The organism is Streptomyces atratus, assembly GCF_040655115.1.
In the GTDB taxonomy this organism is placed as follows: domain Bacteria; phylum Actinomycetota; class Actinomycetes; order Streptomycetales; family Streptomycetaceae; genus Streptomyces; species Streptomyces atratus_D.
Genome location: NZ_JBFAJH010000023.1, coordinates 57,672 through 98,644, shown reverse-complemented (window position 1 = coordinate 98,644; position 40,973 = coordinate 57,672). Strand labels below are relative to the sequence as shown.

The following is a 40,973-nucleotide window of genomic DNA, read 5'->3' as shown; positions in this document are numbered from 1 at the left end:
AGGGTGAGGGTCAGGCATGTGCGGTGCAGGGGTGCCTGGTTGTTGCCCGGTGTGGAGTGGAGGAGTTGCAGGGCGAGGATCGGCAGGAGGAGGAGGAGCAGGCTGGTTGCCTCGGCCGTCGGGGACATCCCGGCGCCCAGGATGCCGATGGTGGTGTGGAGCGCGTAGCCCAGCAGCGCGGTGACGAGGATGGTGCGTGCCGGCCGGGAAACGGGAAGGTCGTTGCTGGGGCCGGGCGGGGCTACCGCCTCGGGTCTGCCGCCCCTCGATTCGTCCGCACGGTCGGAACGGTCGTGACTGTCCATCATCTCCACATTCCACCTCACCATGTGCGCCATCCCGCCGGGCCGCCCGCGGCCCGGCGAGTCTGTGCGTGTGCACCGCCGGATGCTGCCCGCAGTGGCAGGAGTTGATGCCGTCGATTTCTCACCGGGCAACCCGCTCGTCCCGCCAGGTGACTTCGGGGGCCGCGCCACTGTCAGCCCGAGCCCTGCAGCGGCTCCGCGGCCGTCAGCGCCTCCAGCGCGCCGGCCTGGGTGCGCCAGTCCGCCGGGTCGGGAGTCGTTCCGCACCGGCGCCGGCCGAGACGGTTGAGGGAGTCACGGTCGGTGTCTCCGTCCATGCCGCCGCCTACGGCCCCTCGACCCGCACCCACGCGGGCGGCGCACCGGACGAGGAGGGCGAGGACATCGAGATCCTCGCACTGCCCTTCCACCGGGCCCTGGAGATGATCCGCACCGGCGAAGGACATGGAGGGCGAAGCTGTGCGCGATGATGTCCGCCATGACGTTAACAACAGCGTTCACCAAGTTGTTCGGGGTGCGGCATCCGATTGTGCTGGCGCCGATGGGCGGATCGGCCGGCGGTGCGCTGGCGGCGGCTGTTTCGCGTGGCGGCGGGCTCGGGATGCTGGGCGCAGGCGGCGGGGATCGAGAGTGGATGACCCGAGAGCTGCCCCTCCTTGCGGAAAGTGCCGGGAAGCCGTGGGGTGTCGGTTTTCAGACCTGGGCGATCGATGTCGACACGGTTGACCGTGTGCTGGAGCACCATCCGCGGGCGGTGATGCTGTCCTTCGGCGACCCGAGCCCGTTCGCCGAGCGCATCCGTGCGGCGGGCGCGGCGCTGATCGTTCAGGTCACCGATGTGGACGAGGCCCGGCAGGCGGTGGACCTGGGCGCCGATGTCATCGTGGCGCAGGGTACGGAGAGCGGGGGGCACGGCGCCCGGAACGGACGGTCCACGTTGCCGTTCGTGCCCGTCGTGGTGGACCTGGCCGCACCGGTGCCCGTGCTGGCGGCCGGCGGGATCGCCGACGGGCGCGGCGTGGCCGCCGCCCTGGCTCTGGGTGCCGCCGGCGCGCTCATCGGCACCCGCTTCCAGGCCACACACGAGGCCCTCGTCGATCCCTCGGCCGTCAAGGCGATCGTGGCGGGGCGCGGGCAGGACACAGAACGCAACCGTGTGCTGGACATCGCCCGAGGCTCCCGATGGCCATCGCGATACACGGCGCGCACCCTTGGCCACCCCTTCCTCGATCAATGGAGGGGCCGGGAGGCCGAACTCGCCGCCGACCCCAAGGCCCGGCAGGACTATCGCGATGCCGTGGCGCGCGGCGTTGTCCCTCCGCTTCCGGTGTGGGCCGGCGAAGCCGTCGACCTCATCAACGACCTGCCGTCCGCCGCCGATCTCGTCGTTACTCTCGCCGAGCAGGCGGAGAAAGCACTGACCCGAGCCGGCAGGCAATAACCGGAACTGCCGGGGAGCGGCCACGTGGGGCCGACACCGCCGTTCGCACGCCACCGACCTCAGCCCCCGCTGATGGCGCTCTTTGGTGGAAGTGGCCGGGCCTGCTCACCATGCGCCCCAGCCTGTCAGGCCTTCGACGCTCTGGCGGGGCGATGCTTCGGATCGACGAAGAGTCATGTGCCCTGGGGCCGCGGCCTGCCGTAGGGCACGGCAGATCTCAAGCCCCCTCGTGGCATGTCGGTCGCGTAGGGCGAACTGCTTGCAGTCAGCAATCCAGATAGAACTGAACGCGGGAGTCGAGCACGGAAGTCGCGGTTGTTCCCAAGGTCCGACGGAACGTGTCGCTCAGGTGTGACTGGGAGGCGAAGCCCGCATCGGCGGCACAACGGGTCAAGGTGTGTCCTGCCGCGATGCCTCGGGTCACCTGCAGAAGGCGGTTCCACTGCTGGTAGCGGCGGAAGGTGGTGCTGGTGTGCTGCGCGAACAGCCGCAGAAAGTGCGGGGTCGACAGCCCCAGCCGACACGCGGTTTCTTCGGCGCGAAACGCCCGGCCCGGGTCGTCCCGGATCTCGTCGACCACCCGGCGGATGCGCCTGTCAGTGGTGCCGGGGACACAGGGGCCGACCAGGAAGCGCAGGACGTCGGGGTCCGGGCTGTGGCTGCACGCGGCGATCAGTTCACGTTCCCGTCGGTGATCGAGGCCGTAGGGCCCGACAAGGCGCCGCATGGCCGCGGCTGCGCGCCCTGCGGGGGCGTCTGCGGAATCGGTGAACAGCAGCAGGATCCGGCCTTCGGGCGCGACCACGCGATGGGGCGTGCGGGCGGGCGCGTAAGCACTGCGTGTGGTGGTCGCACCGTGCTCGGCCGTCTCCAGGACCAAGGGTGCGTCGAGGCCGATCGTGAGCACGCCGACCGAGGTGGCGTGCATGTCGACTCCCAGGTCCGGTCCGATGTAGCCGACCAGTCCGGGCCGGATCCACGCCACCGGCGGTTCGCCGCCGCACGTTTGTGGAAGCACGCTGACCGTCATGGCCGCCATGCTAAGCGACCTGGAGGTTTCCAGGATGGCTGACGGATCGACAGGGGAGAGGCCAGATGGCGGAGCACAGGCCCGAGCGTTCGCCGAACACTGACGAGCAGGTCGTGGACCTCGGCGATGCAGCGATGTATGTCGTGCAGGACGGTGCGCCGGGCGCGCCGGTTCTGCTGCTGATCCACGGTCTTGGCGCCTCGACGGCCTGGTGGGACCCAGTGGTCCCGCGCCTGGCGGGTGCCTATCGTGTCATCTGCGTCGACCTGCTCGGCCACGGCAGGTCGACGAGCCCGGCCGGGGGATACGAGATTCCCGCGCAGGCCCGCCGGATCGGCGCCGCGCTCGACATGCTGGCCGTGCCCCGGGCGGCGGTGGTCGTCGGGCATTCCACAGGCGGCAGTGTGGCCACGGCCCTGGCCGAGCAGCGCCCCGAGGCGGTCTCGGCCCTCGCGCTGATCGGCACCGGCCCGAGCCCGGACGCCGATATCTCCAACAGCCTGCTCAGCCGGCTTCTGCTGGACCCAGTACACGGACGGCTACTGTGGCGCCTGTTCACCGAGACCATCATCCGCAAGAGTCTGAGCAGCGCGTTCACACGTCCAGTCGTGATTCCCGACGCCATCGTGGACGGCTCGCGCGGGATGCCCCACCGCGCCCTCGCCGCGACCGCGCGCGCCTCGCTGGACTACATCGAGCAGCGTGCCCTTCCGGAGAGGCTGATCGAGCTCCACATGCCGGTACTTGTGATCTTCGGCGCCGATGACCGCCGGTGGCGCTCCTCATCAGCCGACGCCTACCGCGTCGTGCCTGGCGTCCGCGTCGAGGTCCTGCCAGGAGTGGGACACACCCCGATGTACGAAGACCCGCAAACGACCTGCGCACTGCTGATGGACTTCGCCGCACCCATCACACGCGCCTACTGACACGGAGTGTCCCAACACGCCACGGCCGCTGCACAGGGGGGAAGGCGGTGCCGGCGTCGGTGGACCCGGCGACCACCGGAATGCCGAGCTGGTCATCAAGGTGACCGCCCCGGCCTGGAGGTAGTCCCGAACGCCGCCTTCGGGTCATGGACGAGCCCGGATCGACAGCTGCTGTTGCCAACTGTCCCGGCGGATCCGGTCGAACAGCTCCTGTTTGGACAAGGACATCCACAGCACGCACCTCGGTGGACCACATCCACCGTTCCACCGCAAGAGCCAGGGTGGGGCCACTTCACCTCGCCACTACGCCTCAGTGCCCCCGAACGCCCCTCCCACTGGGGCCAGTCGGAGGGGTCTTGGTGGGGCCGCTGAACGCCGCCCCAGCCAGACCGGCCGGTACCGCCGATGGCCGGTACCGCCGCGATCGGGGCGGTTGTGCATCTGCCGGCCGCCGCCATCGAGGAGGGCCGGGGCCTGTCCTCGATGAGCGGCATACCGGCCGGCATCAGCTACCGCCTGCTGCCGGTCTGACGGCCCGGCCTCACTTCAGATGTCGGGTGAAGAACTGGGCCGCGGCGTCCCCCGCGAACTGCGGGACGCCTGTGTGCCCGCCCATGTTGGCGTGCAGGGTCTTCTCCTTGGAGCCGAAGGCGTCGAACAGGTCCAGGGCCGACTGACGGTCGTTCCCTTCGTCGTCCCACTGCAGCAGGACGTGCAGCGGAATGGTGACCTGCCGGGCCTCCTCGAACATGGCGCGAGGCACGAAACTCCCGGCGAAGAAGCCGGCGGCCGAGATGCGCGGCTCGACCACCGCAAGCCGGATGCCGATGGAGATCACTCCCCCCGAGTACCCGACCGGGCCGCCGATCCCGGGCAGCGTAAGGAGGGCGTCCAGGGCGGCCTGCCATTCCGGGACCGCCTTGTCGACCAGCGGGAGGATGAGGGCGTCGACGATCTCGTCGCTGACCGGCTCGCCGGCCTCCATCGCCCGGCGCAGGTCGGCGCGGGCCTGCTCGGCGGCGGGCCAACGGGGCCGGTCGCCGCTTCCGGGGAGCTCGATGGTGGCCGTGGCGAAGCCCTCCGCCGCGGAGTGCCGGGCCCGGGCCACCAGTCGGGGATACATCTTGCGCAGCCCGAGGGGAGGGTGGCCGAGCAGGATCAGCGGCGCCGGTGCGGATGCGGATGCGGGCGTCCACAGGATGCCGGGGATCTCGCCGAGGGTGAATTCGCGCTCGAGGACGCCGTCGTCGAGGTGCTGTTCAGAAGTGAAATGCATGGTCGTGCCTTTCGGGAGTGCTCATGTACGGCGCTCCCGGACGACCTATCGCCCGACCGTGACCCCGGAGGAGAGCACCCATGTCGATACGTTCACGGGTACCACCTCCTGGTTCTCTCGCACGGCCTCCGGAAAAGTAGCAGTGGTCGCCGTGGTCCGCCAACAGGTTTTTGCGGAGGCTCCGTGGCCGAACGCCACGGAGCCACTCGCCTCATGCGGTGCTGACCGGCGACGACACCGGCTTCCTGAAGAAGGGCACCAAGTCCGCCGGCGTCCACCGTCGGTACACCGGCACAGCCGGCCGCACGGAGAACAGCCAGATCGGAACATTCCTGGCCTGCGCCTCCTCCAGGGGGCGGGCGTTGATCGATCGCGAGCTCTGCATCCCTGTCTCCTGGACGGATGACCGTGACCGCTGCCGCGCGGCCGGGATCGACGACGGAGTCCCCTTCGCGACCAAGAACGAGCACTTCAAGTGGATGCTGCGACGCGCCATCGACGCGGGTGTCCCGTTCGCGTGGGTCACCGCTGACGGGGAGAGTGCGGTCTGGACCTACCAGGTGCGGCTCTACCGGTCCTGGTACCGCCACATCACCCTGGCCATGGCCGCCCTCGCCTACCTGACCGCCATCCGCGCCGCGGAAGCCGCGAAAGGGGCACTCTCGGCGACGAGCAGGACTCCGCGATCCCGCCGGAGTCGGCGCGAACGGCCATCACCTGCCGGTGATCTCGGAGAGCCAGGCCGCGTCCTCCGCGCCCGGCGCGCCGGAGCCCGGCTCGGGCAGCCAACGCACCTCGCCCGTGCCCAGAGCGACCGTGGCCCGCGGCCGCATCGGCCCGTCACCCCTGCGCGAGAGCAGGACGAGCTCCCAGAGCGTCGCTGTCATGGCGTCGAGCCGGGCGGCGCAGTCGGCGGCGACCCGCCGCGGTTCCTGGGTCCGGCCCAGGGACAGGTGCGGGGTGAAGCTCTTCCCCCGCCCACGACAGTGCGGGAACCGCTGCTGCAGCGCGCGGTACAGGCACTCCCACGGTGCCGCGCCGGACGCCGCCGGGTCGAGCCACACGGTGGAGTACGCCCGGTGCCGGAAGGTGCGCACCCCGTCCAGCCGGGCTGTGAAGACCGGCGTCTCGGCCGCCGCCGCAGCGAGCAGCGGCGCCGCCCGCTCGAAGTGGGACTCAGGCACGAAGCCGAAGAGCAGATTGACGTGCGGCGGCCAGCGGTGGATCTGCGGATCGTACTCCCGGCGGATGTCCTGGATCGGCGGCCACAGTTCCGAAGGCGGGATCCAGGCCACTGCCGTGCGAGCCGTCGGGCACACGTCGAGGACGGCGGTGGGCTCGCTCCCGCCGGCGCTCGGGTCGCAGCTCAGGTCGGCTTCCGCGCCGTAATGGTCCGACGCGTACCAGCCCTCCGGGGTGGGCGCGTCGCCCCGGAGAACCGCCCTGGTCGCCCGCACCCTGCCCCCGCGCAGCAGAATCCGGTCCAGGGGCGAGACCCGGCCCGACAGCGAGGAGAGGGCGGTCGGCCGGTTGACGCGCGGATAGAACGTAGGGGTCCGGTCATCGGGCCCGTGTACCTCCGTCCAGGCGTCCCACAGGCCCAGTGCGAGAGCGGGCCCGTTCCCGTGGTCGTTGAAGTCGCCGAGCAGGATCAGGTCGTCGCCCACGGCAGCCAGGCCCTCGGCGAGCTGTGCCAGTTCGGCCTGCCGCCGGGCCGGGCCGTCCTTGGAGCGGTCGCCGGTCAGATGGGCGGAGGCCACCACGAGCGGGCCGGAAGCGGTCTCCACGGTGATGGCGGTGACGGCCTTGCGGGGGCCGAGGGCGTGCCACCCCGCCTCCCGTACGGGCAGTCGGCTGAGCAGCAGCGGCCCGCTGTCGTCGACGTCCGTCCTGGTCGGATCGGTGCCCAGCGTGTAGTCGGCACGTACCCAGGGGGCCTGCATCAGCATGGCGAGCAGCCCGGCCTCGACCTCCTGCAGCGCGATGACGTCCGCGTCGGCGTCCTCCAACGCCCTCAGCAGCAGGGGCGGGCGTCGGGCGGTGCCGATGAGCTCGCTGTCGTACCGGTCACACAGCGTGTTCCATGTCAGGACGCGCAGGCTCGGCGCGGTCGCTACAGCTGTCCGACCGGTCGCGGGGCACCACCCGGCAGTCGGATCCCACAGGTACGGTGTCCTCGCCGTGAAGAACGGCGCCCGCAGGCGACGCGGGTTCCGCACCCGGCCGGCGTCCGATGCGCCGATGCGGTCCACGCCTGTGGCCCGGTCCCAGACCACCTCGCCGTCCGCCTCGATGAACACCACCCGGTGCCACGGGATCTCACCCCCGGGCACGAAGGAGGTCAGCGGGACGCGCTCGGGGGGACCCTCGCGCAGGCGGATCCCCAGCACGAACCGGGCGGGGTCGAACCGTGGGTCCCAGCGGACCCGGTGGTAGATCTGGTCGCTGGTCCGCATCACGCCTCCTCTCCCGCCCTCACACCTTCTCTTCCTCCAGGGTGCCGTGCACCCTGTCCTTCCGATACCGTCACCGCCGGGCTCACGCTCCGCCGCCGCGCGGGAGGCCCGAAGGTTGTACTCGGCTTCCGTGCCCGTCGTCCTCCGTCGACTGTCTTTCCCTTCTCGGTGCCTTGTCGGCTCCGGGCCCGGCTTGCCCCCACGGCCGGTAGCGTGGGCAGCGGAGACAGAGCCCTGCGAGAGGCAAGAGCGGTAAATCATGCGGATGATCTTCAATCCCGCGGAGGAGAACGAGTACGAGGCGGCCTGTGGTCTTCTTGTCCACCGGTTCGACCGGTGGGCCGGGGAGAACGGGATCGACGCCGATCCGTTCGTCGCCGAAGCCGCGCTGGAATACCGCCATCTCGGTACGCCGGACGGCAGGCTGGGACTCTGGGACCAGCGGCACATCGAGGAGTTCCTGCTCGACTGGGTTCCGCGGTCGGTGACCGTATTTCCCGATGAGGAGCCCGCCGACGCGCCGGGCACTCTGCGGGCCCTGCTGAGGTATCTGGATGCCTTCCACCTCGCGGATCCCCGAGGGGCGTCCCTGGCCCAGGGGCTGGAGGCCGTCGACGCGGCAGCGCCGCGGTACGCGGAGGCGATGGCCGACCGCAGCCGCTGGGGCATGGCGAAGTTCTGGATCACCACGGCCGCGGAGCAGGGCGTCGACGTCCACGACGAGCAGGCGTTGCAGGACTTCGTGGGGCGGGCACAGCGCCGCGAGGTGCCCTACGACCCCAAGGTGCTTCAGACCATCGTGGCGCGGCAGATTCGGAGTTCCGGGCCCGTACGGTCCGAGCCGCAGCTCCCGATCGCGCTTCCGGGCGACGACGTCCTGCGGGAGCAGGCCGACCGGTCACCGGTCCTGCGGCAGCTGCGCGACCTGGCCGAGTGGGTGGGGCGCGACGGCCGGACGCTCACCGGTTCCGGCAGGCTGCGTCTGTCCGATGCCCGGGAACTCGTGGCGCGGCTGGACACCGGAGACGGCACCGACTCGGTCCGCTCGGCCGCGGACCTGCCGCGCCTCAACCTCCTTGTGGAGTGGGCGAAGACGGCGAGGCTGATACGGGTCGTCAAGGGGAAGCTGCACGCGGTGGCCAAGGCGGAGCCCGTGCTGAACGACCCGCTTGAACTGTGGCGGCGCGCCTTCGACGCGTTCTGCGAGCTGCGCGGGCCGGTGCGGGGCGCGCGCGGCGGCAGGTACAGAAAATCCGTGCTGTCCGGCGCCTACGACCTGTACGACGTCATCCTGCCCGACGTACTGGCAACCCTCTACAGCCTGCCGTACCCCATGCCCTGGCCCGCGTTGCGGGACACCGTCCGCCTCGCCCACCGCTCGCCTTCGCTGCTCGGCGCCTTCGCCACGTTCGAACAAGCCGACGACGATCTGCGCACGGTGCTGGGTGTGCTGGAGAGCCTGGGGGCGATCGAGTGCCACTGGGGGACGGCCGATCCTGTCTTCGCGGATCTGGCGATGAGCGAGAACGACATCGTGGGGTGGGCCGGAATACCGACCGAGGACGATGACGACCCCGAGACGTCGTCCGGCGTGCTGCCGGGGATGCCGACCGGACGTGCCGGACTGGGCGAAGCCCTGCCGGATGACGCCCTGTTGGACGGCGCCCTGTTGGATGGCGAGGCCACCCGGCGGGCCCGGAAACTGAAGTCCGAACTGAGCGCGGACCCTGTTGAGCTGATCCGTCTCACCGACCTCGGAACGGACTCCGTGCGTCGTCGCCTGTTGGCCGAAGGCCGGGACGCGCCCCTGATCGGCGAGCTCGCCCAGGCCCCCGAGGCCGGCCTGCTGGGCGTCCTCGCCGATCACTATGATCCCGAGTCCGCCCGGGCGGAGCTCGCCGGGTGGATCGCCGCCCACGGCGCCCGGCCCGCGGCGCTGGAGCAGCTCGTCCACACGGTGCGGACCATGCCGTTCCGCACCCGGGCCGAGGCCATGCTGGACGTCCTCGTCTCCTCGCTCGATGACGGGGAGCTCCTGCTGCGAAGTCTCCGTTCGGACCCATCGCTGGCTCCCACCGCGCTGAGCCTCCTGGCCCGCCGGGAGATTCTCTCCCCCGAGGACCTGACGGAGCCGGAAAGTCTGCTCATGGTCGCTGAAAGCCTGTTGCAGCTCTACGAGGCGACCGGTGCCGACGGAGCGAGAGAGGTACTGCACCAACAGGGCCGTGAGGCCGAAGAGGCACTCCGGGCGGCTCTGGCCTCCGGTCACCCGGACCGGGAGGGCCTCACGGACCTTCAGGCCCTCGCCGAGCGAGTGTCCCGCGAGCGCAAGGCCCATGTCGCCCTTGTCCGGCAGCGCGGCCACCGAAGGAACGGCGGACGGGGCGGCAAGCGGCGCCGCTGAGGACCTGGCGCTCAAGACCGGGCGGCGACCGCCTGACAGCGGCGAGTCGGTCGCCCGCACCTCGTGTTTGTCCGTCACCGTTCGGGGCCGGGCGGTAACGGAGAAAATCTTCCGGTGAAGGTGCCGGTTGCCCGTGGCATACAGCTCGTCTGCCGCTCGTACGGTCGGCCCGCTACCGCGCCCGGCAGGTATGGAGCAGGGGGCCGGACCCGCGGCTGTCGCAGGTCCGGCCCCCTCGTGCTTCTCAGGCCCGTGGGGCGCCGAGGTCTCCGTCCGTGGCGTCAGCCCGCCATCGGCAGGATCTTCCGCGACGGCACCGCGCCCAGTTCGTCCACGGCCACCGCCTCCCCGCTGTCCGCGTCGACGTAGCTGACACGGACGACCGGGTCGTCGCCGGTGTCGCGGCCGGCCGTGGCGTCGAGTGCGAACACCACCGCGACCGGGCGCGCGTTCTCCTGGGCCCCGTACACACCCGAGTACTGGAGAACGCGCCAGCCGTTGTCCTCCCAGTGGTCCAGCAAGGCGGACCGCACCACCGGTGCGGCGGCCTGCCAGGCAAGGGAGTTCTCCAGGAGTTCGACGCTCGCCGCGACCGGCACCCGGTTCCCGGAGGCGGTGCCGAGGAGCGGGTGCCCGAAGACACGCAGTCTCGTCCGGCGCAGCGGCAGCAGCCACCACCGGTCGAGGTCGGCCGAGAGAGCGACCAGCACCGCCGCCGCCACGGCCAGGAAGGCAAGGGCACCGGCCGGCCGCTCGGAGACCGCCGACCACCAGGTGTCCTGTGCCACCGCCGCCGTGGCCCCGCCGATGAGCACGACCGCCGCCCGTGCGAACGCCCGCCAGGTGATGGGGGTGTCCTCACGTGCCGAGCAGCCGCAGGAGGACTCCGGTGCCATGGCCCGGCCGTAGCCGAGGTAGGCGAGGAAGCCCGCCCCGAGGACCGCCGCGGCGGCTCCCGGCGCCGGGTTCGCCGGGACCACCAGCAGACCTGCGGCGATCAGGAGTTCACCCGCTCCGGTCGCGCGCAGCACCGTCGTGGCCCGCTCACTGCTGCGCAGCATGCGGGCCAGCGCCGTCTTCGGCGCCTGCTGCGCGGTGCCCCGGCTGAACACCTTGACCGCTCCGGTCCACCCGAGCAGGCCCGCGAGGACCAGCGGGGCGAGGCCCGTTGTCAGTGACAGCATCTCTTCCTCTCTCTGTGTCCTCGGTCCTGCATCAGTGCCCGACGGAGATGCGCACGACGTCCACGGAGTTGTCGGACGGCCGCCAGGCACCGAGCACCTGGGCGCTCTGCCCGATACGCAACCGGGACAGGTCGGACGTCAGAGCGCGGCCCGCGTAGGAGGCGGTGGCGTCCGGGGCGACGTGGCCGACCAGTTCGTGCTGCCCGTGGGCGAGGTGCAGCCGGTTCTTCGCGATGCCGCGGATCTGCGTGTCCAGGTTCACGATGTTCACCCACACCGCGTCGGCGGCAACGGTGCCGTCGGGCATCGTGACGCCGCGAGCGTAGAGCCCGTCGCCGACCTCGATCACTTCGGCCGTGGTGGCGCGTACCTTCCACACGCTGGTGACGTTGGTCATCTGCACCCGGGAGTGGCCGCCGTTGGAGCCCGCCACCTCCAGGACGCTGCCGGTGATGCCCGTGATGCGGCCCTCCACGAAGGTGGACCTGGCTATCGCGGGGTCGAGCGAGGGTTCCGCGGCGAAGGCGGCCTCGGCGTCGAGGCCACCGAGCGCGGTCGCGCCGACGATGGTCGCGCCGCCGAGGGCGGCAGTGGTGAGGAAGCGCCGACGGCGCATCCCGTCGGCCCGGTCGTGTCGTGCGGTCATGTCCGGCCTCCTCACTCGTAGATGTAGACCGGCAGCTTGCCGGAGCTCAGGTTGCCGATCGCCGAGAAGGCGGCCGGGGTCAGGTCGAGGACGCGGTTGGTGCGGCAGGTTCCGTTGCAGCACGTCGCCTCGCCGCACCAGGACTTGGTACGCGGTCCGCAGTCGGTGATCGTGATGCACACCGTCGCGCCCGAACACTGGTGTTTGACGTTCATCACCGAACCGCAGCCGCGTCTGGGGATGTTCTCGCCGCAGAGGTCGGGCCGGGTGATGTCCCAGCACGCCTGTGAGGCGTTGGGCCACGCGCCGTGACGTGCGCTGGACTGGCAGTTGCCGCAGGCGCCGCCGCCGGCACTGGAGCACGGGCCCCAGGCGTTGCCGCAACAGAACCAACTGGTTTCACCGGCCCACAGGCTGGTGGATCCGCAAGCCATCGTGTTGCCTCCCTCAGGAAATGGCAAGTGCATGACAAGTTGCGTCTCGGCCGTCGGCACGCACACATGAAGCGAGAATGCCCGCGTCGCGGCCGGGGGTTGTGCGAGCGAAGCAACCCAATGATGCGCGTGGACAAGCGGGTTGCATAGATGGCCTCGTTCTGCACCGCCGAGGGCTCGATCCGCGTCGTCGACGGTTTCGAACCGGTTCGCGTGGCCGTCTCCACGGCCGGCGCCACCTCCTCGTCCACCGTGCGCCGGGTCCGCTCGGAGTGCGGCCTTCGCAGGAGGCCTCGGGGCTCTCGCCGAGGTGCCGCGGGGGACCGGCTCCGTTCGCGCGCCGCCGTCACGACGCAGGCCTGTGGGCGTACGTCACGCCCACAGGCCGGCGTGTGGGCGTGCGGAGTCACGCCGAAGCGCGGCGGCGTCGGGCGGCGCGCCGACGCTCAACCTCCTGACTCCGCGGGACCACCCAGGTGGCCGGCGAACCACTCTTTGGCCAGGTCCGCCACCTTTTCGAGAGCACCGGGCTCCTCGAACAGGTGAGTGGCGCCGGGAACCACGGCCAGTCGGCTCTCGCAGCGCAGCAGTGCCCGGGCCTGGCGGTTGAGGTCCAGCACCACCTCGTCCTCGCCTCCGACGATGAGCAGCGTGGGCGCTGTCACCGCCGGCAGACGGGGCCCGGCCAGATCGGGCCTGCCCCCGCGTGAGACGACCGCCACGACCGGGGAGCCCGGCTCCGCCGCCGCCCACAACGCGGCGGCCGCGCCGGTGCTGGCGCCGAAGTAACCCACCGCGAGGTCCTGGGTAGCGGGCTGTTCGAGCAGCCAGCGGGTGGTGTCGGTCAGGCGGCCGGCCAGCAGAGCGGTGTCGAAGACGTTGGCCCGGTCCAGTTCTTCCTCCGCCGTGAGGAGGTCGAACAACAGCGTGGCCAGGCCGGCCTTGTTCAGCGAGGTCGAGACGGAGCGGTTGCGCGGGCTGTGCCGGCTGCTGCCGCTGCCGTGGGCGAACACCACGATGCCCGTGGCCCCTCCGGGGACGGCCAACTGCCCGGCGAGCCGGACCGGTCCGGCCTGCACGACGACCTCCGGATCCGCGACCGGAGGAGGGGCGGATCGCACTGTTTCCTGCGGGGCCGAGCCCGACGGGTCGCTCCCCGGCATCCGGTCCGCCGCCCGTTCGAGGCAGGCGATGACCTCGGTGTCGGTGGTCTGCGCGAAGTCCTCGTAGAACTGCCCTATCCCGAGGAAGCCGACCGGGGTGGTCAGGCACACCAGTTCATCGGCTGCTTCCTGCATCCTGGCGGTCCAGCCTTCCGGTGCCACGGGGACGGCGAGCACCACCCGGGCCGCTCCCTGGCGGCGGGCGATCAGGCAGGCGGCCCGGGCTGTCGACCCGGTGGCGACGCCGTCGTCGACGACGACCGCCGTCCGTCCCCTGACCTCGGTACGCGGCCGGCTGCCCCGGTAGCGCCGGGCGCGCCTGGCCAGCTCCGTACGCTCCCGCTCCTCCACCGCGGCCAGCTCCTCCTCGGTGGTTCGCGTCGCACGCATCACCTCCTCGTTGACGACGCGTACGCCGTTCTCACCGATGGCTCCCATGCCCAGCTCCGGCTGGAACGGCACGCCGAGCTTGCGCACCACGATGATGTCCAGCGGCGCTCCGAGTGCCTCGGCGACCTCGGCCGCCACCAGCACGCCACCGCGGGGAAGGCCGAGGACGACCACGTCCTCGCCCGCGAGGTGTGTCAGCTGTCCGGCCAGTCGCCGCCCCGCGTCAGGGCGGTCAGCGAAATGCATGGCCCAGCCTCCTCAATGCGACAGAACCCGGTCCACGACCACCCGCGCGGACACCGCGCCCGGGAATTCCCAGGGCGAGAAATGTGCCGCTCCATCGCTCCTCGTCGGCGATGCGGCTCGCCCGCGGCTCCTACGGGCCGTCAGAGCTGCGTGCGCCGGTGATGGATGCGGCCTGTCCGGGACACGTACCGTCGTCGACCGGCCTGTTCGGTTCATCACCCATGACGAACGGCGGACGGCCGGACGCTGCCGACCGACATCAACTGCTCCGGCAGTGCCGGACGGCCGCCGTCGCAGCTCCCGGGCTCTCGGATGTCGACCGGACTTCTTGCCGACCCTGCCCTCACGCACCACGCTACTCGCGTTCCGCCGAGGCGCGAGCGCCGAACGGCCCCACCACCGGAGCTCACCGTGACCGCCGCCCGGCGCGTCAGGGATCCAAGCCTTCGCACCTCGCGCATGCGGACGGACGGATGATGTGGGCGGTACCTCGGTGGGGTGCGGTCCGACGGGACGAGTCGTCGACGTCCCGTTCGCGCCGGTCCCGGCGCACCGTCCACCGGCCCCGTTCACCGCACCTTCGGCGACATTCACGTCGGCATCGGACAACCCGTGGTGCGCGCCGTCCTCGGCCGCACACCGCGTCCCCTCCCTGACATACGCTGCCCGGTCCCGCTCGTTGGGAGGCGCGGCGGCCACCCCGGAGGTCTACTGGGTCTGAAGGCTGCCGCCGAACGTTGGGACAACCCACCCGTGCGATCCGCCACCACCACTGCTGCCCGGCCGAAGGAGCTCTTCGACCGTGAGGCCGAGTGGGCGGCGCTCGTCGCCTTCGCCCGCGATCCCCGGCCCGGACCCGCGGTCGCCATCGTCACCGGGCCCCGTCGGCAGGGCAAGGGCTTCCTGCTCCAGGAACTGACCTCGGCGACAGGCGGCTTCTACTTCGGAGCCCAGGACGTGGCGGAGGCGGAGTCCCTCCGACGGCTCGGCGACCAGCTCGCCCGTCACACCGGCGCCACCCGCCCGACCCGCTGGAGTTGCTGGGCGGACGCGCTCGACGCCCTCGCGACTCTCGCGAGCGAACACCCGCTGCCCGTCGTCATCGACGGCTTTCCCGAGCTCGTCCGGCAGAGCCCCGCCCTGCCTTCCGCCGTCAACGGTGTCTGCCGCCGACTACGCGAGGCGGGCCGGCCCGACCGAGTGAGGCTGCTGCTGTGCGGCAGCGCCATGCCGATGATGCGCCGACTGCTCGGCACCGCGTCGGCCTCGGCGGACCTTCAGCTGAAGATCCTTCCCCTGGACTTCCGGCTGGGCGCGCGGCTCTGGAGCATCGACGACCCCCGCCTCGCCCTCCGGGTCCACGCCGTCGTCGGCGCGAGCCCCGCCTTCCGGTACGACCCGGCCGGTGACGACATCCCGGGCGGCCCCGACGATTTCGACGCCTGGGTGTGCCGGACCGTTCTCAACCCCCGCCTTCCGCTGATGTGGAAGGCGGGACACATCATCGAGCAGGAACCCGACGGCTGGGACCGGGGCCTGTGCCACTCCACCCTGGCCGCCATCGCCGACGGCTGCTCGACGCCCGGCGCGATCGCCGACTGGCTGGACCGCCCGGCCACCGAGGTGCCCCACATCCTTTCGCTGCTGTGCGACTGCGGCCTCGTCGAGGGCGTACCCGATGCCTTCCGGCCGGGCGTGCCCCGCTACCGCATCACCGAGCCGCTGCTCGCCTTCGACCACGCCGTGATACGCCCCAACCGCACCGCGCTGGGGCGGCAGGGCCCCGCAGAGGTCTGGAAGGCGGCGCGGCCCGTCTTCGAGTCCACGGTGGCCCGGCCGCATTTCGCGCAGGTGTGCCAGGACTGGGTGACACGGTTCGCGGCCCCGGACACCTTCGGTACCCGACCCGTCACCGCCTCCTCCGGGTCGCTTCCAGGGCTTCGAGGGCACCGGCCGGTCGACGTCGATGTGGTGGTCCGCGGCGAGGTCCACGGCCGTGCCGCGGTCCTGCTCTCGGTCGGCAGGGCGTGCTGGGACGAGGTCATGGACGTGGACCACCTGCACGAGGAGCTTCAGATCCTGGCCGAACTCGCCGACCGCGGCGAGGACGTGAGCGGGGCTCGGCCCGCCTGCTACAGCGCGGCAGGGTTCAGTCCGCGGCTGCGCGAGGCCGAGGCGCGCGGCGAGGTGGTCCTGGTGGATCCCGACCGGCTCTACCACGGAGAGTGAGACGCGCAGCGCACGGCCTCCTGCGGTGCTCCGAGGGGATGTCGCTGCCGACGGCGGCTCGGAACGGGCCTGTCCTGGTACGCGGAGCTCGCCCGTTCGTCGGGGACCGACCAGGCGTGCGGGATCGCGCGGTCCGCGCCGAGCAGCCGCTCGCCGCGGACACCGCACGGACCAGATCCTCCGACGAGGCCGCGCCTGTCCCTCCCGCTCGGTGCCGGCTCATCCCTTGACGACGCCCAACGGCACCAGGCGGGCGACCACCCGGGCGAGTCCGGCGCCCTCGGTGACGGCGGCGACCGCGTCGACGTCCTTGTACGCCTCCGGCGCCTCCTCGGCGAGGCCACGCCACGAGGAGGGGCGCACGGCGATGCCCCGGGCCTCCAGCTCGCCGCGAAGCCGCTCCCCGCGGACCATGCGCAGCGCGTGATGGCGGCTCCAGACCCGGCCGGCGCCGTGGCAGGCGGAGTGGAAGGCGTCGTTGCCGGGCAGCCCGACCATCACGTACGAGGCCGTGCCCATCGTCCCGGGGACCAGGACCGGCTGACCCGCCCGGACGAGATCCTCGGGCAGGCTCGGGTCGCCGGGCGGCAGCGCCCGCGTCGCGCCCTTGCGGTGGACACACAGTGCACGTGCCACGCCGTCCACGTCGTGGGTTTCGAGTTTGGCGGTGTTGTGCGAGATGTCGTAGACCAGCTCCAGACCGACTCCCGCAGCCGTCGCGAAGGCGTGGCGGGTGGCTTCGGACAGCAGCTGGCGGTTGGCCCGGCCGTAGTTGGCGGCCGCCGCCATCGCCCCCAGGTAGGCGCGGCCCCGCTGCGAGTCGACCGGTGTGCAGGCCAGCTGCCGATCCGGGACCTGGATGCGGTACCGGTGCAGTTCCTGGTCCATCACGCGGACGTGGTCGGTGCACACCTGGTGCCCCAGACCGCGCGAGCCGCAGTGGATCATGACGCACACCTGGCCCACCCGCAGCCCGAAGGCCGCTGCGGTGGCCGGGTCGTAGAGCTGGTCGACCGCCTGGACCTCCAGGAAGTGGTTGCCCGAACCGAGGCTTCCCACCTGGTGCAGGCCGCGCTCGACGGCGCGCGTGCTCACCTGCCCCGGGGCCGCGCCGTCCAGGACGCCGTAGTCCTCGCAGCGCGCGAGGTCGCGTGGCACACCGTGGCCGTGCTCGACCGCGTACCGCGCGCCGCCGACCAGCAGTTCGTCCATCTCCCCGGCCCCCGACAGCTTCCACAGGCCGCCGCGCCCCATGCCGCGCGGAATGGTGCTGTCGAGGATGTTCATCAGCCGCTGCAGGCGGTCGTGGCCGAGCGTCTCGCGGTCGATGCCGGCGGCCAGCAGCCGTACGCCGCAGGAGATGTCGAAACCGACGCCCCCGGGCGAGATGACCCCGCCGTGGGAGATGTCGGTGGCGGCCACCCCGCCGATCGGGAAGCCGTAGCCCCAGTGGACGTCGGGCATGGCGAAAGAGGCGCGGACGATGCCGGGCAGCGTCGCGACGTTCGCCACCTGCTCCAGCGCCTTGTCACCCGCCGCCTGCGGCAGCAGCGCCCGCGAGGCGAACACCACCCCGGGTACGCGCATCGGCTCCCGCTGCTCGATCTGGAAGCGGTACGGGCTCTTCTCCACCAGCGCGATCTCCACGCCCCTCATCTCCAGTCGACCGTCAGCCGTCCGGCCCGGTCGGCGACGGCGGTGCCGAACGCGGCGCAGGCGGTGGTGAACCGCTCGCGGATCCACTCCCGGTCCTCGCCGTGCGCCAGGCGGGTGTGGCAGAAATCCAGGGCCAGCGGCACCGCCTCCACCTGGGTGGGAACCAGGTGCGCGGCATCCGGGCCGTCCAGTGTCACCAGGAAGAGGAGCCCGAGGTCGTTGCGCAGGACCGGGTCGACGGCGTAGTCGTCGACGAAATCGCCCAGGTCGTAGAGGATTCGGTCGGCGATCCCGTGGAAGACATGGGCCGAGTGCCCGGCGACCAGCGTCGCTCCCGCCGCCAGCAGTTCCGGGGCCGCGGCCGACACGTGGCGCGGCGGCCGGGAGGTCATGTTGGGGCCCCAGTGCGGGGTGACCAGCACGACATCCGCCGCCGCAGCGGCCCGGGCCACCGACTCCGTCAGCCAGCCGGGCACCCCCGTGTGGAGATCGGCCCAGGCCACACCGGGACTGTCCGCCCCGGCCGCGTACTCCTCCGGGTGGTCCGTGACGCCCACCACCGCCAGCCGCACACCGCCCGCCTCGAGCACCGCGAACTCCCGGGCCGCGCGTACGTTCGCCCCGGCGCCGACCGTGTGGACGCCGGCCCCGGCCAGCAGGGTGCGGGTGTCGGCCATGGCGTCGAACCCGTAGTCCAGAGCGTGGTTGTTGGCGAGCGTCACACAGGTCACCCCCAGTTCGGCCAGTACCTTCGCGGCGGCGGAGGGAGCGCGGAAGAAGAAGGCCTTTCGCGGGTCGGGCCAACGGTGCCCGCGGTCGGAGACACAGCACTCCAGGTTGAGCACGAACAGGTCCGCCTTCGCGAGCGCCTCCCGGACCCCCCTGGAGAGCACCGTCCCCGGCACCGGCGAGCGGCGCAGCTCCTCGGCGACGCCGCGCCCGAGCATGGTGTCGCCGGCCAGTGCCATCGTGAGCGCCATGATCCTGTCCCTTTCCCGCCTGCACTCAGACGTCGAGGGTCACCCGGCAGATCCAGCCGCCGGGGCCGCCGCGCAGTTGGAGGTCGTGCAGCGAAACGGCCTTGGGTACCGCACCGACCGGCACGGCGGTGCCGACGTCTGCCATCCGGAAGCGGACCGACAGCTCCCGGCCGTCCCCCGCCGACCGGATCGGCCCCACCTCCACATCGAGCGGGATCTCACCGTCGGTATCCATCCGGTAGACGACCTCCTCCAGGACGGACACCAGCAGATCCTCGTCGGACTCCGCCGTGACCGCGTATTCGCGTTCCCCGGCGACTGCTGCCCCGGACGTGTCGGCGAAGCCCTCCACGACCGCGCGCACCGCCTCACCGATGCAGCCCTCTGCCGTCGGCGACCACGCTTCCACCTGCATGTCCGCAGTGTGTGGCACAGCCCGGTGGCCACTTGAGCCGGACTGCTTGCCCCCGGGTTCCCGACCGTCCACGGCCGACGCCTCTCCGTCGTCTCCGGATGCACGGCCTGACGCCGGGTTCCGCGAACCGCAGGCCCTGCCACTCCAGAGTCGTCCCGCACACCGCCCCGGGGCAACCGGCACGAGACGGCGCGCGCGGTCACCGTCCGGGGCTCGGCGGGGTGTCACCTCGATGGGACGGGCACAGACACCCCGGCTCCGGCTCGTCCTCGACCGAGAGGCGCCGGGCGCATCACCGGCCGGGCAGGCGGCCGATGTCGTACGGTCCGCCGTCGGCAGGGTCGAGCCGCTGCGCGGAGGCAGGGCCGGGTTCCGCCCCCAATGGCGCGCCGCACGGGTACCTCCGGCTGACGGACGCGTCCAATGACCAGGCCGGGACCGTCCTCCACACCCAGGCGCTGTCGGCCGACCAGGGCCTGGACGTCACGTTCGACCAGTGGCAGTACGGAAGTACGACCCCGGCCACCCCCGCCGACGGCATCACGTTCTTCCTGGTGAACGGTGACGGCGCGCTGACCCACCCGGGCGCCTTCGGCGGCAGCCTCGGGTACGCGCAGAAGCTTCCCGACGACGACCCCACCGCCACGTTCCCGCCCGGTGTGGACCGTGGCTGCCTGGGCGTGGGACTCGATGTCCTCGGAAACTATTTCGGCGACTGGGGGCACCGTGGGAACGGGTGCGCCACCCGCTCGCCCGCGGGGACGGGATTCCGCGTTCCCGCGCCCGGGGCCAACCAACACGGCCTACGCCGACGCGGCGAAGGCCGGCGTGTACGTGGGCGGCACCCTTGCCCGGGGCACCGCTCCCTGACCTGTCCGTCGCCCTCACCGCCACCGATTCCACCGCTCCCGTTGCCGCTCCTGTGCCGTGGCGACGGGAGCGGCCGCGCAATGCGCGCGGGACGGCCTTCAGTTCGTGTGCGGGCGACCGTCGGCCGCGTCATGGGTCTGCTTCAGGGCCATGGGGTAGGCCGACGGACCGGTGGGACTGCACAGCGTGTCGGGGGCGCGGTGAGGGCGAAGGTCTCGGAGGACCGACTCGACTTCGCAGAGAAAGGACTGGTAGGAGGTCAGGCGCTGCCATTCGGAGTCGGGGATGCCGGGCACCGTGGCGGCGCTTGCTGCCCAACTCGCGACCAGTTCGGCGTACAGCGGTGTTTCACTTGCCGTCTCCGTGTACGTCTGACCCGGCATGAACGCGACGGAAAGCTGCTCCCGCCCTGCGCGCGCTCCGTGAGCCACATCCAGCTGGGGCCGGAGACGCGGCCGGGCGTGAGAGGGGCGTGGGGTCTGCGAGGGGTGCGGAATGGATGCCGCCGAGCCTCTGCCGGTGGCGGTAGCGGTAGCGGATGAGGGTGCGTTCATGACGGTGGTAACGATCAGCCGCCATTTGGGTAACTACCTTCTGTCACGGCAAGATTAGATGGAGTTTCACCTTTCTTGGTGCCTTTGGGCCGAAAATCGCTTCAAATCCTGTGAAGGAACGTTGGTCCCGACATGGAACCGAGGGAGATGTGGGAGCGTCATGCTGTACTGGCCCGGGCGTATTTCAGGAATGACGAGGACGTGCGCGATGCGCAGAGCACTCTCGACGAGCAACAGGCGAACCGTATGCGGACGCTGGCCGCGTTCGCAGTGACGTTGGGGAGTGACGGGACCGTCGCGGATCTCCTTGGGCTCCATGAACGCGAAGTGCGCATGGCCCGCCGCACCGTGGGAAAGGACGATGCCCGGGCCATCGCCAAGGCGCTCCTGGACCATCATGCCGCCGATGCGCACGAGCTGTCTCCCGAGGACGCGGACAGGTGCCTGCAGTACCCGGAACCGGAGGAAAGGCCGGTGTCCCATGACGCTCCGGCCCCACCTCCGTGCCCCCCTCAGACCTCGGGCGCCCCGGACGTTGCCGAGGAGGCGGTCCAGGGAGTGGTGTCGTCCACGGCCGTGGACGCGGTCCTGGTCGGTGCGTGGAGCACCGGGGCCGACCTCTCCGTACTGGCAGGTGAGCTCGGTCTCGATCTCCCTCGCCTCGTCGCCCGCACCCGATACCTGGAGGCGCAGGGCCGCCTCACCCAGGCTCCCCAGCCTCTGGACCGTTCCGGCCGTCACCGCCGCGTCGACGGCGCCGAGGCGCCCTCCGTGTCCCAGCCCCAGCAGTGGTACTACCCCACCCAGCATCGCCCGTCGCATCAGGCGAGGACGTGGGACCAGGCGACGACGTGGGACCAGCAGGTTCCTCACGCCACCATCAACTCCGCACCGATGCATGACTGGGACGGCATCCTCGATCAGTGGCAGGTGACCACCAGCCCCACGTCCTCCTGGTAGGGAACCGCACCGGAGCTCCCGGCGGCGGCGAGTCCGATACCGGCGTGGCGGATTCCGTCATTCCGCTGCTGCCAGGGCCCACTTCTCCTGAAGGGGCCGATAGTCGATCACCACGATCCCCTCCTCCCGGAGGATGGCGCGGGCCTCCGGCGGGACGAGGAACTCGTCGTCGGTCCGGCGCACGCGCCAGCCGTCGGGCTCGATCGCCTGCGCCTCCTCGTTGCCGAGGCCGGGATGGACCGCCCATTCGCCGAGACCGGTCGGCAGGGTACGCAGCAACTCGGCGTAGCGGGCCGGCTTGCCGTCGATGTCCGGAGCGAAACTGTCCAGGAACCGCCGGTCGGTGACCGGCAGCCCCCGCCGCCGCAGCTTCCGGCGCCCCGGCTCGAGCCAGATCCGTACCGCCGGGCCGTACTCGGCGGCCAGCGCCACGGTCAGGTCGAGGATGTCGTCGCGTCCGCCGTCGGCCAGGCAGCGCCGGTCCAGGTCGGGGACGGACCGGCGTCGAACACGACATCGATCGGTGCGCTCGGCGCGGACGTCACGGAGACGGTTGTCCTGGCGAGCAACCCGGATGGGCTGCGGTTCGCGCACGCGCACGGATGCGTCGAAGCCGACCGCTATGTGCTGCCGGGTGACAGCGTGCCCTTCATCGATCTCAGGCCGGCCCGAACGAGCTTGGCGGGGGGCGCCCGTGCGAACCGGGCGCCCGTCCGGACCGTCCGGGTCAGATGACCGGTGGCCGCCCCAGCATCGTCATCCGCCACACCGTGCGCCACCGCATCGGCTGCCGACGCCCGCACGGGGTGCGAACCCCCTCGGCGAAGCCACCGGCCCAGGCGCGCAGTCCCGTGGCCGAGCGGGTGCGGGCCACGGTGAGGAGGGTCCAGGTCCCCAGATAGGCCGGGACCAGAGGGAGCGGAAGATTGCGGCGGGCCAGCCAGACGCGGTTGCGGGCCGTCATCCGGTAGTAGACGGAGTGCCGGGCCGGCGACGTCTTGGGATGCTGGAGCAGCAGATCGGGCTCGTACAGAATCTTCCAGCCTGCGTCGAGTGCCCGCCAGGAGAGGTCAGTCTCCTCGTGCGTGAAGAAGAACTCGGCAGGCCAGGGTCCGGTTTCCGCGAGCATCTTCATGGAGAGGGCGTGGCCACCGCCGAGGAACGCCGTGACCGGGCCGCGCCGCATCGGGTCGGTGGCACGCAGCCGGGGGACATGGCGGCGCTGCGTCTCGCCGTGTTCGTCGGCGATACGGAACCCGACGATGCCGAGCTGCGGATCGGCGGCGTAAAGCTCCTGGACCTTGCGCAGCACGCCGGCGTCGACGAGCAGGCCGTCGTCGTCCAGCTCGACGACGACATCCACGTCCCCGAGCTCCGCGAGTGCCGCGATGGCGACGTTACGGCCGCCGGGACAGCCGAGGTTCTCGTCCAGCTCGATGGTGGTCACGCCACCGGCCAGGCCGGACAGGCCGGGGAAGCCGGTGAAGTCCGGGAGCGGTGAACCGTTGCCCACGATGACGAGACGCGCCGGCAGCACGTCCTGCATGGCCACCGAGGCCAACAGTGCCTCGACCTGCTGCGGGCGGTCGCCCATGGTCACGATGGATACGCCGATGCGCGGTTCCGACAAGGTCAGCACTCCTGAGCTCGCTGCGGTGCCCGTGATCGTAGTCGCTCGATGTTCAGCTGTCGGTCGCCGCCCTGTCATGGCGCGGATGCCCTTGCCCGGTAGGGAGAGCGGCCATCAGGAACCGGGGGCGCCGTCGGCCTCGCCGGTCCGCTCCGACGAGGGCACACGTGCCGCGATCCGGCGCAGATGCCCCGCGAAGACCTGGGGTGCCTCGGGGGTGAGGGTGCGGAGGGCGACCATCGCCGTCACGATGACGTCGCACAGTTCCGACTCCACGTCCTGCCAGGAATGGGTGAATCCCTTGCGCGGGTTGTGACCGATGGTCCCGATGACGGCCTGGGCGACCTCGCCGACCTCCTCCGAGAGTTTCAGCATCCGCAGCAGGAGATCCTGCTCCGGGTGGATGCTGGTTGCCGCGTCGAGCCAGTTGCGGAGGTGGTCGATGGTGTCCCAGGGGGACCGGTCCGCCCCTTCGGTGTCCGTACCGTCCGGGCCGTTCATGTCGGCGTTCATACGGTGCAGCTTGCCAGGTCCGGACAATCAGCCGGTGGCGCCGACCTGGCTCGGCACGGATTCCAGCCCCGAGAGCAGCCGCCCGCCGCGATCCTCGGACATGTCGAGCGTGGCCAGCACGGCGGGCGTCGAGATGCTCGGCAGGACGTAATGCAGCAGTACGGAGATCCGGCGCCCCAAGTCCTCACGCCGGCACAGGACCTGGGACATCACCTGGATTCCGGAGAAGGCGCCCGCCAGCAGCTCGGCGGTCTCACGCGGATGTACGTGCGGCAGCAGCTCGCCCTGGCTCCTGGCGGCGCTCAGCAGATGTTCGAGCCGGTCGATCCAGGCCCGGAAGGGGGTGCCCCGGTCGAGACCCTCGACCGCCTGGTCCATCGCCAGCCCGACACTGGCCCTCACCAGAGGTTCGTGGCGGAGCCGGTGGGCGAGAATCATCCCCTGGTCCACCAGCTCCTGAAGCTTCGTCGGCTGCGGCGGCAGCGGAAAACTGTCCAGCTGGACGTCCATCACGCCGAGCGCCAGCTCTTCCTTCGAGTTGAAGTGGAAGTACAGCGCGCCCTTGGTCACCCCCGCCCGGGCCAGGATCTCGCTGATGGTGGCACTGCTGTAGCCGCGCTCGTCGAACACGGCGGCGGCCGCCACCAGGATCGACCGTCGAGTCTGGATCGCGCGCGCCTGCTGGGCCATCAGCTACGAGTCTCTCTAGTCGTGGCGTGGTCAGTGCCACAACCGTCTGACTGAAAAGGGAAACCGGACTGTCGCATCTTACGGCCTCCCCCACGACAGGGAGTGGGCTCCCGACGCCCTGTCGTGGGGGAGGCCGTTACTGCTCGCGTCGACGGCCTCCTGGGCGGATCCACCGGGAGGACGCCCTGGTCCGGCTCGCCTCATGCGGCGCCCGGCCCCTCGCACGTCGACGGCGAGCCGGGCGCGGACTTCGGCGCCGCCCGTGCCCGGCACACCCCTTGCTCACTCCGCCTCGGGGATCCGCGTACCCGTGCCGCTCACCCGCACCCGCGCGTCGCCCGCGCGCAGTTCGACCGTGAGCGTGCCGGGGCGGCCCATGTCCTGACCCTGGTGGAGGGTGAGGACCGCGGCGTCCGGGACGAGCGCCAGCTCGCGCAGGTACGCGCCGAAGGCGGCCGCCGCCGCACCCGTCGCCGGGTCCTCGACCACGCCGCCGACCGGGAAGGGGTCGCGGACGTCAAAGACGGTCGGCGATTCGCGCCACACCAGTTGGACCGTGGTCAGGTCGAGCCGGTGCATCAGCGCTTCGAGGCGCGCGAAGTCGTAGTCGAGGTCGGCGAGGCGCTCACGGCTTCCGGCGGCCAGCACCAGATGACGGGCGCCCGCATAGGCGATCCGTGGCGGCAGGGCCGGGTCCAGGTCACCGGCCGGCCAGTCCAGGGCGGCCAGTGCCTCGGCCAGGTCGTCCGGGGCGACATCCGTGACGTATGGTTCGACGCTGGTGAGGGTGGCGCGGAGTTCGGTGCCGTCCTGGGCGACGGTGACCGGGACCGTACCCGCCTGAGTGGTGAACACCAGGTCGCCGGGGCCGTTGAGCTCGGCGAGGGCGATGGCTGTCGCGACGGTGGCATGGCCGCAGAACGGGACTTCGGCCTTCGGGCTGAAGTAGCGGATCGTGTAGCCGCGACCGCCCGATTCACCCGAAGTGCCCGGTCCGGTCAGGAACGCCGACTCGCTGTAGCCGAGTTCCGCCGCGATCGCGAGCATCGCCGCGTCGTCGAGACCGGACGCGTCGAGGACGACCCCCGCCGGATTGCCGCCCTGCGGGTCGGCGGAGAAGGCGGTGTAGCGCAGGACCCCGGTCCCTGAAATCTCACTCATGACGCTGCTCAACCCTGCCCCGGTCCGGGGTATTCCCGCCCGGGGCGGGCCGGCGCCCCGGACCGCGGCCCACGGCGGTGGCGGTTCTTGACGCCGGTGCCCGCTTCGCCCAGGAGCAGGAGTCCGGGAGCGTGCCGCTCGGCTCGACCGGCGGCGCGCGCAAGGAATCGTCAGCCCCGGCCCACGTACGGCATCGTCGTCGCCAGGACCGTCGCGAACTGCACGTTCGCTTCCAGCGGCAGCTCCGCCATGTGCACCACCGTCCGGGCCACGTCCGCCGCCGCCATCACCGGCTCCACCGCCAGTTCGCCGTTGGCCTGGAGGGTGCCGGTCCGCATCCGCTCCGTCATCTCCGTGGCTGCGTTCCCGATGTCGATCTGCCCGCAGGCGATCCGGTACGGACGGCCGTCCAGTGACAGTGACTTCGTCAGCCCCGTCATCGCGTGCTTGGTCGCCGTGTACGCCGCCGAGTGGGGGCGCGGCGCATGTGCGGAGATCGAGCCGTTGTTGATGATCCGGCCGCCCCGCGGGTCCTGCTCCTTCATCTGCCGGTACGCCGCCTGCGCGCACAGGAACGCCCCTGTCAGGTTCACATCGACGACCGTGCGCCAGTCCTCGTAGGAGAGGTCCTCGACCGGGACGGAGCGCGGGCCGAACGTGCCCGCGTTGTTGAACAGCAGGTCGACCCGGCCGGTCCACTCCCGTACGGAGGAGAAGAGCGCGTCCACGTCCTCGGGGTGGGAGACGTCGGCGGGGACGGTGATCGCCCGGGCGTCCGGTCCGGCCAGTTCCACGGTCTCGGCGAGGGGTTCGGGGCGGCGCCCGGCGAGCGCCACCGACCAGCCGGCGCCTGTCAGGGCGAGAGCCACCGCGCGGCCGATCCCGGAGCCCGCCCCCGTGACGACGGCCGTCCTCGCGTCGGGGTTCAACAGTTTGTTGCTCATGGCGCCGCAGCGTACGCCGTTCGCCTCAAGATTCGCCGCCGGGAGGCCGGTTCGGCTCCGGGGAGTGATTCCTTGATCGTTCCTCGGCGATTCCAGCACCCCAGGGCCGACTGGTGGTGATCATGGATTTCCGCAGATATGCGCACTTCATCCCTGGCGGCCGTCGCCGCCTCACTCCTATCCGTGTGACGCCCGTGCGACGCGAGCACGACAGCCGTTCGATGCGCCGGGCCGGTGAACTGCCCCGTACATCACCAGTCAGGGGAGGGACAGATGACGACGCGCTCATCGCACCAGCAGGAGATGCGCGACGCCGCGAAGCAGGTCGGACGCCGCCGCTTCCTCACCGTCACCGGCGCCGCCGCCGTGCTCGCCTTCTCGGTCGACCTGCCGGCCGCGGGCACCGCGAGCGCCGCCGAGCTGGACGCCGGGAAGATCAGTGAGAACCCGTTCACCCTCGGAGTCGCCTCGGGCGACCCGCTGCCCGATTCCGTCCTGCTGTGGACGCGACTCGCGCCCCGCCCGTACGAGACCGGCAGCGGGCTGCCGAACGCCCGCGTCCCGGTGCGCTGGGAGCTCGCTCGCGACGAGAGCTTCTCCCGGATCGTCCGGCGCGGAACCGCCACCGCCCACCCGGAGTTCGACCACAGTGTCCACGTCGAGATCAAGGGCCTCGACGCCGACCGGGTCCTCTACTACCGCTTCCGCGCCGGTGACTGGATCAGTGAGACCGGCCGGACCCGCACCGCCCCCGCCCGGGGGGCCCGCAACACCGAACTGACCCTTGCCGCGGTCTCCTGCCAGGCGTACCACTACGGCTACTTCACCGCGTACCAGCACCTCGCGCAGGAGGACGTCGACGTCGTCCTCCACCTCGGCGACTACCTCTACGAGGACGCCGTCGACGCGACCGGCGGAGCCCGTCACCACACCGACCGCAGGCTCCCCGCCCACTTCGACCGGGAGACCATCACCCTGGAGGACTACCGGCTGCGGTACGCCCTCTACAAGTCCGACCCCGATCTGCGCGCCGCGCACGCCGCGCACCCCTTCGTCGTCACCTGGGACGACCACGAGACCGAGAACAACTACGCGGGCGACACCCCGGAGAACGAGGTCCCGCCGGAGGAGTTCCTGCTGCGGCGCGCCGCCGCGTACCGCGCGTACTGGGAGAACCAGCCGCTGCGCACCCCGCAGCGGCCCAGCGGCCCGGACATGAAGCTCTACCGGCGCCTGCAGTTCGGCCGGCTCGCCCAGTTCGACATCCTCGACACCCGCCAGTACCGCGGCGACCAGGCGTACGGCGACGGCTGGCGGACGCCGGGACCGGAGTCCGAGGACCCGTCGCGCACCCTGACCGGCGCCACCCAGGAACGCTGGCTGCTCGACGGCTGGCACGCCTCGCGGGCCACCTGGAACGTCGTACCGCAGCAGGTCACCTTCGCCCAGCGGCGCGATGTGCCGACCGACGCCTTCAAGCTCTCCATGGACTCCTGGGACGGTTACCCGGCGTCCCGCGACCGGATCCTCCAGGGTGCGGAGGCCGCCGGGATCGACAACCTGATGGTGCTGACCGGCGACGTGCACGTCGGCTACGGCTTCGACCTGAAGAAGGACTTCGACGACCCGTCGTCGCGCACGCTCGGCACGGAGATTGTCGCCACGTCGATCACCAGCGGCAAGGACGGCTCCGACAAGCCGGGCAGCTGGAACAACCAGATGCAGGCCAACCCGCACATGAAGTTCTTCAACGGGCGGCGCGGGTACGCCGTCATCACGCTGGGCCCGGAGCAGGCGCGCGCCGACTACCGCACGGTGTCGGCCGTCACCACGCCCGGCGCACCTCTCACGACCGCCGGATCGTTCGTCACGGAGGTGGGGAACCAGGGCCTCACGCCTGCGTGACGCCCTTCCTCCGACCCGGTCAGCCGATGCCGTCCGCCGGGTAGCGGACGCCGATGCGGTCACGTACCGCATCGAGCGTCCGCATCACCGCCAGCGATCCGTCCAGCGGCACCAGAGGCGACTCCGTCTCGCCCGCCCGAAGCGCGCGCAGGACCTCCGCCTGCTCGAACTGCATCCCGCGGAGCCCGTCGCCCGCGGTCCCCGCGGTGAACTCCTCCGGGTCGTGACCCTCCCGGTGCAGCACGAACCGCTCCGGGTAGAAGAAACCGCGCGGGAAGTCGATCCGCCCCCTGGTGCCCGTGACCGACGCGGTCTGCGGGGTGTCGGCGGTGACCGAGCAGCTGAGCAGCGCCGTGGCGCCCGACTCCCAGCCCAGCAGCATGCCGGTGTTCAGATCGACGCCCTCGGGGGAGAGCAGCGCATCGGCCTGGACACGGTCCGGCTCGCCCAGCAGCAGATGAGCGAACGACACCGGGTACACCCCGAGGTCCAGCAGCGCGCCGCCGCCGAGCGCCCGGTCCCGCAGCCGGTGGTCCGGGCCGAACGGACCCGCGAGCCCGAAGTCGGCCTGCACGGTACGGATGTCGCCGATGGCACCGTCGGCGATCAGTGCGGTCAGCCGCCGGACGACCGGGTTGCAGTACGTCCACATCGCCTCCATGAGGAAGAGGCCACGGTCCCGGGCGAGCGCCACGAGCTCTTCCGCCTCCCGGGAGTTGAGCGTGAACGCCTTCTCGCACAGCACGTGCTTTCCGGCCTCCAGACAGAGCGCTGTGGCCTCCCGGTGCGCCGAGTGCGGCGTGGCCACGTACACCACGTCGACCTCGTCGTCGGCGGCGAGCTCGGCCCAGCTGCCGTACGCCTTCGGTATGCCGAACCGTTCGGCGAACGCCTTCGCCGACGTGTCCGTACGGGAGGCCACGGCGACCACGTCCGTGTCGGGCATCGCCTGCAGGTCAGCGGTGAAGGCCGCGGCGATGCCACCCGTAGCCAGCACGCCCCAACGCACGGTCCTGCTCACGCCTGCTCCCCCAAAGGTCTCGACCACTCCGGCTGAGCTGAGAGCATAGAGGCGGATTCAACCATGTGGAGATGAGATGCCGGAGACCGGCGTGAGCCGAGCCCAGCGGGCAGATACAACGAACGCCACAGCCGGGACCGGGACCCGCGCGAGCGCCGGTGCCGGGACCGCCGCGGTCCGCCGCACCGCACTCCTCGTCACCCTCGTCCTCGGCGGTCTCACCGCGCTCCCTCCGCTCTCCATGGACATGTACCTGCCGGCGCTGCCGACGGTCACCGACGCTCTCCACGCCCCCGCGGCCACCGTCCAGCTCACCCTCACCGCCTGCCTCGCCGGAATGGCGCTCGGCCAGGTCGTCGTCGGACCGATGAGCGACCGCTGGGGCAGGCGCCGGCCGCTGCTCCTCGGCATGGTGGTCTACGTACTCGCCACCGCGATCTGCGTCTTCGCTCCCACCGTGGAACTCCTCATCGGCTTCCGCCTCCTGCAGGGCCTGGCGGGCGCGGCCGGCATCGTCATCGCCCGGGCCGTCGTCCGTGACCTGTACGACGGCGTGGAGATGGCCAGGTTCTTCTCCACCCTGATGCTGATCTCCGGCGTCGCACCGGTCGTCGCACCGCTGATCGGCGGGCAGGTGCTGCGGTTCACCGACTGGCGGGGCATCTTCGCCGTCCTCACCGTCGTCGGCGTCGTGCTCACCCTTGTCGTCTGGAAGTGGCTGCACGAGACGCTGCCGCCGGAGGAACGGCACACCGGCGGGATCGGCGACGCGCTGCGCACCATGCGCGGGCTCCTCGGCGACCGGGTCTTCACCGGCTACATGATCGCGGGCAGCCTCGCCTTCGCCGCGCTCTTCGCCTACGTGAGCGCCTCGCCATTCGTGGTCCAGGAGATCTACGGTGCCTCGCCGCAGACCTTCAGCCTGCTCTTCGGCATCAACTCGATCGGCCTGATCACCGTCGGCCAGATCAACGGCAAGCTGCTGATGGGCCGGATCAGCCTGGACAAGGCGCTCGGCTTCGGGCTCGGCGTCATCGTCCTCGCCGCGGTCGCGCTGCTGCTGATGACGTCCGGGGTCTTCGGCGAGGTCGGTCTGGTGCCGGTCGCCGCCGGGCTCTTCGTCCTGATGTCGGCGATGGGGATCGCGACGCCGAACACCAACGCCCAGGCGCTGATGCGGACCAAGCACGCAGCGGGTTCCGCCTCGGCGCTGCTCGGAGCGTCGTCGTTCCTGATCGGGGCCGCCGCCTCACCGCTCGTCGGAATCGCGGGGGACGAGACGGCCGTCCCGATGGCGGTCGTCCAGGTGGTGTGCGCGGTCGGCGCGATGGCCTGTTTCCTGGGCCTGTGCCGGCCCTGGCAACGGCAGTCGTAGCAGCTCGGGAACGACCCGGGGGTGTCCGGCGGATCACGGCCGGGGCCGCGACGCCAGGCACTCCCCGCGTTCTCGTCCCCGGTCAAGGCAGCAGAGGCCCTAGTGGGGCGCGCGCGGGTAGCCGAGCAGATGCAGCCGGTCCAGCTCGTCCGTCCACCGGAACACGCCGACCCCTGCCTCCGCCTCCGCGCCCGGCAGCCGCACATTGGACGGCAGCCCTTCCGGGGTCCCCGTCACGACCTCGACGGCGACCGGGCGGCCGCCGCCGTTCAGGGCGTCCGTCGCGTTGCGCACGTTCGTCGCGCCGTACGCGATGCCCTCGTCCGTGACGGAGGCCAGCGTCAGCCGCTTCGAACCGTCCGGCGCCTCAAGACAGAAACCCTTTCTCGCCGTCAGGTCGAAGGCGAGGTTGCCGGCCACCAGATAGCCACCCGAGGGCGACATGACGGCCAGCGGGTACTGGCCCGGCTTGATGGCCACCTTGTTGCACACGACGGTGGCCACCGGTTGCCCCGTCTCCGCGTCGTGCACCGCCCACAGGTCATGGGTCTGCGCCAGCTTCTGCCCCTTGGCGAGCTGCCACTTGGCCAGCACCCAGCCGGGGGCCACGGTGGTCGGGATCCCGCTGGTGCGGTCGGTGTCCTTCGGGGCGACGTTCCGGCTGAACCAGCCGCCCTGCACCCAGAACTCCCGCGCCCCGCTCACCAGCAGGCCCTTCTTCGTCAGTCCGAACACCTCGGTGAGCTGCTTGCAGGACGGACAGTCCTTCGGGTACTTCAGCGCCGAGGGAGTGATCTTCGAGAACTGTCCGGTCGCCGGGTCGACCACCACACTGGTCGTCCGGCCGTCGCTGATCAGGATGTCGGGGCCGGAGGCGATGACGCTCGGTGCGGAGGACCACGGCACCTCGATGCGCCGCCGGGCGCCGTCCTTCACGTCGTACACGTCGAGGGAGACGATGGTGTCGGCCGGGGTCAGCGCGTTCACGCCGACCTTTCCGTACGTCCAGGTGACGAAGTACTCCACGTCGTTCTTGGTGACCAGGAGCAGCTTCGGGGAGTGCTTCGAGGCCGGCGGCCGCCAGTTCTCGCCCTTCCAGCCCGCCCTCCCGGTGTCCGAGTCGATGGTCTCCAGCCGGTACTGGCTGTCGGCGACCCGCAGCAGATAGCCGAGGCGTCCGGTCGTCCGGGAGATCACGTAGTCGGGGGAGGTGTTGACGAGCTCCCAGCCGCTTCGGGTGGTGTACGCGGGAGGAACTGTGAGCTGCGTCGCCGGGCCCGGGCCCGTGGGCGTCGGTACGGGTTTCGTCGGCTTGTCGGCGCTCTTCCTGTCCTGGCTGCCCCCGGCACCGCACGTGGCCAGCAGAAGCAGCAGGGCGAGTACGAGCACCCCGGCGACCAGAGTCAGGCGCACGATCTTCTGTCTCATGGTCCCCTCCGATGAGCAATCCTGGCGTCGCGCCGGTCAGCGTAGCAACTGGCCGGGGTTTACCAGCAGTTCGGATCCGGCGCTGTTCCACGAAGGTCCCGCGCCGGGCGCCGGGGCGCGGGACGGGACAGGCGCCGGCCGGGGAGCGGCCGGGGACAACCGGTCGTATCCGCCTACAATTCGTCGGTGAACGTCACCCTCTCCACCGCGGAAGCCCTGCGCACGGCGCTGGCCGGACTCCTCGACGGGCTGCCGCCCAAGCAGGCCGCGCAGGCAGTCGACCGGCTCATCGCCAACTACCGGGGGACCACCCCCACCGATGCCCCGGTGCTCCGCGACCGCTCGGACGTCGCCGCGTACGCCGCGTACCGCATGCCCGCGACCTTCGAAGCGGTACGGTCCGCCCTCGCCGCCCTTTGTGAGGCCGCTCCGGAGTGGACTCCCGTCACGCACACCGACATCGGCGGCGGCACGGGTGCGGCGAGCTGGGCCGTCGCCGGTGCCTGGGAGGGGCAGCGGACCACCGTCCTGGACTGGGCCGAGCCCGCCCTCACCCTCGGCCGCGAGCTCGCCGGGGCCTCCGGTATCGAGGCCCTGCGCACCGCCGAGTGGCGGCGGGCCCGGATCGACGCAGGACTGGAGCTCGACCCCACGGACCTGGTGACCATCAGCTACGTGCTCAAGGAACTGACGGCGCGGGCGCGCACCGGCCTGGTCGACGCCGCGGCGGCCGCCGCACAGGCCGTCGTCATGGTCGAGCCCGGCACCCCGGACGGCTACGCCCGCATCATCGAGGCCCGCGACCGGCTGATCGCCGCCGGACTGACCGTCGCCGCCCCGTGCCCGCACAGCGACGCGTGCCCCATCGAGCCGGGCACCGACTGGTGCCACTTCTCCGCCCGGGTCAGCCGCTCGTCGCTGCACCGGCAGGTGAAGGGCGGCTCGCTTCCGTACGAGGACGAGAAGTTCAGCTATGTCGTGGCGACCCGCTTCGCCACCGAACCGGTACGCGCCCGGGTCACCCGCAAGCCGCAGATCCGCAAGGGGCAGGTGCTGCTGGACCTGTGCACCCGCGACGAGGCCCTGCAGCGCTCCACGGTCACCAAGCGGCACGGCGAGCTGTACCGGGCCGCCCGGGACATCGCGTGGGGCGACGCCTGGCCGCCGCCCCACGACGAGGGCGCCTGCTAGGGCGCGTGCCGGAAGTCCCGCCCGCCCCGCGACGCCCGGCGCGCACGCTGGTGCCGCGACACCGGCCCCGGTCACTCGCTGCGTTACCGAAATGCCCTGGTGGCTCCTTCCCCAAGCTCTCAGCTTCGTTCGAGCAGGGGAGACCCCATCCGAGGACCTCCCGGCGCCTTGCGGTCGCACGCACCGGACGCCGCGCGGCCGCTCTTCGGACGACGACGGCAGTTCGACGACGGGACCTGGCTCGTGCCCCTCCCGGCAAGCTTCGCCCCGTCGCGCCGCCCGGCACGCACGCTCGCCGCGTTGGCCAAAAGCCCTGGTAGTTCCTTCCCCAAGCTCTCAACTCCGTTCGAGCAGGGGAGACCCCATCCAAGGACTTCCGGCCGCCTTGCGACCGCACGCACCGGACGACGCTCCTTCCGGGCAAACATTGCCGGTCACGGCACTAGGGAGTGTCCCCCTGGCTCCTCAGCTCCTGGGTGCAGCACTTCACGCTGCCGCCGCCCTTGAGCAGCTCGCTCAGGTCCATCGGGACCGGTTCGAAGCCGCGCGCCCGGAGCGGGTCGAAGAGGCCCGCGGCGCCCTGCGGCACCAGCACATGGAGCCCGTCGCTGACCGAGTTCAGGCCGAACGCGGCGGCGTCCGCCTCCGTGGCGATCAGTGCGTCGGGGAAGAGCCGCCGCAGCACCGACCGGCTGCCCGGCGAGAACGCACCCGGGTAATACATGATCTCGTCGCTCGCCTCGTCGAGCACGCAGAGGGCCGTGTCCAGGTGGTAGTAGCGCGGGTCCACCAGATCGAGGCCGATCACCGGCCGGCCGAAGAACTCCTGCGCCTCGTCGTGCGAGAGCGGACTGGACCGGAAGCCGCGCCCGGCCAGGAGGTACGAGGAGGTGACCGCGAAGTCGCCCTCGCCCTCGTTGACGTGGTCCGGCTCATGGATCTCGGTGAAACCGTGGTCCCGGAACCAGTCCCGATGTGCCTCCGCCTCCGCGTACCGCTCCTGGTACGCGAACCTGGCGCCCAGCACCCGCCCGTCGACGACGGTGGCGCCATTCGCGGCGAAGACCATGTCGGGCAGCTCGGGGCGCGGGGTGAGCAGCTCGACGGTGTGGCCGAGCGCGCGGTAACGGTCGCGCAGATCCTCCCACTGGGCCTGGGCTAGCGGCAGATCGACGGGCTTGGTCGGGTCCATCCACGGGTTGATGGAGTACGTGACCTTGAAGTGGGCCGGGGCGCACATCAGGTAGCGGCGCGGGGTGGCTTCACGGGGCGTCGGAGCAGTGGCTTCGCGGGGCGCGGGGGTGGCGGCTTCACGAAGCGATGAGGGTGTGGCTTCACGAGGCAATGAGGGCTCCTCACGGACGGCAGGGGTTGCCTGCGGTGTGCCGGGGCTCGCACGGGTGTGCGCGTGAGCTCATGGTGCGCCGTTCGGAGCTACCGCGCAGTGAACCGATCGGGTGGTTCTGCGGGATGCTCCGTAACGTCTACGGAGAGGCGCGGAGACGATACGTCTCGCCTCGCCCCGCTGCTACCGTGACGGGCATGGCAGAGAACAGGCCGCCCGATCCCGGTCGGCGCAGCGAGCGCTCCCGCCGGGCGATCTACGACGCGGCACTCGGCCTCGTCGGCGAGGCCGGCTACCCGAGGACGACGATCGAGGCCATCGCCGCCCGCGCCGGTGTCGGCAAGCAGACGATCTATCGCTGGTGGCCCTCCAAGGCCGCTGTCCTGCTGGAGGCCTTCGTCGACCTCGGCAACCGGGCCGCCGAGCAGGCCGGGGAGGCGGAGTACGCCATCCCGGACACCGGCGACCTGGCGGCCGACCTGAGGACCGTCCTGCGGGCCACCGTCGACGAGCTGAACGACCCGGTGACCGAGGCACCCACCAGGGCGCTGGCCGCCGAGGGGATCGTCGACGCCGCGCTCGGCGCCGAATTCGTCGAGAAGCTGCTCGAACCGCAGCTGCAGCTCTACGTCACCAGGTTGCGCGCCGCCCAGGAGGCGGGCGACGTGCGCGCCGACATCGATCCGCGCATCGCCCTCGAGCTCCTCGTCGCCCCGCTCACCCACCGCTGGCTGCTGCGGACCCGGCCGCTCACCCACGCGTACGCGGATGCGCTCGTCGACTACGCCCTGCACGGTCTGGCCGCCCGCTGAGTCGCGCCGCGCCACACCGTCACGCCGAGCCATCCACAGCCACGCCTGTCATTTCCGGACAAGGGAGGGCAAAATTCCCTGCTCGGTGGATCGCTCGACGCCCCCGCTTCAGGACTCCGGCCACCCGGGGCGCAGGATGGTGGGACCATAGGGCAGGGGCAACGCTGAGGTAAGGGGATTGATGGGCGCCGATTTCGGCCGTTCTCGCGGCACAGAGAGCAAGTTTTCCCAATGGCTGCGCCGGCGACCCAAACCGCAGCAGCGCGCGGTCGACGACACCGCCCGGGAGGCGCTGCTCCTGGCTGTCGCCGAGGCCGGAATGCCGATCGCGCCCGCCGCCCACCCGATCGGCTACCGATGTTCGTGCGAACGCATCGGCTGTCCCACTCCCGCCAGGCACCCCGTCTCCTTCGCCTGGCAGACGCAGTCCACCACCGACAGCGCCCAGATCGAGCGCTGGGCCCGCAGTCAGCCGCAGGCCAACTTCATCACCGCGACCGGCATGATCCATGACGTCCTCGACGTGCCGTCGACCGCGGGCAGCCAGGCACTGGAGCGGCTCCTTGCCGCAGATATCGACGTCGGCCCGGTGGCCGTGTCCGGCGACGACCGGATGCTTTTCTTCACCGCAACCCGCGGCACCCCCGAGGACGAGGACGAGTGGTGGCCCTGTGAGCTCGACTGCCACCCCGAGACCATGGACGAGCATCCGGGACTGCGCTGGCACTGCCGCGGCAGCTACGTACTCCTGCCGCCCGCCCTGCTCCCCGGTGAGTTGGACGTGCACTGGATCCGCGGTCCGGAGAACCCGCTGCCGGACCCGCTGACGCTGCTGGAGACGCTCACCGACGCCTGCGCGCAGTACGCCGACACGGCGGACCAGAGTGATCTCGACCACGGATCGGTGGCCTGGCCGCTCAGCCGCTGACACCGGAGCGCGGGGCCTCACGAGCCCCGCGCCGCCGGGTCACGGATCCCGAGCGTGACGGCGTTACGAACCCTTCGCCGCCGTGAGCCCCGGCAGCCGGTTCAGAATGATCACCTCGGCGCCGTTCGCGGCGCCCTTCTTCGGGACGTACACCAGCTGGCTGGAGACACGCTCCTTGGTGAGGGTGGTCTTCACCTCACCGGTCAGCAGCGCCTGCACATCCGCGTTGACCGGCGGACGCAGCCCCTTCGCCGCGGTCTGCTGCTCGAAGTGCTTGCTGCTGAAGAAGACCAGCGCCCCGCCGTCCTCGGTCTCCAGCCCGAGCGGACCGAACGTACCGCCGTCCAGCGGCTGGTCGATGTACTGGTACGAGAAGCCCGCCCGTCGCGTGTTCCTGCGCGTGTCCCGCCAGCCCGTGGTGGCGACCCCGGGGGCGAACACGTCCGGCTCACCCTTCTGCAGATACTCGGTGTACTGGGTGCTCAAGTCCTCGGGCGCCACGGAGAGTTCACTGCTGTCCGCCGCGACCGGCCGGGCCAGCCCGTCGCCGTCCTTCGCGAACGTGGGCACCTCGGCGGGCGCCACGACCGACAGATAGGCGGCCTGCCACCCTGCGTCGGGCCCGGACCGCAGGAAGACGATCAGCCAGCGGGTGTCCTGCTCGCTGTCCTGGTCGCGGTTGGAGTCGGTGTCCGCGACGAACCAGCGCGGCCAGCCCGCCTTCTTCGGGATGACATAGGTGGCGTCGGTCAGCTCCAGCGGCCTGTGGTTGGCATTGCCGCCGGGGTTGTTCTTCTGCCGCGCCTTCAGACCGGCCTGGTTGATCGCGCCGAGCGAACCGGTCACCCGGTCCGCGTCGAGCGCGGGATCGTAGGCCTTGTCCGCCGCGTTGTACGCGGTGGTGAAGTCCGCGAGGGCCTTCGCGGACTCAGACTTCGTCGCCGCCGGTACGACTTCCAGCTCGCCGTGCACCGTCACGCACCCGCTCGCCGTCACGCTCAGCACTGTCGCCGCCGCGAGCCCCGTCGCCAGCCGAATCGGCCTCAGGCTTCTCATCCGTTGCTTTCTGCGCCTTCTGATCCGTCGCCCCCACTGACCGTCCGAACCCTACCGGGGCCAGGAACAGTGCGAGCGTGGGGATCAGATACAGCGCCCACACCGTGACCTGAAGGACGGTCGGGTCGGGCTGGAAGTTGAAGGTGCCCTTCAGCAGCGTGCCGTACCAGCTGTCCGGCGGGATCGTGGCACTGATGTCGAACGCCCGGTTGTGGATGCCGCCCAGGAACTCGGCCTCCTGCAGGTCGTGGACACCGTACGCGAGCACGCCCGCCGCGACGATCACCAGCATGCCGCCGGTCCAGGTGAAGAACTTCGCCAGGTTGATCTTCAGCGCACCGCGGTAGAACAGCCAGCCCAGCACCACGGCGGCGGCGATCCCGAGGAACGCGCCGATCATCGGATGCCAGCCGTCGTCCGCGGCGTGCACCGCGCGCCAGACGAACAGCGAGGTCTCGAGCCCCTCCCGGCCGACCGCGAGCAGCGCCGTCGCGACGAGCGCCCCGGTGCCCATCGCGAGTGCCGCGTCCAGCTTGCCGTGCAGCTCCTTCTTCAGATGCCGCGCGGTGCGCCGCATCCAGAACACCATCCAGGTGACCAGGCCCACGGAGATGATCGACAGCGAACCGCCGAGCGCCTCCTGCGCCTTGAACGTCATCTCCTGCGAGCCGAATTCGAGACCGGCACCGAACGCCAGGCTGACGACGACCGCGATGCCGACACCGATCCAGATCGGCAGCAGTTTGCCCTTGTTGCCGGTCTTCACCAGATAGGCGACGAGGATGCAGACGACCAGGCTCGCCTCAAGACCTTCGCGCAGACCGATCAGAAAGTTGCTGAACACGTTTGGGTTCTCCTTTGTCCGCTTCGGGTCCGTTACGAGAACAGCGCCCGGCCCCACCAGTCGTCCTTGTCGCGGACGCCCGGCGGGACGGCGAAGTGCGCCGAACCCACGTGCTGGATGTACTCGTTGAGTGCGTCGTGTGCCGCGAGGCGGCGCTGCAGCGGGACGAACGCCTTACGGACGTCTCGCTGGTAGGCGAGGAAGAACAGCCCGGCGTCGAGCCGGCCCAGACCGTCCGTACCGTCCGTGAAGGAGTAGCCGCGGCGCAGGATCGTCGCACCGTCGTTGCTGTCCGGGTGGGCGAGCCGCACATGGGCGGTCGGCAGCATCGCCTTCAGGAACGGCTCGTCGCGCTCCTTCGCCTTGCCCACCGGGGCGCCCTCGCCCTTGTCCCGGCCGAAGACGTCCTCCTGCTCCTGGAGCCCGGCCCGGTCCCAGGTCTCGATGTGCATGCGGATGCGCCGGGCCACCAGGTACGAACCCCCGGTCATCCAGCCCGCCCTGTCCTTCTCGCCGACCCACACATGCTTGTCCAGGGCCGCGGTGTCGGTGCCGGAGATGTTCCGGGTGCCGTCCTTGAAGCCCATCATGTTGCGCGGGGTCTGGGCGTCGGGCGTCGTCGACGACGTCTTGCCGAAGCCCAGCTGGGACCAGCGGATCGCGGTGCGGCCCATGCCGATCCTGGCGAGGTTGCGGATGGCGTGCACCGCGACCTGTGGGTCGTCCGCGCATGCCTGGATGCACAGGTCGCCGCCGCTGCGGGCCGTGTCGAGGTTGTCGCCGGGGAACTTCGGCAGATCGACGAGCGCCTCCGGACGCCGGTCCTCAAGACCGAACCGCCCCTTGGCGAACAGCGAGGGGCCGAAGCCGATGGTGAGGGTGAGCCGGGACGGCTTGAGCCCGAGCGCCTCGCCGGTGTCGTCCGGCGGCGCCTCGGCGAGACCGCCGTACGCCCCGTCACCGACCGCGTGACCGGCCGTCATCCGCTCCGCCGCCCGCGTCCACTCCTTGAGCAGCGCGATCAGCTCGGCCCGGTCCTTCGTCGTCACGTCGAACGCGGCGAAATGAAGTCTGTCCTGCACGGCGGTGGCGATACCCGCCTGGTGCGCACCGTGGAACGGCACCGCGGCGCCGCTCTCCGCGGCCGGCACCGTGTCGTCGCCCGTACGCACCGCGGCGACCGCACCACCGGCAGAGACCGCGCCGAGCGCCAGCCCGGCACCGCCCCAGCCGAGCAGGGCGCGGCGGGACGGGGCGCGTCCGCCGGCCGCGGCCGTGGTCTCTTCGCCGTCGACGGTGTTCTGCGTCTTCTCGGACATGCCCAAAGCCTCCCGGCTCGTTACTTCGTGACCGCGGCGGCGAGCCGGGACAGCGGCTCGGCCAGGGCGTTGACGGCGTCCGACAGTTCCTTGCGGTCCGCCTTGCCGACCTTCTCGTACGAGGTGAACTCGTACGAGGTCCTGTCCGCGCGGTACTTGTCCAGCAGCGTGTTCAACGACGCGAACTGCTTGTCCAGGGAGGCGGTCAGCGCCGGGTCGTTCTTCGACGCGATCGGCTTCAGCAGCTCGTACGACTTCTGCGCACCTTCGACGTTGCCCTTGAAGTCGACCAGGTCGGTGTGGCTGTAGCGTTCCTCCTCACCGGTGACCTTGCCGGTGGCGACCTCGTCGAGGAGCTCCTTGGCGCCGTTGGCCATCGAGGTCGGGCTGATGTCGGCCGTGCCGACCCGCTTCTGCCAGTCGAGCAGGTCCTTGTAGAGGACCGGGGCGAGAGCCTTCTCCTCGGCGCCGAGCTTCTTGTCGTGCCACAGCGCCTTTTCCAGCCGGTGCCAGCCGGTCCACTTCTGGCCGGCCTCCAGGCCGTCCTCGCGGAGGTCGACCTTCGGGTCGATGTCACCGAAGGACTCGGCGACGGGCTCGGTGCGTTCCCAGCCGATGCGGGACTCGGCGTACGCCTTCTTCGCGGCCTCGACGTCACCGGCGGCGACGGCGTCCGTGAAGACCTTGGCCTTCGGCAGGGTCTCGTCGGCCTGCGCCTGCACATAGCTGCGGAACTCGGCGACGGCCCTGTCCATCTCGGGGCTGCGCTTGGTCACGGCGCCGCCGGTGATCTCGATCTTCTGCCGGTAGCCGGCGCCCTTCATCCCGGGCTTGCAGACGATGTCGTAGGAGCCGGCCTTGACCTCGGCCGTGATGGTGGCCTTGGTGCCGGGGCCGATGTTCTCGCGCTCGGCGGCGATGCGGGCATCCGCGAAGAGCAGGTAGACCTCGGTGACCTTGGAGCCCTTGTTCTCGACGGCCAGTTCGACGTGTCCGGCCGGGAGCTTCTTCTTGGACACCGTGCAGGAGTCGTCCTTGGCGACGACGCTCAGAGCGCCCTCACCCTTGCCGTCACTCTTTTCGGCGCAGCCTGTGACGGCGGTCAGGGCTGCCACGGTGGCGGCAGCGGTGACTACGGAGAGACGAACGGCTCGCATACGGGCTCCACACAGGCTGAAGAGAGGAAGGACCGGGACTGGACAACGGCAGAGTAGGTGAGGCGAACCTAACCTAACCGAGGCTTACC

At 71.1% G+C, this 40,973-nt stretch carries 35 protein-coding genes and 4 pseudogenes; 14 read left to right on the top strand and 25 right to left on the bottom strand.

The features are described from left to right. A pseudogene (locus AB0I23_RS23840) lies at nt 1-329 on the bottom strand (hypothetical protein); the annotation flags it as partial. A 269-nt stretch (nt 330-598) separates the two neighbouring features. Here AB0I23_RS23840 and AB0I23_RS23835 point away from each other — a divergent pair. Next, a pseudogene (locus AB0I23_RS23835) lies at nt 599-745 on the top strand (NUDIX domain-containing protein); the annotation flags it as partial. A 26-nt stretch (nt 746-771) separates the two neighbouring features. Continuing rightward, nucleotides 772-1,746, top strand: a complete 975-nt coding sequence (locus AB0I23_RS23830; RefSeq protein ID WP_359112062.1) for an NAD(P)H-dependent flavin oxidoreductase — start codon at nt 772-774, stop codon at nt 1,744-1,746. A 265-nt stretch (nt 1,747-2,011) separates the two neighbouring features. Here AB0I23_RS23830 and AB0I23_RS23825 read toward each other — a convergent pair whose 3' ends face one another. Then, entirely contained in the window at nt 2,012-2,674 is a 663-nt protein-coding gene (locus AB0I23_RS23825; protein ID WP_359112061.1) for an AraC family transcriptional regulator, read from the bottom strand. Nucleotides 2,675-2,841: 167 nt separating this feature from the next. Here AB0I23_RS23825 and AB0I23_RS23820 point away from each other — a divergent pair, with 167 nt between their 5' ends. Together AB0I23_RS23820 and AB0I23_RS23815 are read left to right on the top strand one after the other, a co-directional pair. After that, a complete protein-coding gene (locus tag AB0I23_RS23820; RefSeq protein WP_359112060.1) occupies nt 2,842-3,702 on the top strand; it encodes an alpha/beta fold hydrolase in 861 nt (286 codons plus the stop codon). A 405-nt stretch (nt 3,703-4,107) separates the two neighbouring features. Further along, complete coding sequence (locus AB0I23_RS23815) at nt 4,108-4,233, top strand: hypothetical protein (RefSeq protein ID WP_359112058.1); 126 nt, start codon at nt 4,108-4,110, stop codon at nt 4,231-4,233. 10 nt (nt 4,234-4,243) lie between these two features. On the opposite strand, the gene AB0I23_RS23810 is transcribed toward AB0I23_RS23815, so the two are convergent. After that, on the bottom strand, nt 4,244-4,978 hold the full coding sequence (locus tag AB0I23_RS23810; RefSeq protein WP_359112056.1) for an alpha/beta hydrolase: 735 nt from the start codon (nt 4,976-4,978) through the stop codon (nt 4,244-4,246). 206 nt (nt 4,979-5,184) lie between these two features. Between AB0I23_RS23810 and AB0I23_RS23805 the strand changes: the two are divergent. Further along, a pseudogene (locus AB0I23_RS23805) lies at nt 5,185-5,511 on the top strand (transposase); the annotation flags it as partial. Nucleotides 5,512-5,691: 180 nt separating this feature from the next. Here the strand turns inward: AB0I23_RS23805 and AB0I23_RS23800 are convergent. Next, complete coding sequence (locus AB0I23_RS23800; RefSeq protein WP_436846989.1) at nt 5,692-7,434, bottom strand: RNA repair domain-containing protein; 1,743 nt, start codon at nt 7,432-7,434, stop codon at nt 5,692-5,694. A 265-nt stretch (nt 7,435-7,699) separates the two neighbouring features. Here AB0I23_RS23800 and AB0I23_RS23795 point away from each other — a divergent pair, with 265 nt between their 5' ends. After that, entirely contained in the window at nt 7,700-9,838 is a 2,139-nt protein-coding gene (locus AB0I23_RS23795; protein ID WP_359112055.1) for a hypothetical protein, read from the top strand. 281 nt (nt 9,839-10,119) lie between these two features. On the opposite strand, the gene AB0I23_RS23790 is transcribed toward AB0I23_RS23795, so the two are convergent. From AB0I23_RS23790 to AB0I23_RS23775, 4 genes are all read right to left on the bottom strand, one after another. Beyond that, on the bottom strand, nt 10,120-11,022 hold the full coding sequence (locus AB0I23_RS23790; RefSeq protein ID WP_359112053.1) for a MauE/DoxX family redox-associated membrane protein: 903 nt from the start codon (nt 11,020-11,022) through the stop codon (nt 10,120-10,122). 31 nt (nt 11,023-11,053) lie between these two features. Then, entirely contained in the window at nt 11,054-11,668 is a 615-nt protein-coding gene (locus tag AB0I23_RS23785; protein ID WP_359112051.1) for a cell wall protein, read from the bottom strand. An 11-nt stretch (nt 11,669-11,679) separates the two neighbouring features. Next, nucleotides 11,680-12,102, bottom strand: coding sequence for a hypothetical protein (locus tag AB0I23_RS23780; protein ID WP_359112049.1), 423 nt, complete (start codon nt 12,100-12,102; stop codon nt 11,680-11,682). Between the two features lie 446 nt (nt 12,103-12,548). Next, the gene (locus AB0I23_RS23775; protein ID WP_359112047.1) at nt 12,549-13,901 is read right to left on the bottom strand and encodes a phosphoribosyltransferase family protein; all 1,353 of its coding nucleotides are present in this window, start codon (nt 13,899-13,901) and stop codon (nt 12,549-12,551) included. 753 nt (nt 13,902-14,654) lie between these two features. On the opposite strand from AB0I23_RS23775, the gene AB0I23_RS23770 reads away from it, so the two are divergent. After that, complete coding sequence (locus AB0I23_RS23770) at nt 14,655-16,130, top strand: AAA family ATPase (RefSeq protein WP_359112045.1); 1,476 nt, start codon at nt 14,655-14,657, stop codon at nt 16,128-16,130. Between the two features lie 219 nt (nt 16,131-16,349). Here AB0I23_RS23770 and AB0I23_RS23765 read toward each other — a convergent pair whose 3' ends face one another. The 4 genes from AB0I23_RS23765 to AB0I23_RS23745 all read right to left on the bottom strand — a co-directional run bounded on the left by AB0I23_RS23765 (nt 16,350) and on the right by AB0I23_RS23745 (nt 20,434). After that, nucleotides 16,350-17,786, bottom strand: a complete 1,437-nt coding sequence (locus AB0I23_RS23765) for an RtcB family protein (RefSeq protein ID WP_359112043.1) — start codon at nt 17,784-17,786, stop codon at nt 16,350-16,352. After that, nucleotides 17,783-18,766 (bottom strand): CapA family protein, encoded by a 984-nt coding sequence (locus tag AB0I23_RS23760; protein WP_359112041.1) that lies wholly within the window; start codon nt 18,764-18,766, stop codon nt 17,783-17,785. Before AB0I23_RS23760 ends, AB0I23_RS23765 begins: the two co-directional genes overlap by 4 nt. 25 nt (nt 18,767-18,791) lie before the next feature. Further along, nucleotides 18,792-19,199 carry an archease gene (locus tag AB0I23_RS23755; protein WP_359112039.1) on the bottom strand — a complete coding sequence of 136 codons (408 nt, stop codon included), beginning with the start codon at nt 19,197-19,199 and terminating at the stop codon, nt 18,792-18,794. A 950-nt stretch (nt 19,200-20,149) separates the two neighbouring features. Beyond that, nucleotides 20,150-20,434 (bottom strand): hypothetical protein, encoded by a 285-nt coding sequence (locus AB0I23_RS23745; protein WP_359112066.1) that lies wholly within the window; start codon nt 20,432-20,434, stop codon nt 20,150-20,152. A 303-nt stretch (nt 20,435-20,737) separates the two neighbouring features. Between AB0I23_RS23745 and AB0I23_RS23740 the strand changes: the two genes are divergently transcribed. Further along, nucleotides 20,738-21,565: a hypothetical protein gene (locus AB0I23_RS23740; RefSeq protein WP_359112037.1), complete on the top strand. Its 828-nt coding sequence runs from the start codon at nt 20,738-20,740 to the stop codon at nt 21,563-21,565. Between the two features lie 57 nt (nt 21,566-21,622). Here the strand turns inward: AB0I23_RS23740 and AB0I23_RS23735 are convergent, their stop codons facing one another. Further along, on the bottom strand, nt 21,623-21,997 hold the full coding sequence (locus AB0I23_RS23735) for a hypothetical protein (protein WP_359112065.1): 375 nt from the start codon (nt 21,995-21,997) through the stop codon (nt 21,623-21,625). Nucleotides 21,998-22,090: 93 nt separating this feature from the next. Here AB0I23_RS23735 and AB0I23_RS23730 point away from each other — a divergent pair. Beyond that, nucleotides 22,091-22,300: pseudogene (locus AB0I23_RS23730) on the top strand (hypothetical protein); the annotation flags it as partial. Here the strand turns inward: AB0I23_RS23730 and AB0I23_RS23725 are convergent. From AB0I23_RS23725 to AB0I23_RS23705, 5 genes are all read right to left on the bottom strand, one after another. Next, nucleotides 22,293-23,195, bottom strand: coding sequence for a glycosyltransferase family 2 protein (locus AB0I23_RS23725; RefSeq protein ID WP_359112035.1), 903 nt, complete (start codon nt 23,193-23,195; stop codon nt 22,293-22,295). The pseudogene AB0I23_RS23730 and the gene AB0I23_RS23725 overlap by 8 nt on opposite strands. Before the next feature lie 114 nt (nt 23,196-23,309). Next, nucleotides 23,310-23,708 carry a MazG-like family protein gene (locus AB0I23_RS23720; RefSeq protein WP_359112034.1) on the bottom strand — a complete coding sequence of 133 codons (399 nt, stop codon included), beginning with the start codon at nt 23,706-23,708 and terminating at the stop codon, nt 23,310-23,312. 27 nt (nt 23,709-23,735) lie between these two features. Continuing rightward, nucleotides 23,736-24,398 (bottom strand): ScbR family autoregulator-binding transcription factor, encoded by a 663-nt coding sequence (locus AB0I23_RS23715; protein ID WP_359112032.1) that lies wholly within the window; start codon nt 24,396-24,398, stop codon nt 23,736-23,738. A 282-nt stretch (nt 24,399-24,680) separates the two neighbouring features. Further along, complete coding sequence (locus AB0I23_RS23710) at nt 24,681-25,559, bottom strand: PhzF family phenazine biosynthesis protein (protein ID WP_359112030.1); 879 nt, start codon at nt 25,557-25,559, stop codon at nt 24,681-24,683. A 170-nt stretch (nt 25,560-25,729) separates the two neighbouring features. Next, nucleotides 25,730-26,503: an SDR family oxidoreductase gene (locus tag AB0I23_RS23705; RefSeq protein ID WP_359112028.1), complete on the bottom strand. Its 774-nt coding sequence runs from the start codon at nt 26,501-26,503 to the stop codon at nt 25,730-25,732. Nucleotides 26,504-26,776: 273 nt separating this feature from the next. On the opposite strand from AB0I23_RS23705, the gene AB0I23_RS23700 reads away from it, so the two are divergent. Then, nucleotides 26,777-28,408: an alkaline phosphatase D family protein gene (locus AB0I23_RS23700; protein WP_359112026.1), complete on the top strand. Its 1,632-nt coding sequence runs from the start codon at nt 26,777-26,779 to the stop codon at nt 28,406-28,408. 19 nt (nt 28,409-28,427) lie between these two features. On the opposite strand, the gene AB0I23_RS23695 is transcribed toward AB0I23_RS23700, so the two are convergent. Continuing rightward, nucleotides 28,428-29,429 (bottom strand): Gfo/Idh/MocA family protein, encoded by a 1,002-nt coding sequence (locus AB0I23_RS23695; RefSeq protein ID WP_359112024.1) that lies wholly within the window; start codon nt 29,427-29,429, stop codon nt 28,428-28,430. 76 nt (nt 29,430-29,505) lie between these two features. On the opposite strand from AB0I23_RS23695, the gene AB0I23_RS23690 reads away from it, so the two are divergent. Then, nucleotides 29,506-30,804: a multidrug effflux MFS transporter gene (locus tag AB0I23_RS23690; RefSeq protein WP_359112022.1), complete on the top strand. Its 1,299-nt coding sequence runs from the start codon at nt 29,506-29,508 to the stop codon at nt 30,802-30,804. 99 nt (nt 30,805-30,903) lie between these two features. On the opposite strand, the gene AB0I23_RS23685 is transcribed toward AB0I23_RS23690, so the two are convergent. Further along, entirely contained in the window at nt 30,904-32,232 is a 1,329-nt protein-coding gene (locus tag AB0I23_RS23685) for a hypothetical protein (RefSeq protein ID WP_359112020.1), read from the bottom strand. Between the two features lie 186 nt (nt 32,233-32,418). On the opposite strand from AB0I23_RS23685, the gene AB0I23_RS23680 reads away from it, so the two are divergent. After that, nucleotides 32,419-33,423 carry a small ribosomal subunit Rsm22 family protein gene (locus AB0I23_RS23680; RefSeq protein ID WP_359112018.1) on the top strand — a complete coding sequence of 335 codons (1,005 nt, stop codon included), beginning with the start codon at nt 32,419-32,421 and terminating at the stop codon, nt 33,421-33,423. Nucleotides 33,424-33,865: 442 nt separating this feature from the next. Here AB0I23_RS23680 and ddaH read toward each other — a convergent pair whose 3' ends face one another. Continuing rightward, nucleotides 33,866-34,768, bottom strand: a complete 903-nt coding sequence (gene ddaH / locus AB0I23_RS23675; protein ID WP_359112016.1) for a dimethylargininase — start codon at nt 34,766-34,768, stop codon at nt 33,866-33,868. A gap of 197 nt (nt 34,769-34,965) precedes the next feature. On the opposite strand from ddaH, the gene AB0I23_RS23670 reads away from it, so the two are divergent. After that, nucleotides 34,966-35,580, top strand: a complete 615-nt coding sequence (locus AB0I23_RS23670) for a TetR/AcrR family transcriptional regulator (RefSeq protein ID WP_359112014.1) — start codon at nt 34,966-34,968, stop codon at nt 35,578-35,580. Nucleotides 35,581-35,761: 181 nt separating this feature from the next. Further along, the gene (locus tag AB0I23_RS23665; RefSeq protein WP_359112012.1) at nt 35,762-36,508 is read left to right on the top strand and encodes a bifunctional DNA primase/polymerase; all 747 of its coding nucleotides are present in this window, start codon (nt 35,762-35,764) and stop codon (nt 36,506-36,508) included. Between the two features lie 63 nt (nt 36,509-36,571). On the opposite strand, the gene AB0I23_RS23660 is transcribed toward AB0I23_RS23665, so the two are convergent. From AB0I23_RS23660 to efeO, 4 genes are read right to left on the bottom strand one after another with little or no spacing between them, the layout of a single operon-like run. After that, nucleotides 36,572-37,504 (bottom strand): hypothetical protein, encoded by a 933-nt coding sequence (locus AB0I23_RS23660; RefSeq protein ID WP_359112010.1) that lies wholly within the window; start codon nt 37,502-37,504, stop codon nt 36,572-36,574. Further along, nucleotides 37,437-38,408, bottom strand: coding sequence for an iron uptake transporter permease EfeU (gene efeU, locus AB0I23_RS23655; protein WP_359112008.1), 972 nt, complete (start codon nt 38,406-38,408; stop codon nt 37,437-37,439). Before efeU ends, AB0I23_RS23660 begins: the two co-directional genes overlap by 68 nt. A 32-nt stretch (nt 38,409-38,440) precedes the next feature. Further along, nucleotides 38,441-39,727, bottom strand: a complete 1,287-nt coding sequence (gene efeB / locus AB0I23_RS23650) for an iron uptake transporter deferrochelatase/peroxidase subunit (RefSeq protein WP_359112007.1) — start codon at nt 39,725-39,727, stop codon at nt 38,441-38,443. A gap of 20 nt (nt 39,728-39,747) precedes the next feature. Then, nucleotides 39,748-40,884 carry an iron uptake system protein EfeO gene (gene efeO / locus AB0I23_RS23645; protein WP_359112005.1) on the bottom strand — a complete coding sequence of 379 codons (1,137 nt, stop codon included), beginning with the start codon at nt 40,882-40,884 and terminating at the stop codon, nt 39,748-39,750. Between the last annotated feature and the right edge of the window lie 89 nt (nt 40,885-40,973).

Excerpts from the sequence above, each read along its gene's own strand:
- AB0I23_RS23820 (WP_359112060.1), top strand. The coding sequence starts at position 2,842 with ATGGCGGAGCACAGGCCCGAGCGTTCGCCGAACACTGACGAGCAGGTC.
- AB0I23_RS23670 (WP_359112014.1), top strand. The coding sequence starts at position 34,966 with ATGGCAGAGAACAGGCCGCCCGATCCCGGTCGGCGCAGCGAGCGCTCC.
- efeB (WP_359112007.1), bottom strand. The coding sequence starts at position 39,727 with ATGTCCGAGAAGACGCAGAACACCGTCGACGGCGAAGAGACCACGGCC.
- AB0I23_RS23690 (WP_359112022.1), top strand. The coding sequence starts at position 29,506 with ATGCCGGAGACCGGCGTGAGCCGAGCCCAGCGGGCAGATACAACGAAC.
- AB0I23_RS23810 (WP_359112056.1), bottom strand. The coding sequence starts at position 4,978 with ATGCATTTCACTTCTGAACAGCACCTCGACGACGGCGTCCTCGAGCGC.
- AB0I23_RS23720 (WP_359112034.1), bottom strand. The coding sequence starts at position 23,708 with ATGAACGCCGACATGAACGGCCCGGACGGTACGGACACCGAAGGGGCG.
- AB0I23_RS23705 (WP_359112028.1), bottom strand. The coding sequence starts at position 26,503 with ATGAGCAACAAACTGTTGAACCCCGACGCGAGGACGGCCGTCGTCACG.
- efeO (WP_359112005.1), bottom strand. The coding sequence starts at position 40,884 with ATGCGAGCCGTTCGTCTCTCCGTAGTCACCGCTGCCGCCACCGTGGCA.
- AB0I23_RS23765 (WP_359112043.1), bottom strand. The coding sequence starts at position 17,786 with ATGAGGGGCGTGGAGATCGCGCTGGTGGAGAAGAGCCCGTACCGCTTC.
- AB0I23_RS23760 (WP_359112041.1), bottom strand. The coding sequence starts at position 18,766 with ATGGCGCTCACGATGGCACTGGCCGGCGACACCATGCTCGGGCGCGGC.
- AB0I23_RS23740 (WP_359112037.1), top strand. The coding sequence starts at position 20,738 with ATGGAACCGAGGGAGATGTGGGAGCGTCATGCTGTACTGGCCCGGGCG.
- AB0I23_RS23775 (WP_359112047.1), bottom strand. The coding sequence starts at position 13,901 with ATGCATTTCGCTGACCGCCCTGACGCGGGGCGGCGACTGGCCGGACAG.
- AB0I23_RS23685 (WP_359112020.1), bottom strand. The coding sequence starts at position 32,232 with ATGAGACAGAAGATCGTGCGCCTGACTCTGGTCGCCGGGGTGCTCGTA.
- AB0I23_RS23665 (WP_359112012.1), top strand. The coding sequence starts at position 35,762 with ATGGGCGCCGATTTCGGCCGTTCTCGCGGCACAGAGAGCAAGTTTTCC.
- AB0I23_RS23825 (WP_359112061.1), bottom strand. The coding sequence starts at position 2,674 with ATGCACGCCACCTCGGTCGGCGTGCTCACGATCGGCCTCGACGCACCC.
- AB0I23_RS23830 (WP_359112062.1), top strand. The coding sequence starts at position 772 with ATGATGTCCGCCATGACGTTAACAACAGCGTTCACCAAGTTGTTCGGG.
- AB0I23_RS23780 (WP_359112049.1), bottom strand. The coding sequence starts at position 12,102 with ATGGCTTGCGGATCCACCAGCCTGTGGGCCGGTGAAACCAGTTGGTTC.
- AB0I23_RS23785 (WP_359112051.1), bottom strand. The coding sequence starts at position 11,668 with ATGACCGCACGACACGACCGGGCCGACGGGATGCGCCGTCGGCGCTTC.
- AB0I23_RS23745 (WP_359112066.1), bottom strand. The coding sequence starts at position 20,434 with ATGCCGGGTCAGACGTACACGGAGACGGCAAGTGAAACACCGCTGTAC.
- AB0I23_RS23710 (WP_359112030.1), bottom strand. The coding sequence starts at position 25,559 with ATGAGTGAGATTTCAGGGACCGGGGTCCTGCGCTACACCGCCTTCTCC.
- AB0I23_RS23790 (WP_359112053.1), bottom strand. The coding sequence starts at position 11,022 with ATGCTGTCACTGACAACGGGCCTCGCCCCGCTGGTCCTCGCGGGCCTG.
- AB0I23_RS23815 (WP_359112058.1), top strand. The coding sequence starts at position 4,108 with ATGGCCGGTACCGCCGCGATCGGGGCGGTTGTGCATCTGCCGGCCGCC.
- AB0I23_RS23715 (WP_359112032.1), bottom strand. The coding sequence starts at position 24,398 with ATGGCCCAGCAGGCGCGCGCGATCCAGACTCGACGGTCGATCCTGGTG.
- AB0I23_RS23800 (WP_436846989.1), bottom strand. The coding sequence starts at position 7,434 with ATGCGGACCAGCGACCAGATCTACCACCGGGTCCGCTGGGACCCACGG.
- AB0I23_RS23795 (WP_359112055.1), top strand. The coding sequence starts at position 7,700 with ATGATCTTCAATCCCGCGGAGGAGAACGAGTACGAGGCGGCCTGTGGT.
- AB0I23_RS23700 (WP_359112026.1), top strand. The coding sequence starts at position 26,777 with ATGACGACGCGCTCATCGCACCAGCAGGAGATGCGCGACGCCGCGAAG.